Annotated in this window: 43 protein-coding genes and 1 tRNA gene (1 of these 44 running past the window's edge); 35 read left to right on the plus strand and 9 right to left on the minus strand. The window is 73.2% G+C overall.

Features of this window, described 5'->3' with window-relative positions; genetic code table 11:
• From gltB to ACPYO4_RS12655, 5 genes are all read left to right on the plus strand, one after another.
• Positions 1 to 2464, plus strand: partial view of a glutamate synthase large subunit gene (gene gltB, locus ACPYO4_RS12635; RefSeq protein WP_425709601.1) — the 3' portion only. Its footprint begins 2075 nt before the window's first position; 2464 of the gene's 4539 nt are visible here — the last part of the coding sequence; the start codon falls outside the window, past its left edge; its stop codon occupies positions 2462 to 2464.
• Complete coding sequence (locus ACPYO4_RS12640; RefSeq protein WP_425709602.1) at positions 2457 to 3950, plus strand: glutamate synthase subunit beta; 1494 nt, start codon at positions 2457 to 2459, stop codon at positions 3948 to 3950. The genes gltB and ACPYO4_RS12640 overlap by 8 nt, the downstream gene beginning before the upstream one ends.
• A gap of 122 nt (positions 3951 to 4072) precedes the next feature.
• A complete protein-coding gene (gene pyk / locus ACPYO4_RS12645) occupies positions 4073 to 5497 on the plus strand; it encodes a pyruvate kinase (protein WP_425709603.1) in 1425 nt (474 codons plus the stop codon).
• A gap of 105 nt (positions 5498 to 5602) precedes the next feature.
• Positions 5603 to 5687 (plus strand) — tRNA-Leu (locus ACPYO4_RS12650).
• A gap of 78 nt (positions 5688 to 5765) precedes the next feature.
• Positions 5766 to 6461, plus strand: a complete 696-nt coding sequence (locus ACPYO4_RS12655; protein ID WP_425709604.1) for an ANTAR domain-containing response regulator — start codon at positions 5766 to 5768, stop codon at positions 6459 to 6461.
• 69 nt (positions 6462 to 6530) lie between these two features.
• On the opposite strand, the gene ACPYO4_RS12660 is transcribed toward ACPYO4_RS12655, so the two are convergent.
• Genes ACPYO4_RS12660 through ACPYO4_RS12675 form a run of 4 tightly spaced genes read right to left on the minus strand, consistent with a single transcriptional unit; the run spans position 6531 to position 9806 of the window.
• Positions 6531 to 7004: a PaaI family thioesterase gene (locus ACPYO4_RS12660; RefSeq protein ID WP_425709605.1), complete on the minus strand. Its 474-nt coding sequence runs from the start codon at positions 7002 to 7004 to the stop codon at positions 6531 to 6533.
• Entirely contained in the window at positions 7001 to 7810 is an 810-nt protein-coding gene (locus ACPYO4_RS12665) for a glycosyltransferase (protein WP_425709606.1), read from the minus strand. The genes ACPYO4_RS12660 and ACPYO4_RS12665 overlap by 4 nt, the downstream gene beginning before the upstream one ends.
• Entirely contained in the window at positions 7807 to 8403 is a 597-nt protein-coding gene (locus ACPYO4_RS12670) for a hypothetical protein (protein ID WP_425709607.1), read from the minus strand. Before ACPYO4_RS12670 ends, ACPYO4_RS12665 begins: the two co-directional genes overlap by 4 nt.
• Positions 8400 to 9806 (minus strand): MFS transporter, encoded by a 1407-nt coding sequence (locus tag ACPYO4_RS12675; RefSeq protein ID WP_425709608.1) that lies wholly within the window; start codon positions 9804 to 9806, stop codon positions 8400 to 8402. Before ACPYO4_RS12675 ends, ACPYO4_RS12670 begins: the two co-directional genes overlap by 4 nt.
• A gap of 62 nt (positions 9807 to 9868) precedes the next feature.
• Between ACPYO4_RS12675 and polA the strand changes: the two genes are divergently transcribed.
• The gene (gene polA / locus ACPYO4_RS12680) at positions 9869 to 12562 is read left to right on the plus strand and encodes a DNA polymerase I (protein WP_425709609.1); all 2694 of its coding nucleotides are present in this window, start codon (positions 9869 to 9871) and stop codon (positions 12560 to 12562) included.
• Positions 12563 to 12658: 96 nt separating this feature from the next.
• On the opposite strand, the gene ACPYO4_RS12685 is transcribed toward polA, so the two are convergent.
• A complete protein-coding gene (locus tag ACPYO4_RS12685; protein ID WP_425709610.1) occupies positions 12659 to 13474 on the minus strand; it encodes a class I SAM-dependent methyltransferase in 816 nt (271 codons plus the stop codon).
• Positions 13475 to 13582: 108 nt separating this feature from the next.
• Here ACPYO4_RS12685 and ACPYO4_RS12690 point away from each other — a divergent pair, with 108 nt between their 5' ends.
• The 13 genes from ACPYO4_RS12690 (at position 13583) to pcaC (ending at position 29413) form a co-directional block, all read left to right on the plus strand.
• A complete protein-coding gene (locus ACPYO4_RS12690) occupies positions 13583 to 14023 on the plus strand; it encodes a hypothetical protein (protein ID WP_425709611.1) in 441 nt (146 codons plus the stop codon).
• A gap of 6 nt (positions 14024 to 14029) precedes the next feature.
• A complete protein-coding gene (locus ACPYO4_RS12695; protein WP_425709612.1) occupies positions 14030 to 15736 on the plus strand; it encodes a PQQ-binding-like beta-propeller repeat protein in 1707 nt (568 codons plus the stop codon).
• A gap of 170 nt (positions 15737 to 15906) precedes the next feature.
• Positions 15907 to 17391 (plus strand): 30S ribosomal protein S1, encoded by a 1485-nt coding sequence (rpsA, locus tag ACPYO4_RS12700; RefSeq protein ID WP_425709613.1) that lies wholly within the window; start codon positions 15907 to 15909, stop codon positions 17389 to 17391.
• Positions 17392 to 17684: 293 nt separating this feature from the next.
• The gene (locus ACPYO4_RS12705) at positions 17685 to 18275 is read left to right on the plus strand and encodes a hypothetical protein (RefSeq protein WP_425709614.1); all 591 of its coding nucleotides are present in this window, start codon (positions 17685 to 17687) and stop codon (positions 18273 to 18275) included.
• A 73-nt stretch (positions 18276 to 18348) separates the two neighbouring features.
• Complete coding sequence (locus ACPYO4_RS12710) at positions 18349 to 18948, plus strand: pyroglutamyl-peptidase I (protein ID WP_425709615.1); 600 nt, start codon at positions 18349 to 18351, stop codon at positions 18946 to 18948.
• A 58-nt stretch (positions 18949 to 19006) separates the two neighbouring features.
• Positions 19007 to 20272 (plus strand): dephospho-CoA kinase, encoded by a 1266-nt coding sequence (coaE, locus tag ACPYO4_RS12715; RefSeq protein ID WP_425709616.1) that lies wholly within the window; start codon positions 19007 to 19009, stop codon positions 20270 to 20272.
• Positions 20273 to 20527: 255 nt separating this feature from the next.
• On the plus strand, positions 20528 to 21421 hold the full coding sequence (locus ACPYO4_RS12720; protein ID WP_425709617.1) for a hypothetical protein: 894 nt from the start codon (positions 20528 to 20530) through the stop codon (positions 21419 to 21421).
• A 107-nt stretch (positions 21422 to 21528) separates the two neighbouring features.
• Complete coding sequence (locus ACPYO4_RS12725; RefSeq protein ID WP_425709618.1) at positions 21529 to 22266, plus strand: hypothetical protein; 738 nt, start codon at positions 21529 to 21531, stop codon at positions 22264 to 22266.
• 255 nt (positions 22267 to 22521) lie between these two features.
• Entirely contained in the window at positions 22522 to 23355 is an 834-nt protein-coding gene (locus ACPYO4_RS12730; RefSeq protein ID WP_425709619.1) for a hypothetical protein, read from the plus strand.
• 107 nt (positions 23356 to 23462) lie between these two features.
• The gene (gene uvrB, locus ACPYO4_RS12735) at positions 23463 to 25559 is read left to right on the plus strand and encodes an excinuclease ABC subunit UvrB (RefSeq protein WP_425709620.1); all 2097 of its coding nucleotides are present in this window, start codon (positions 23463 to 23465) and stop codon (positions 25557 to 25559) included.
• Between the two features lie 197 nt (positions 25560 to 25756).
• On the plus strand, positions 25757 to 26758 hold the full coding sequence (locus tag ACPYO4_RS12740; protein WP_425709621.1) for a TerC family protein: 1002 nt from the start codon (positions 25757 to 25759) through the stop codon (positions 26756 to 26758).
• Between the two features lie 148 nt (positions 26759 to 26906).
• On the plus strand, positions 26907 to 28241 hold the full coding sequence (locus ACPYO4_RS12745) for a lyase family protein (RefSeq protein ID WP_425709622.1): 1335 nt from the start codon (positions 26907 to 26909) through the stop codon (positions 28239 to 28241).
• The gene (pcaC, locus tag ACPYO4_RS12750; protein WP_425709623.1) at positions 28238 to 29413 is read left to right on the plus strand and encodes a 4-carboxymuconolactone decarboxylase; all 1176 of its coding nucleotides are present in this window, start codon (positions 28238 to 28240) and stop codon (positions 29411 to 29413) included. Before ACPYO4_RS12745 ends, pcaC begins: the two co-directional genes overlap by 4 nt.
• A gap of 62 nt (positions 29414 to 29475) precedes the next feature.
• On the opposite strand, the gene ACPYO4_RS12755 is transcribed toward pcaC, so the two are convergent.
• Genes ACPYO4_RS12755 through ACPYO4_RS12765 form a run of 3 tightly spaced genes read right to left on the minus strand, consistent with a single transcriptional unit; the run spans position 29476 to position 32029 of the window.
• Entirely contained in the window at positions 29476 to 30648 is a 1173-nt protein-coding gene (locus tag ACPYO4_RS12755) for a thiolase family protein (RefSeq protein WP_425709624.1), read from the minus strand.
• The gene (locus ACPYO4_RS12760; protein WP_425709625.1) at positions 30645 to 31334 is read right to left on the minus strand and encodes a 3-oxoacid CoA-transferase subunit B; all 690 of its coding nucleotides are present in this window, start codon (positions 31332 to 31334) and stop codon (positions 30645 to 30647) included. Before ACPYO4_RS12760 ends, ACPYO4_RS12755 begins: the two co-directional genes overlap by 4 nt.
• Positions 31331 to 32029, minus strand: a complete 699-nt coding sequence (locus ACPYO4_RS12765) for a 3-oxoacid CoA-transferase subunit A (protein ID WP_425709626.1) — start codon at positions 32027 to 32029, stop codon at positions 31331 to 31333. Before ACPYO4_RS12765 ends, ACPYO4_RS12760 begins: the two co-directional genes overlap by 4 nt.
• A gap of 278 nt (positions 32030 to 32307) precedes the next feature.
• Here ACPYO4_RS12765 and uvrA point away from each other — a divergent pair, with 278 nt between their 5' ends.
• The 6 genes from uvrA to ACPYO4_RS12795 all read left to right on the plus strand — a co-directional run bounded on the left by uvrA (position 32308) and on the right by ACPYO4_RS12795 (position 40735).
• The gene (gene uvrA / locus ACPYO4_RS12770) at positions 32308 to 35166 is read left to right on the plus strand and encodes an excinuclease ABC subunit UvrA (protein ID WP_425709627.1); all 2859 of its coding nucleotides are present in this window, start codon (positions 32308 to 32310) and stop codon (positions 35164 to 35166) included.
• A gap of 184 nt (positions 35167 to 35350) precedes the next feature.
• Positions 35351 to 36307, plus strand: a complete 957-nt coding sequence (locus tag ACPYO4_RS12775; RefSeq protein ID WP_425709628.1) for an immunity protein Imm33 domain-containing protein — start codon at positions 35351 to 35353, stop codon at positions 36305 to 36307.
• Positions 36304 to 36783: a hypothetical protein gene (locus tag ACPYO4_RS12780; protein WP_425709629.1), complete on the plus strand. Its 480-nt coding sequence runs from the start codon at positions 36304 to 36306 to the stop codon at positions 36781 to 36783. Before ACPYO4_RS12775 ends, ACPYO4_RS12780 begins: the two co-directional genes overlap by 4 nt.
• Entirely contained in the window at positions 36780 to 37103 is a 324-nt protein-coding gene (locus tag ACPYO4_RS12785; protein WP_425709630.1) for a type VII secretion target, read from the plus strand. The genes ACPYO4_RS12780 and ACPYO4_RS12785 overlap by 4 nt, the downstream gene beginning before the upstream one ends.
• A gap of 1 nt (position 37104) precedes the next feature.
• Positions 37105 to 40302: a polymorphic toxin type 15 domain-containing protein gene (locus ACPYO4_RS12790; protein WP_425709631.1), complete on the plus strand. Its 3198-nt coding sequence runs from the start codon at positions 37105 to 37107 to the stop codon at positions 40300 to 40302.
• 58 nt (positions 40303 to 40360) lie between these two features.
• The gene (locus ACPYO4_RS12795; RefSeq protein WP_425709632.1) at positions 40361 to 40735 is read left to right on the plus strand and encodes a hypothetical protein; all 375 of its coding nucleotides are present in this window, start codon (positions 40361 to 40363) and stop codon (positions 40733 to 40735) included.
• A gap of 164 nt (positions 40736 to 40899) precedes the next feature.
• On the opposite strand, the gene ACPYO4_RS12800 is transcribed toward ACPYO4_RS12795, so the two are convergent.
• Positions 40900 to 41457, minus strand: coding sequence for a T6SS immunity protein Tdi1 domain-containing protein (locus ACPYO4_RS12800; protein WP_425709633.1), 558 nt, complete (start codon positions 41455 to 41457; stop codon positions 40900 to 40902).
• Between the two features lie 189 nt (positions 41458 to 41646).
• On the opposite strand from ACPYO4_RS12800, the gene ACPYO4_RS12805 reads away from it, so the two are divergent.
• From ACPYO4_RS12805 to ACPYO4_RS12850, 10 genes are all read left to right on the plus strand, one after another.
• Positions 41647 to 42132: an OsmC family protein gene (locus ACPYO4_RS12805; protein ID WP_425709634.1), complete on the plus strand. Its 486-nt coding sequence runs from the start codon at positions 41647 to 41649 to the stop codon at positions 42130 to 42132.
• 119 nt (positions 42133 to 42251) lie between these two features.
• Entirely contained in the window at positions 42252 to 44444 is a 2193-nt protein-coding gene (gene uvrC / locus ACPYO4_RS12810) for an excinuclease ABC subunit UvrC (protein ID WP_425709635.1), read from the plus strand.
• 19 nt (positions 44445 to 44463) lie between these two features.
• A complete protein-coding gene (gene rapZ, locus ACPYO4_RS12815; protein ID WP_425709636.1) occupies positions 44464 to 45405 on the plus strand; it encodes an RNase adapter RapZ in 942 nt (313 codons plus the stop codon).
• Positions 45405 to 46448 carry a gluconeogenesis factor YvcK family protein gene (locus tag ACPYO4_RS12820; protein WP_425709637.1) on the plus strand — a complete coding sequence of 348 codons (1044 nt, stop codon included), beginning with the start codon at positions 45405 to 45407 and terminating at the stop codon, positions 46446 to 46448. Before rapZ ends, ACPYO4_RS12820 begins: the two co-directional genes overlap by 1 nt.
• An 11-nt stretch (positions 46449 to 46459) precedes the next feature.
• A complete protein-coding gene (whiA, locus tag ACPYO4_RS12825; RefSeq protein WP_425709638.1) occupies positions 46460 to 47440 on the plus strand; it encodes a DNA-binding protein WhiA in 981 nt (326 codons plus the stop codon).
• Between the two features lie 272 nt (positions 47441 to 47712).
• Complete coding sequence (gene gap, locus ACPYO4_RS12830; RefSeq protein WP_425709639.1) at positions 47713 to 48720, plus strand: type I glyceraldehyde-3-phosphate dehydrogenase; 1008 nt, start codon at positions 47713 to 47715, stop codon at positions 48718 to 48720.
• Positions 48721 to 48836: 116 nt separating this feature from the next.
• Positions 48837 to 50033 carry a phosphoglycerate kinase gene (locus tag ACPYO4_RS12835; protein ID WP_425709640.1) on the plus strand — a complete coding sequence of 399 codons (1197 nt, stop codon included), beginning with the start codon at positions 48837 to 48839 and terminating at the stop codon, positions 50031 to 50033.
• On the plus strand, positions 50030 to 50821 hold the full coding sequence (gene tpiA / locus ACPYO4_RS12840) for a triose-phosphate isomerase (RefSeq protein WP_425709641.1): 792 nt from the start codon (positions 50030 to 50032) through the stop codon (positions 50819 to 50821). Before ACPYO4_RS12835 ends, tpiA begins: the two co-directional genes overlap by 4 nt.
• 153 nt (positions 50822 to 50974) lie before the next feature.
• Complete coding sequence (gene secG, locus ACPYO4_RS12845; protein WP_425709642.1) at positions 50975 to 51220, plus strand: preprotein translocase subunit SecG; 246 nt, start codon at positions 50975 to 50977, stop codon at positions 51218 to 51220.
• Between the two features lies 1 nt (position 51221).
• Positions 51222 to 51572, plus strand: coding sequence for an RNA polymerase-binding protein RbpA (locus ACPYO4_RS12850; protein WP_425709643.1), 351 nt, complete (start codon positions 51222 to 51224; stop codon positions 51570 to 51572).
• Positions 51573 to 51605: the final 33 nt, after the last annotated feature.

A 51605-nucleotide genomic window follows, 5' to 3' on the forward strand; every position in this document is an offset into this window, starting at 1 on the left:
CGGCGAGGTCACGGGCGTCTCCGCCGAGACGGCCGTCCGCAACGTCATCCACGCGCTCGGCAAGGGCGTGCTCAAGGTGATGTCGAAGATGGGCGTCTCGACCGTCCCGTCCTACCGCGGCGCGCAGCTGTTCCAGGCGGTCGGCCTCTCCGCCGAGCTCGTCGACCGCTACTTCACCGCCACCCCGAGCCCTGTCGGGGGCGTCGGGCTCGACGTCGTCGCGGCCGAGGTCGCCGCCCGGCACGCGGTCGCCTACCCGCGCTCGGGCATCTCGCCCGCCCACCGCGAGCTCGACACCGGGGGCGAGTACCAGTGGCGCCGCGACGGTGAGCCGCACCTGTTCGACCCCGAGACGGTGTTCCGGCTGCAGCACTCGACCCGGAACCGGCGGGCCGACATCTTCCGCCAGTACACCGACCGGGTCGACGACCAGGCCGAGCGGCTCATGACCATCCGCGGGCTGCTCCGGCTGCGCACCGGCGAGCTCGACCCCGTGCCGATCGAGGAGGTCGAGCCGGTCTCCGAGATCGTCCGGCGGTTCTCCACCGGCGCGATGAGCTACGGCTCGATCTCCGCCGAGGCCCACGAGACGCTCGCGATCGCCATGAACAGGCTCGGCGCCAAGTCCAACACGGGGGAGGGCGGCGAGGACGTCGACCGGCTCTACGACCCCGAGCGCCGCTCGTCGATCAAGCAGGTCGCGTCCGGTCGGTTCGGCGTCACCTCGGAGTACCTCACGCAGGCCGACGACATCCAGATCAAGATGGCGCAGGGCGCGAAGCCCGGCGAGGGCGGCCAGCTGCCCGGCCCGAAGGTCTATCCGTGGGTGGCCTCGACCCGGCACTCCACGCCCGGCGTCGGCCTCATCTCTCCGCCGCCCCACCACGACATCTACTCCATCGAGGACCTCGCCCAGCTCATCCACGACCTGAAGAACGCCAACCCCTCGGCCCGGGTGCACGTCAAGCTCGTCTCCGAGGTCGGCGTGGGCACCGTGGCGGCCGGCGTGTCCAAGGCCCACGCCGACGTCGTGCTCGTCTCCGGGCACGACGGCGGGACCGGCGCCAGCCCGCTGACCTCCCTCAAGCACGCCGGCGGCCCGTGGGAGCTGGGCCTGGCCGAGACCCAGCAGACGCTCGTCCTCAACGACCTGCGCGACCGGATCGTCGTCCAGACCGACGGCCAGCTCAAGACCGGCCGGGACGTCGTCGTGGCCGCGCTGCTGGGCGCGGAGGAGTTCGGGTTCGCCACCGCGCCGCTGGTGGTCTCCGGGTGCGTGATGATGCGGGTCTGCCACCTCGACACGTGCCCGGTCGGCGTCGCCACCCAGAACCCGGAGCTGCGCGCCCGCTTCAGCGGGAAGGCCGAGTACGTCGTCACGTTCTTCGAGTTCCTCGCCGAGCAGGTCCGCGAGATCCTCGCCTCGCTCGGGCTGCGCTCGATCGACGAGGCCGTCGGCCGGGTCGAGCTGCTCGACGCCGACCGAGCCGTGGCCCACTGGAAGGCCTCCGGCATGAACCTGGCGCCGCTGCTCGAGCGCGTCGAGCCGCGGCCCGGCGCCGCGCTGCACAGGACCAAGGACCAGGACCACGGCCTCGACGCCGCCCTGGACAACGAGCTCATCGCACTGGCCGGGCCCGCCCTCGAGCGCGGCGAGCCGGTGCGCGCCGAGGTGGCCGTGCGCAACGTCAACCGGACGGTCGGCACGATGCTCGGCCACGAGGTGACCAGGCGCTACCGCGGCGCGGGACTGCCGGACGGCACGATCGACCTCACCCTGCGCGGCTCGGCCGGACAGTCGTTCGGCGCGTTCCTGCCCCGAGGCGTCACCCTCACGCTCGTGGGCGACGCGAACGACTACGTCGGCAAGTCGCTGTCGGGCGGGCGCATCGTCGTGCGCCCCGACGACCGGGCCGGCTTCGTCGCCGAGGACAACGTCGTGGCCGGCAACGTCATCGGCTACGGCGCCACGGCCGGAGAGATCTTCCTGCGCGGACGCGCGGGCGAGCGCTTCGGCGTCCGCCTGTCCGGCGCCACCCTCGTGGTGGAGGGGGTCGGCGACCACGCGGCCGAGTACATGACCGGCGGCACGATGCTCGTCCTCGGCCCGACCGGGCGAAACGTCGGCGCCGGCATGTCCGGCGGCGTCGCCTACGTCCTCGACCTCGACCCCAGCCTGATCAACCCGGCCGCCGCCGCGGCCGGCGACCTGCTGCTGGGAGAGCCCGACACCGACGACCTCGCCGTGATCGTCGACCTGCTCCAGCGCCACCGCGACCTCACCGGATCCGCCGTGGCCACCGCGCTGCTGGCGGACCGCGCCGCCCTCACGCAGCGCCTCACCCGCGTCCTGCCCCGCCAGTTCGCCGCGGTCTCCGCCGCGCTCGCGCGGGCGGCGGAGGACGGGCTCGATCCTGCCGCACCCACCGTGTGGGCCGACATCATGGAGGCGACCCGTGGCTGACCCCCGAGGATTCCTGACGACCCGCGAGCGGGAGCTGCCGGCGCGCCGGCCGGTCCCGGTGCGCATCCGCGACTACCGCGAGGTCTACGCCGAGCGCGGCGCCGACGAGACGTTCGAGCCCACGCTGCGGCGGCAGGCGGGACGCTGCATGGACTGCGGCATCCCCTTCTGCCACAACGGCTGCCCGCTCGGCAACCTCATCCCCGAGTGGAACGACCTCGTGCGCCGCGGCGACTTCGCCCGGGCGATCGAGCGGCTGCACGCGACGAACAACTTCCCCGACTTCACCGGCCGGCTGTGCCCGGCACCGTGCGAGACGGCGTGCGTGCTCGGCATCAACCAGCCCGCCGTGACGATCAAGAACGTCGAGCAGTCGATCATCGACCGCGCCTTCGACGAGGGTCTCGTCACCCCGCAGGTGCCGCAGCGCCTCACCGGCCGCACGGTCGCCGTCGTCGGTTCCGGTCCCGCCGGGCTCGCTGCCGCCCAGCAGCTCACGCGGGCCGGCCACACCGTGGCCGTCCTCGAGCGCGCCGACTCAGCGGGCGGGCTGCTGCGCTACGGCATCCCTGAGTTCAAGATGGAGAAGTCCCACGTGGACCGCCGCCTCGAGCAGATGCGGGCCGAGGGCACGATCTTCCGGACCTCGACGGACGTCGGGGGCTCGGGCGAGGGCGCGCTGTCGGGCGACGACCTGCTCGAGCGCTACGACGCCGTGGTCCTGGCCATGGGCTCGACCGTGGCCAGGGACCTGCCGGTGCCCGGTCGGGAGCTGGGCGGGATCCACCAGGCGATGGAGTACCTGCCGCAGGCCACGCGCGCGGTCCACGGCCAGCGGGTCACCGACCAGATCACCGCCGAGGGCAAGGACGTCGTCATCATCGGCGGCGGCGACACCGGCGCGGACTGCCTCGGCACCGCCACCCGGCAGGGCGCGCGCTCGGTCACCCAGCTGGAGATCATGCCGCGGCCGGGCGAGGACCGCCCCGAGGGGCAGCCCTGGCCGACCTACCCGATGCTCTTCCGCGTCTCCTCGGCGCACGAGGAGGGCGGCGAGCGGGTCTACTCGACGTCCACCGCCGAGCTGTGCTCGGACGGCTCGGCGGGCGAGGGCGCCGTCACGCACCTGTTGGTCACGGAGGTGACGTTCGACGGCGGCCGTCCGGTCCCGGTCAAGGGCACCGAGCGGACGATCCCGGCCCAGCTCGTGCTGCTCGCGATGGGCTTCACCGGGGTGCCGACCGACGGGATCGTCGCCCAGCTCGGCGTCGAGGTCGACGGCCGCGGCCGCATCGAGCGCGACGCCGACTTCGCGACCACCGTGCCGGGCGTCTTCGCCGCCGGCGACGCCGGGCGCGGCCAGTCGCTCATCGTGTGGGCGATCGCCGAGGGTCGGTCGGTGGCTGCCGCCGTCGACCGGCACCTGCGCGGCTCCACGGAGCTGCCCGCGCCGGTGGCGCCCACCACCGTCCAGGTCACGGTCTGATCAGCGACGCCCGGGCGCACGTCCGTGCGCCCGGGCGGCCGGCTGGCGCGACGTCGTCCAACCACCGCTGCGGTCCGGGCCGATAGAGCGGCGGGCCGGTCGGAGTCACTAGGCTGTGAGCCATGCGTAGAGCAAAGATCGTCTGCACCCTCGGACCGGCCACCGACAGTCCCGAGAAGATCCAGGAGCTGGTCGACGCGGGCATGGACGTCGCCCGCATCAACCGCAGCCACGGCCTCGCCGAGGAGCACGAGCAGGTGATCCACCGCGTGCGCGCCGCCGCCGACGCGGCCGGGCGTCCGGTCGCCGTCCTCGTCGACCTCCAGGGCCCCAAGATCCGGCTCGGCACGTTCGCCGACCGCGAGGTCCAGCTCGCGGACGGCGCCACGTTCACCATCACCACCGAGGAGGTCGAGGGCACGAAGGACCTCGCCTCGACCACCTACAAGGGGCTCCCGGGCGACTGCCACCCCGGCGACCGGATCCTCATCGACGACGGCAAGGTCGCGGTGCGCGTGGTGGAGGTCGACGGGCCACGCGTCGTCACGCGGGTCGAGGTCGGCGGCCCGGTCTCCAACCACAAGGGCCTCAACCTGCCCGGCGTCGCGGTGTCCGTGCCCGCCATGTCGGACAAGGACACCGAGGACCTGCGCTGGGCGCTCGGACTGCCGGTCGACTTCATCGCCCTGTCCTTCGTGCGCAGCGCCGAGGACATCCAGATGGTCCACGACATCATGGACGAGGTCGGCCGCCGGCTGCCCGTCGTCGCCAAGATCGAGAAGCCGCAGGCCGTCGACGCCCTCGAGGAGATCGTCGACGTCTTCGACGGCATCATGGTCGCGCGCGGCGACCTCGGCGTCGAGCTGCCGCTGGAGGACGTGCCGCTCGTGCAGAAGCGGGCGATCGAGATCGCGCGGCGCCGTGCGAAGCCGGTCATCGTCGCCACCCAGGTGCTCGAGTCGATGATCACCAACCCGCGCCCCACCCGGGCCGAGGCCTCCGACTGCGCGAACGCCGTCCTCGACGGGGCCGACGCGGTCATGCTCTCGGGGGAGACCTCGGTGGGGAAGTACGCCATCGAGGCCGTCCGCACCATGGCCCGGGTCGTCGAGCACACCGAGGAGCACGGCGGCGAGCGGATCGCGCCGCTCGGCTCGACGCCCGCCACCCGCTCGGGCGTCCTGACCCGGGCGGCGGCGGAGATCGCCGCCACGCTGGACGTCACCTACCTCGCGACGTTCACCCAGTCCGGCGACACCGCGCGCAGGATGTCCCGGCTGCGCTCCCCGATCCCGCTGCTGGCGTTCACGCCGTCGGCCGAGACCCGCAACCGGCTCGCGCTCTCCTGGGGCGTGCAGCCCTACCAGGTCGACGCGGTCAAGCACACCGACGAGATGGTCGACCAGGTCGACACGTTCCTGCGGGACAACGGGCTGGCCGGCAACGGCGACCCGGTCGTCGTCGTGGCCGGCATGCCGCCGCAGAAGGTCGGCAGCACGAACTCCATCCGCGTCCACCGGATCGGTGAGCGGTACCGCTCCTCCTGAGAGTGACGTCCGGCACCGGCCGGGCCGCCCGGCACGACGACGGCGGCCCGCCGGTTCAGGGCATGATGTGTTCCGTCCCCGCGCCCTCACGGCGCGGGGACGCCCGCTCCCGTGGTGGAATCGGCAGACACACCGCACTCAAAATGCGGCGCCGCGAGGCGTGCGGGTTCGAGTCCCGCCGGGAGCACCATCGCGCACGCGCGCCGCGCGGCACGGCTCACATGCACGCGGATCGCCCCGTGATCCCGCCGTGTCCTAGGCTGTACGGGTGACCACGACCGACAGCTCCGCAGGCGACGACGCCTCGGCGGACCCCACGACCACCGAGCCTGACCTCTCGGACCTCCTCACCTCCGCCCCCGAGGCGGTCGAGGAGACCGAGCGAGACGGCCGCCGCGTCGTCGTCGCCGAGGACGAGACGCTCATCAGGCTCGACATCGTCGAGACGCTCCGCGACGCGGGCTTCGAGGTCGTCGGGGAGGCGGCCGACGGCGAGCAGGCCGTCCGCCTGGCCTCCGAGCTCGAGCCCGACGCCGTCGTCATGGACGTCAAGATGCCCGTGATGGACGGCATCACCGCCGCCGAGAAGATCATGGCCGACCGCACGTGCGCCGTCGTCATGCTCACCGCCTTCTCCCAGAAGGAGCTCGTGGAGCGCGCCCGCGAGGCCGGCGCGATGGCGTACGTCGTCAAGCCGTTCACGCCCGCCGACCTCGTGCCCGCCGTCGAGATCGCCGTGAGCCGGCACGAGGAGATCATCGCGCTCGAGTCCGAGGTCGCCTCGCTGGTCGACCAGTTCGAGACGCGCAAGCGCGTGGACCGCGCCAAGGGACTCCTCCAGACGAAGATGGGTCTCTCGGAGCCCGAGGCGTTCCGCTGGATCCAGAAGACGTCCATGGACCGTCGCCTGACCATGCGCGAGGTCGCGGACGCCGTCATCGAGCAGGTCGGCGGCCGCGGCTGACGGCCGACCCGCGACGACGAACGCCCGGCATGTGCCGGGCGTTCGTCGTTCCGCCCGCCGGCGCCGAGTTCAGCGCGGGTACGGGATGAACATGCAGGTGAGCCGCGCGGTGCAGACGAGCAGGTCGTCGTCGTCACGCACCTCGATGCCGTAGGTGGCGCTCCGGCGTCCCTCGTGCACCGCCGAAGCGCGCGCCGTGACGTGCCCGGTGCGCGCCGCCCGGTGGTGGGTGGCGTTGAGGTCGACGCCGACCGGCGCGTGTCCCTCCGGCGCCGCGAGCACGGCCGCGACGCTGGCGACGGTCTCGGCGAGCGCGGCGCTGGCGCCACCGTGGAGCAGCCCCATCGGCTGGGTGTTCCCCTCGACGGGGATGCGGGCCCGGACGTCGCCCCGTTCCATGCGCAGCATCTCGAGCCCCATACGCTCGGCGAGGCCGGACTCCGACAGTCGGGCGAAGGTCTCGGCGAGGTCGTCGCCGCCGCTGCGGTGGTCGGTCCGGGCGGGCTCCTCGGGGCGCCGGGTGTCGGCGTGGTCGGCGGTCACGGTGCCAGACTGCCACGGCGGCCGCCGTCGTCCCGCCCCGGTGCCCGGCCCGGGTCGTCGTCAGCGGCGGGCGCGGCCCCCGGCAGCCCGAACCGCATCGACCAGCGCTCCCATGGCGGCATGTCCGCCCACCCGAGCCGGAGCGTGCGGAAGGCACGCCGGAGGCGCCGGCTCAGCTGCGCCGCGCCCACCAGGCTGCGGGCAGAGACACCGACGCGGAGCGAGAGGTCCAGCACGACGGGCCGCGCCGGGCCCAGCGCGAGGGCGAGGTCGAGGTCGTCGTGGACCTCGGGGTCGTCGTCGTGGACGCGGTCGCGGACCGCCAGCCACGCCGAGCGGCGCACGGCCATGCTCGAACCCCACAGCGGGTGGTGTCCCAGGGCGGCGTGGCACAGGCCGTAGTACGCGGCCAGGTAGACCGCGGCGGCGAGCCCCCCGGCCCTGCCCAGCCCGTAGAAGCTGCCGACGCCGGTGACGGCGGCCACCTGCCTCGTCCCCATCACGTGCGCGACCCGCGAGACCCATCCGGGGCCGGGACGCGAGTCGGCGTCCAGCCGCGCGACGACGTCCCCCCGGGCGGCGTCGTAGCCGGTGGCGGCGGCGGGTGGGATCCCGATCCGGTCCTCCGCCACGACCACCGCGCCGTGGCGCCGGGCGACGGCCGCGGTGCCGTCGGTGGAGGCGTTGTCGACGACGATGACCTCCAGGGGCGCCTCCCGCTGGTTCGCCAGGGCGCGCAGGCAGTGCTCGAGCGCCGCGGCGTCGTTCCGGGCGGGGATCACCACGCTCACGGTCGGCGGCGTCACCGGCCGCTCCCGGCGCGTCGGGCGAGCACGAGCCCCGCGACGGCGGATCCCACGGCGCCGGCGACGAGGTCGCCCGCGGTATCTGCGGGGGTGACGTGGACCGTGGGGTCGACGTAGGCGTGGCCGATCCACTCCGCGACCTCCCAGGCCGCGGCGAGGCTCGTCCCGACCGCCGTGGTGGTCAGCGCGAGACCCCACCTGCCGCGCGGGTCGTCGCCGGGCGGCACGAGCCGGCCGCGGCGCACGAGCTCCCCGGCGACTGCGGCGAGCACGCCGTTGAGGGTCAGGTGTACGGCGATGTCCAACCACCACAGCCGCTCGTACAGGAGCAGGGCCGACGACCACGCGGCCACGAGCGCCGTGGCGCCGAGCAGGGCCTGGAGACCTGCGGGCACGGCGAGCACGCGCGCGAGCGTGAGGGCCCCGAGGACGAGAGCCGCCACCGCGACGGCGACCGCGTCGACGAGGGCGGCGAGCCCGAGCGAGAGCAGCGCCAGGACGGCGACGACGTTCGCGGCCGTGCGGGCGTACGGGGGCCCGACGACGCGGAGCACGCCGACACCGGTGCGTCGTCGTGGTCGCGCAGTCGTCACTGGTCCAGCGTCCCACGAGGACCTGGCCCGCCCGGCGTGGTCCGTGTGCCGGGGCGGTCGACGACCCCGGGTGCGTCGGGGAGGGCGCCGGGCCGACCGCCCACCTCGTCGTCGACGCGGACGAAGCGCGCCGCCACAGCGGCGATACCGACGAGGGCCGCGGGGTACAGGCAGGTGTAGACGCGGAACGCCAGCCCGGGCCGCTCGCCGGGGTCGTCCCCGGAGACGTAGCCGAACAGCGGCTCGAGCGTGGCGAGCGCGAGTCCGCCGAGCGCGCCGGTGAGGCGGGCGAACACGCCGAACGTCCCGAGGAACACGCCCTCGCGGTGCAGGCCGGTCAGTCGGGCGTCGCGGTCGAGGACCCGGGCCGTGACGAGGTCGGTCGTCGCGAGGACCCCGCCGTACCCGACCCCGACCACGGCGGCCGCGACCACGGCGAGCGGGACGGACGTGACGAACCACAGCGGGAGGAACGAGACGGCCAGCCAGGTCAGGGCCCAGCGCCAGGCCCGCGGGGCGCCGACCCTGCGCACGAGCCACGCCCACGCGGGCAGGACGGCGGCGGCGGTGAGGATCGCGGCGCCGAGCACCGGGGTCGTCATCGCGACGGGCCTCTCCAGCGTGTAGCGCATCCACAGCTGGATGCCGGAGATGAGCAGGCCGAGCGCTGCGCCGTACCCCGCGGTCGTCGCCCCGATCAGCCACAGCTCGCGGGTGCGCAGCACGCCGCCGATCGCGGGGAGGAACCTCGTGGGCGGCTCGTGCTGCACGGCGGCGTCCTCACGGACGGAGAGCACCATCGCGCCCATGACGAGCAGTGCCACGACGCCCAGCAGCACCGCGGTCCGCGTGAAGCCCTCGGGGCCGTGCTCGCTGCCGAGCCACCGGGTCGTCAGCGCGGGGGTCAGCGCCACGGAGACGACCATCGCCGCGAGCTGGAAGGCCTGCCGCACGGCGTTGACGACCGACCGCTCGGCCTCGGTGCGGAACAGCTCGGGCAGCAGCGCCGTGTAGTTCGCGTTGTACAGCGAGTCGGCCGCCTCGGTGAGGATGACGAAGACCGCGAACCAGGCGACGAGCGCCGCGCCGTCGAGGGACGTCGGGGCGGAGAACAGGGCGACGAACACGGCCACGAGGCTCGGTACGGCGACGAGGAGCCAGGGCCGCCTGCGGCCGAGCCGCGTGCGCGTGCCGTCCGAGAGGTGGCCGAACAGCGGGTTGTCGATCGCGTCGACGATCGCGTAGACCACCATGACGATCCCGTACGCGGTCGCGTCCATGCCGAGGGTGTCGACGTAGTACAGGAGGATCGAGCCGCGCACGAGGTTGATCGGGAGCGACGACCCGAACATGCCGGCCGCGTACGCGAGCCGGCGGGAACCGGGGACGCGGGGCTCGGGCACGGACCCACCCTGCCAGGGCCGCGGTGACGTCGGTGTCGGCGCCGCGTCCTAGGGTGGGTCGGGTGAGCGAGAACACCGACCAGGCCACCGACCAGCGCCTCCTGCTCGTCGACGGGCACTCGATGGCCTTCCGCGCGTTCTTCGCGCTGCCGGCCGAGAAGTTCGTCAACTCCGCGGGCCAGAGCACGAACGCGATCTACGGGTTCGTCGCGATGCTCATCAACCTCATCGCCGAGGAGCGGCCCACGCACGTCGCCGTCGCGTTCGACACCCACGCCCCGACGTTCCGGGACGAGGTCTACGCCGACTACAAGGGCGGCCGCGACGTCACCCCCGAGGCCTTCAAGGGCCAGGTCCCCCTCATCGCCGAGGTGCTGCGCGCGGCCGGCGTCCCCACGCTGGAGAAGGACGGCCTCGAGGCCGACGACATCCTCGCCACGCTCGCCCACGAGGGCTCGGCCGCGGGGATGACCGTCTCCGTGGTCTCGGGCGACCGGGACACGTTCCAGCTCGTCGACGAGCGCGTGAGCGTGCTGTACCCGATCAAGGGCGTGAAGACGGTGTCCCGCATGACGCCGGAGGCCGTCGAGGAGAAGTACGGGGTCCCGCCGCACCGGTACCCGGAGATCGCCGCCCTCACCGGCGAGACTGCGGACAACCTGCCCGGCGTGCCCGGGGTGGGGCCGAAGACCGCCGCGAAGTGGATCAACCAGTTCGACGGCCTGGACAACATCGTCGCCCGGGTCGACGAGGTGCCCGGCAAGGCCGGCGACTCGCTGCGCGCGCACCTGGCAGACGTGCTGCGCAACCGGCAGCTCAACCACCTGCTCACCGACGCCGACGTCGGGGCCGCCCTTGGTGACCTCACCCCCGCCGACCCCGACCGCGGCGAGCTCACGCGCCTGTTCGACGTCCTGGAGTTCACCGAGCTGCGCACGCGGCTGTTCGCCGTCCTGCCCGACGACGGAGGGACCGCGCCCGAGGCGGACGGCCCGGTCCTGGTCGTGGACCGGCCGGCCGACGGCGAGCTGGGAGCCTGGCTCGAGGCCCGCGCGGGCGCCCGGCTGGGCCTGTTCGTCGAGGGCACGGGCCGACCGGGCGCGGGGGAGGCGACGCAGGTCGCGATCGCCGACGACGAGGCGCACGCCGTCACCGTCGACCTCACCGAGGTCGCCGGCCCCGACGAGGCCGCGCTGCGCGCCTGGCTGGCCGACGCCGCGGAGCCGAAGTCGGTGCACGACGCCAAGGCGGCCTGGCACGCCCTGCGCGGCAGCGGACTCACCCTGGACGGCGTGACGTTCGACCCGGCCCTCGCCGGGTACATCTCACGGCCCGACGCCCGGCACCTCGAGCTCGCCGACCTCTCGACCGAGCGGCTGGGGCTCGAGCTCGACCCCGGTTCGGGCCCGGCCCAGGGCGAGCTGGACCTCTCGCTGGAGGAGGGAGCGGCGGAGGAGTCCCTCGCCCGTCGCGCGCACGCGACCCTCGCCCTCGTCACGCCGCTGACCGCCGAGCTCGAGGAGGCCGGCGGGAGCGGCCTGCTCACCGACCTCGAGCTCCCCGTCCAGCGTGTCCTGCAGGGGATGGAGGACCGGGGCATCGCCGTCGACACCGAGTACCTCGACGGCCTGTCCGGCGAGTTCGACGGGCAGGTGGAGGCGGCCGCCGCGGCCGCCTACGAGGCGATCGGCCGCGAGGTCAACCTCGGCAGCCCCAAGCAGCTGCAGGAGGTCCTGTTCGACCAGCTCGACATGCCGCGGACGAAGAAGACGAAGACCGGGTACACGACCAACGCCGACGCGCTCGCGTGGCTGCTCGTGCAGACCGAGCACCCGTTCCTCGTGGCGCTGCTGCGGCACCGCGAGCAGATCAAGCTCCGCCAGACGGTCGACGGCCTGCGGGCCGAGGTCCAGTCCGACGGCCGGATCCGCACCACCTTCCAGCAGACCGTGGCCGCCACCGGTCGGCTCAGCTCGAAGGACCCCAACCTGCAGAACGTGCCCGTGCGCAGCGAGGACGGCATGCGCATCCGGCAGTCCTTCGTGGTCAGCGAGGCGGGGGAGTCGCTGATGACGGCGGACTACTCCCAGATCGAGATGCGGATCATGGCGCACCTGTCCGGCGACGAGGCGCTCATCGAGGCCTTCCGCTCCGGGGAGGACCTGCACGCGTTCGTCGCCGCCCGGGTCTTCGGCGTCGACGTCGGCTCGGTGACCCCGGAGCAGCGCCGACGCATCAAGGCGATGAGCTACGGCCTGGCCTACGGGCTCAGCGCGTTCGGCCTGTCCCAGCAGCTCGGCGTCGAGGTCGACGAGGCCCGGTCGCTCATGGAGGGGTACTTCGAACGGTTCGGCGGCGTGCGCGACTACCTCCGGGGCGTCCAGGACGAGGCGCGCACGCGCGGCTACACGGCGACGATCCTCGGCCGCCGCCGGTACCTGCCGGACCTCACCTCCGACAACCGGCAGCGCAGGGAGCTCGCGGAGCGCATCGCCCTCAACGCCCCGATCCAGGGGTCGGCCGCGGACATCATCAAGCTCGCGATGATCCGGCTCGACGCGGAGATCGCCGAGCGGGGCCTCGCCTCCGACGTCCTCCTCCAGGTCCACGACGAGCTCGTGCTCGAGATCGCGCCGGGGGAGCGCGAGGAGGTGGAGCAGGTCGTGCGGGAGACCATGGGCCGGGCGGTGGAGCTCTCCGTCCCGCTCGACGTCTCCGTCGGCCTCGGCCGCAGCTGGCGCGACGCCGCCCACTGACCCTCCATCGACGAGTGAGCGGCTCTCTGCCCGACGAGTGAGCGCGAATCCGTGCGCGCGGGCCGGGTAACGCTCGGCGCCTCTCGACGTCGGCCGCTACCCGGGCTTGTCGGCCACGAGGATGAGCGTGCCCGGCACGAGCGCCCCGCGCTCCGGCCCCCAGCCGCCCCAGACCACCTCGCGGCCCGGCGGCCACTCGGGCTCGACGAGGTCGACGAGATCGAGCCCGGCCGCCACGACGTCGCGCACGTGGTCCCCGACGGTGCGGTGGAACTCCGCGTACGTGACGGCGTCGCCGTCGGCCTCGACGTAGGGCCGCCGGTCGAAGTAGGGGCGCGTGACGGTCGTGCCGGCCAGTGTGGGGTCGTCGGGGAACATCCACCGCGCCGGGTGCGTGACCGAGGCGACCCATCGACCGCCCGGTCGCAGGACCCTCGCGGCCTCGGCGTGCACGCGGTGGGCGTCGGGGACGAACGGGATGGCTCCGAACGAGGTGAACACGGCGTCGGCGCAGGCGTCCGGCAGGGGGAGGGCGCGGGCGTCGGCCACTAGCATCGGCGTGCGGATCCCGGTGGCCCGGTCGAGCGCTGCGGCGGCGTCCAGCATCCCCTGCGCGACGTCCGTCGCCAGCGCCCGCACGCCCTGCGTGACCAACCAGCGCGAGCACTGGGCCGCCCCGGCACCCACCTCGACGACGATCCGGTCGCGCAGCGTCGCGGTGTCGCCGAGCAGGCAAGCGTCGGCCTCCCGCAGCCCCTCGGGGCCCCACACGTGATCGGCCGCGCCGAGGGTGGCGCCGTGCTCCGCGAGGTAGCCCTGAGCATCCGCCGACCACGCGGTCGCGTTCGCGCGCGCGGCGGCCTCGCCGTCGACCCGCCGGTAGCCCGCCCACGCCTGCGGCCGTCCGTCCATCGGCCGATGCTCCCACGGCGGGGAGGTCTCCACGGGGTTCGGCCCCACGGGCTCGGCCGCAGGGACTACGGTCCTGCCAGGGCGGCCGCCCGCGACCCAGGGAGTGTCATGAGCAGCGGATACGGATGGAACCAGCAGGACCCGTACCAGCACGGTGAGCCGGACGCGCGCGGGGTGTACCCCGAGCGCGGCCGCAGCGGTCGGTTCTCCGGCGGCCACCAGCCCTACGGGCACGGTTCCTCCGCCGGCCCCGACCAGCCCTACGGATCCGGCCCGGCATACGGATCCGACCAGCCCTACGGGTCAGGTCCGGCCCACCGTCCGGGTCAGGCGTACGGGCCCGGCCAGGCCTACGGCGGCGCGGGGCAGAACGCGGCCGGACCGTACGGCGGGGACGTCCGCAACGACTACGGGCGCGCGCCCGCGGACACCGACGCCGGTCGGGGCGGGGCGCACAAGGCCTCCGTCGCCGCGATCCTCGTCTATGTGGGCCTCTTCCTCGGCCTGCCCCTGCTCATCGGCCTCGTCACCATGATCGTCGCGCTGTAGCGCCCGATGGCCGACCGTCGATTCCGGCCGCGGTCCAGAGGTCGGGACCGCGATCCGCTCGAGGGCTACCTCGGCGGCTACGGCATCGTCCCCGAGGACACACGGCGTCGCCCCGACGACGACGCACCGCGCGGCCGCGAGAGCCGTGAGCCGGACGACCGCGGCGCCGACCGGCCCGCGGACCCGGTCCGCACCGCCGGGCGCTCCCGCGCAGCGGAGCCGCGTCCCACCGCGCCGTCCGGCTTCCGCGCCGGAGCGCCCCACGCCTCGCGCTACCCCGTATCCCTCCCGCCCTCGCTGCATGTCAGCACGTGGCTCCGGCGTCGCCTCCGCCCGCTCTTCGTCGTCGTGCCCGTCCTCGCCGTGCTCGTCCCGATCGCCACCGTGGTCCAGCTCGTCGACGACGATCCCGACGCCACCACGCCGAGCGTGGCCCCCGCGCCCGATGCCGAGCCGGACGTCGAGACCTTCCCCGATCTGTGGGAGGTCGCGGTCGCGGACCTCACCGGGATCGCCGGCGCCGAGCTCAGGGGCAACGTCGACGGCTCCTTCGACGACGCGGGCGTGCTCGGCGCGCCTGGCGGCTGGGCCGTCGTCGCGCAGGACGAGGAGTCCCTCGAGGCAGAGCTCGTCGGTCTGGACCCCGCGTCGGGCGAGACGATCTGGTCCCGTGAGCTCAGCCACGTCCTCTGCGCCCGCCACGCGACGCCGGACGGAAGCCTCGTCTGCCTGGAGGCCACGGACACGGACCCGGGAGGTCTGGGCACGAGCTGGACCGCCCACCTGCTCGACCCCGCCACCGGCGACACGACCGCCTCCACCGAGATCGACGGCTACCTCACGTCCCTCTACGTCCACGGCGACGCGCTCGTCCTGCTCGACCAGCCGGGCGGCGGGACCGACGTCGTCCTGCAGGGCTACGACGCGGCCGACCTGAGCCCACGATGGTCGGTCGAGCTCGGCCCGGAGGTCTCCGCGGAGATGCTCGCCGGGGACCGACGGATCGTCTCCCGAGGGATCGGCGAGCGCGGCGAGGCGATGCTCGACCGGCCCCGTTGGCGTCCCGTCACCGACGACGTGCTCTCGTTCGGCGCGGGCGACCGCACCGCCGTCCTGAACGTCCGGGCGGGCGAGCTGATCATCGCCCCACCCTGCACCCGCCTGTCCACCGACGGCGCCACCCTGTGGTGCAACGAGCCGGGCGCCGGGATCCGCGCGTACGCCACGGACGGGACCGAGCTGTGGGCGGACCCCCACAACCGGCTGGCCGCCACCTCCGCGCTCGACCCGGACGCCCGTGTCATGCCCCTCGTCCTCGACGGCTCCCGGCGACTCCTGCGGTACGACCTCGAGGCCGGAGCCACCGACTCCGTCCTCCTCGACCCGGGGGTCGCCGAGACGTTCGCCGGCACCCTCGACCCGGGCGGGCTGGTCGACGGCGAGCACGTCCTCGTGCGGGGCGAGCCCGACCTGCACCTCCTCGCGCCGGACCGCTCCCACGTCGTCGACCAGGTGGCGACGGACGTCCGTCCCGACGGCGTGCTCGCCCGGGACGAGAGCCTCGTCGTCGCCGGGACGGACCTCGTCGAGGTCGACCCGACCACGGGAGGGGTCGAGCAGCAGTGGCGCACCCCGGTGCACGGCACGCTCGAGCCGGTGGGCGACGCGGTGGTCGTGCACGGCCCGGAGGGCCTGAGCCGGCTCGACTGGTGACGCGGCCCACGAGCGTGCGCCGCCGCGCCGTCGTGGTTGTCCCGTCTTGCGGGCGCGGGTACCATTGCTCGTCGGCGCCGTCTGTCCGCGCGCACGCGCGCAGCCGCCCGGTCGCCGATTGAATCCCTGTCCGCTCGAGTATCCCTGTCCGCATCGGAGTTTCCCGCTACATGACCACCACTACCCCCGCCCCGACCACCCCGCAGGTCGCGATCAACGACATCGGCTCCGAGGACGAGCTCCTCGCCGAGATCGACAAGACCATCAAGTACTTCAACGACGGGGACATCGTCGAGGGCACCATCGTCAAGGTGGACCGTGACGAGGTCCTCCTCGACATCGGTTACAAGACCGAGGGCGTCATCCTGTCCCGCGAGCTGTCGATCAAGCACGACGTGGACCCCGACGAGGTCGTGGCCGTGGGCGACCAGATCGAGGCGCTGGTCCTCCAGAAGGAGGACAAGGAAGGCCGCCTCCTGCTGTCGAAGAAGCGGGCGCAGTACGAGCGCGCCTGGTCCTCGATCGAGAAGATCAAGGACGAGGACGGCGTCGTCACGGGCAAGGTCATCGAGGTGGTCAAGGGCGGCCTGATCGTCGACATCGGCCTGCGCGGCTTCCTGCCGGCCTCCCTGGTCGAGATGCGTCGTGTGCGCGACCTTCAGCCCTACGTGGACAAGGAGATCGAGGCCAAGATCATCGAGCTGGACAAGAACCGCAACAACGTGGTCCTGTCCCGCCGCGCCTGGCTCGAGCAGACCCAGTCCGAGGTCCGTTCGCACTTCCTCAACACGCTGCAGAAGGGGCAGGTCCGCCCCGGTGTCGTGTCCTCGATCGTCAACTTCGGTGCGTTCGTCGACCTCGGCGGCGTGGACGGCCTCGTGCACGTCTCCGAGCTGTCCTGGAAGCACATCGACCACCCCTCCGAGGTCGTCGAGGTGGGCCAGGAGGTCACCGTCGAGGTGCTCGACGTGGACATGGACCGCGAGCGCGTCTCCCTGTCGCTGAAGGCGACCCAGGAGGACCCGTGGCAGACCTTCGCGCGCACCCACGCCATCGGCCAGGTCGTGCCCGGCAAGGTCACCAAGCTCGTCCCGTTCGGTGCGTTCGTGCGCGTCGAGGACGGCATCGAGGGCCTCGTGCACATCTCCGAGCTGGCGCAGCGCCACGTCGAGGTGCCCGAGCAGGTCGCGAAGGTCGGCGACGAGCTCTTCGTCAAGGTCATCGACATCGACCTCGAGCGTCGCCGCATCTCGCTCTCGCTCAAGCAGGCCAACGAGGGCGTCGAGCCGGACTCCGAGGACTTCGACCCCTCGCTGTACGGCATGGCGACCGACTACGACGAGCAGGGCAACTACAAGTACCCCGAGGGCTTCGACCCCGAGACGAACGAGTGGCTCGAGGGCTTCGAGGCCCAGCGCGAGGCGTGGGAGGCCGAGTACGCGGCCGCGCACGCGCGCTGGGAGTCCCACAAGGCGCAGATCGCCGCCTCGCGTGCGGCGGAGGCCGCCGGCGAGAACGTCGTCGAGGACGCCTCGGAGGCCGGGGACGACCTCGCCGCCTCCTACTCGTCCGACGCTCCGGAGGAGGACGCCGGGGGCACGCTCGCGTCCGACGAGGCCCTGGCCGCTCTGCGGGAGAAGCTCACGGGCAACTGACCCGGAGCGCAGCCTCCCGATCCTCGGATCGCATCCGACGCCCGGCCCCCTGACGGGGGCCGGGCGTCGGCGTTCGTGGGTGCGGGCGGATCGGCGTGCCGGTCGCTGCGTGCCGCTGCGCCCGGGCATAACGCTGCGCCCGGGTGTTCGGCAGCGCCCCGCCGGACGGTCATCCCGTGCCGGACGAGTACCCAGGTGGTGAGGGGTACCCCGGGCCCACGTCGGCGACGCGGACCGATCGCCGGGCGGCGTAGCGTCCGAGCATCCAGCCCACGCCGAGAGGACCCACCCCGATGCTGCCCACCGCCCACCGTCGCCTGACCGCCGTCGTGGCCGCCGCGCTGCTGACCCTCGGGGTGTCCGCGTGCGACGACCCGAGCGTCGCCCCGACCGAGGAGCCGACCGCGGACGGGGAGGAGACGACCACCGCGGACGGGCCCTCCGCCGACTACCCGGACGACCTCACGATCGAGGTCCGCTCGCTGTCCGGCTCGGTCCCGCCGCCGCACGACTCGATGGAGACCGTCACGGTGGGCCCCGACGGCATCACCTACACCGCCGGGTCGCGCTACGAGGACGAGCCGCTCTTCTCGGAGACGTTCGACGCGCAGGACGGCGACCTCGAGGAGGTCATGGCCGCCTGGGAGGCCCTCGGCGTCCCCGCCGACACGGGGGACGGGTACGACGACTCGCACTCCAGCGGTGGGGCCGGTGGCGACTACGTCATCACCCAGGTCACCGGAACGGGGTACGACTCGTCAGCGACCGGGGACCACCAGCCCATGTGGGACCTCGTCGACGCGGCGCTCGACGTCGTGCCGCAGGAGGTGCGCGACGAGGGGGAGGCCGCCATCGAGGAGTACAACGCGAGCGAGGACGACTGAGCCCGTCCCCGCCGCGCGGCTACGCTTGACGGGTGTTCGCCGAGCAGACCTCCGTCCGTGCCCGGATCCGCCGATGACCGCCGGGACGATCGTGGTCACCGGCTTCGGGCCCTTCGGCCCGCACACCGAGAACCCCACCGCCGACGTCGTCCGCGAGCTCGCCGCCGCCGGACCGCCCGTGGACGGCACGCAGCTCGTCACCGAGGTCCTGCCCACGTCCTTCGCGCGGGCGACCGCAAGGATGCGCGAGCTCGTGTCCACCCACGCGCCCCGACTCCTGCTGGCGCTCGGGCTCGCTGCGGACCGCACGGTGATCAGCGTGGAACGCGTCGGCGTCAACCTCGTCGACGCACGGATACCGGACGTCGACGGCGAGCAGCCCGTCGACGAGCCCGTCCGCGACGGTGGCCCCGACGCACACCTGGCGACGATCGACGTCCGCGCGGCACTGGCGGCGGCCCGTGGCACGGGCGTGGAGGCGACGACGTCCGCGAGCGCGGGCCTCTACGTGTGCAACGCGGTCCTGTACACCGCCCTGGACACCGCACGCGCGCACGCACCGGGAACGCGCGCCGGCTTCGTCCACCTCCCGCCGACCGAGCACCTGTCCGTCGGCGACGCGACCCGGGCCGTGGGCGCGATGGTCGCCGCACTCGCGACGGCCAAGTTGTGAGCGGCGACCTCGTCCGGCAGCCGGACCTTCGCCGACGTCCTGACCGCGGGGGCCGTCCGTGCTGACCGTCGGCCTCACCGGCGGGATCGCGTCGGGCAAGTCGACCGTCTCGGCGGAGCTCGCGCGGCTCGGCGCCGTGGTCGTCGACGCGGACGTGCTCGCCCGGAAGGTCGTCGAGCCCGGGACGCCGGGGCTGCGCGCCGTCGTCGAGGAGTGGGGGCCCGGCGTGCTCGCCGACGACGGGACGCTCGACCGGGCCGCCCTCGGGGCGATCGTCTTCGCCGATCCCGAGGCCCGCCGCCGCTTGGGGGAGATCACGCACCCGCTCGTGCACGCGGAGCACGTCCGACTCGAGGCCGAGGCCGTCGCGGCCGACCCGGCCGCCGTCGTCGTCCACGACGTGGCGCTCGTCGTCGAGGCGGACCTCGCCCACCGGTACCACCTCCTGCTCGTGGTCCACGCGCCCGAGGACGTGCGGATCGGGCGGATGGTCGAACGGCGGGGCATGACGGTCGACGAGGCCCGGGCTCGGGTGGCCGCCCAGGCCACCGACGATCAGCGGCGGGCCGTCGCCGACATCTGGCTCGACAACACGGGCACCCCCGACGAGCTGCGTACGTCGGTGGACCGCGTCTGGTCGCAGCGCATCCGCCCCTACGAGGCGAACGTGCGGGCGGGTGTGGTGGCCGACCGCTCGGGCGGTCCCGTGCTGCTCGACCCGGCCTCGCGCACCGAGGACGGCCGGGACGTCGGCGCGCTGTGGGCCGCGCAGGGCGCGCGCCTCGTCTCGCGCGTCGGCGCCGTCCTCCGGGCCGCGGGGATCCCCGCGGACGTCTCGCACGTCGGCTCGACCGCGGTGCCCGGCCTCGTGGCCAAGGACGTGATCGACCTGCAGGTCGGCGTCGACGACCTCGACGACGACCGCGTGACCGGCGTCCTCGCTGCGGCGGGCTTCCCCGTCCGTGACGCCGAGGCCCGGGACCGGCCGCACCCGGCGGACGGCCCGGTCTGGCGCAAGCGGTTCCACCTCAACGCCGACCCGGGTCGCGACGTCAATCTTCACGTGCGCGAGAGCGGCTCGCCCGGCTGGCGGTATGCCCTCGCCATGCGCGACGCGCTGCGCGACGACACCGACGCGCGGAGGGACTACGCCGCGATGAAGGAGGCGCTGGCGGCCCGGCACGCGACGGACGCGCGCACCGGCGGCTACGCGGAGGGGAAGGAGCCGTGGTTCGGCCTGCGCGGGACCGCCCTCGTCGCGGGCCGGCTGGCGGGCCACGGGGTCGTCCCGGACCTCGACCTGCGCGACGCGTCCGCCGCATGATGCGTGCCCTCCCGGCGTCGCCCCTGGTCAGAGGTCTGCCGGGCATGGGGTGGGGTGCCCTCCCCAACGACCCGGTCATCCGTGCGCCCCGGCCGGACATACGGTTCCACCAGTGGCAGTCGGTCACACGGCTCGCGAGGGCTGCGAGCCGGATGTGCCGCCACACGGGGCGCGGACGGTGATCCGCTCGTGACCCGGACGCCCCTGACCATCCACCGAGGTGACCACCGCCTCGACCACACAGAGAGAAGCACCATGAGCATCGCCACGAACCGCCGCCGAGTGGCGGCCGCCGGGATCGTCCTTCTTGCCGCCTCGGGGATCGCCGCCTGCAGCGACTCCGGCCCGATCGCGCCGACGGGTCAGCCCCCGGCGCCTCCCTCCACCGAGGCACCGCCCACCGAGGAGCCCCCGGTCGAGGAGCCGACCTCCGAGGAGCCCCCGGCCACGGAGGACCCCACCTCCGAGGAGCCGACCACGGAGGAGCCCACCTCCGAGGAGCCGCCCCCCGAGGAGCCGCCCGTCTCCGGCGGCGGCCAGGGCGTCGAGGTCTCCGGCGAGCTGACCGGCGAGGTGCCCTCCGGGGGCGCGGCCACCGTGACCCTCGAGGTCACCGAGCGCGCGGCCGTCGCGGTCGGTGCGACCTCGCCCGACGGCGGTGACCTCCAGCTCGCGATCTCCGGCGGCGACGTCGACGCGGGCATCGACGACACCTACGGGTACGCCGACATCTTCAGCTTCGACCAGGGCAACCTCGACCCGGCGATCACCCAGGTCCTCGAGCCGGGCAGCTACACGCTCGAGCTCACGGAGTACGGCGGGGACGCGGCCCAGTACCAGCTCGAGGTGCTCTCCGGCACCACCGTCATCCCGGCCGGGGGGACGGCGAACCTCGAAATCACGGGCCAGGCCGCGACCCTTGCCATCGGCGAGCTCGCGACCGGCAACGAGTCGATCGCGACGAACGGCGAGATCGACTCGGTCCTGTGGACCTTCATGCCGTCCTCGCACACCGCGTACGAGGACGACGACGGCGGCGACGGTCTCAACTCGCTCATCGTCCTGCCGGGCGAGACCGTCGAACCGGTCGTCATCGCCGTCAACACCTATGGTGGCGACGCCGGCACCACCTCTGTCGGCATCAGCTGACCCATCGCCCCACCCGGCGGCCGGCACCTCGGTGCCGGCCGCCGTCGGACGTCCGGCGTGCTCCGTGCGCGCCGCGGTACCAGCCTCACCAGACGGAGGAGAGCACGATGCGAACCACCCGAGCACGACGAGCACTGACCACCACCGCGGCCGTCGCCGCGCTCGGACTGGTCCTGTCCGCATGTGGCGGAGACGACGAGCCCGAGGAGACCACGGAGCCCCCTGCCACCTCGCAGACCGACCCCGAGGACGCGGAGAGCGGCTCGCAGGACGCGGCTCCCTCCGAGTCCGAGTCCGAGGCGCCGCCCGCCGAGACGGGGTCGGACGCGGCCGGTGACGACGAGGCCGCCACGGGGGACGACGGCGGGTCGACCGGCTTCGCTCCCGGGACGGACGGCGAGGACGGCACCGGTGGAGGGGACGACGCGGGCGACGGGCCGGCCGCCGGGGAGAGCGTGACCCTCGCCCCCGAGCACGCGGTCTCGATGGCCCACATGGTGCCCGAGGGCGGGGTGACGACCGCCGAGGTCGTCATGCTCGACGGCGACACGCTCTCCTACCTCAGCGGCGACGTCGCCCAGCAGGAGCCCGAGGTGGAGGAGACGGTCGAGCTCGACCCGGGCACGGGCGACGAGATCCGCACCGAGCTGTCCGCGCTCGGGCTCACGGCCGTCGAGGAGGGCCAGGGCCCGCCGGACGACACCACCGAGGAGATCTACTACTGGGAGGCCGGCGACGTGATGTCCGGCTCCCTGGTGGCCGGCAGCACCGGTGACCTCGAGCTCGACCGGGCGGTCTACGACATCCTCATCGCCCACGTCCCGGAGGACATCCGCGTGAGCTGAGGCCAGGGGCCGGGGCCGTCGCGCGTGTGCATTCGCGGAGCGGCGCGGGACACCGTGCGCCGGCTGCCAGGGAACGACCCGCGTCCCGGCGTGCGCAGGAGCGGCGCGCGAGCGGGGAGGTGTGCCCTGCCCCACACGAACGGTGGTACGGCGGCGCCGCGATCCCTACGTTCGTGATCAGTCCCCGGATCACCGGTGACGGCCCGACGGACAGCATCGTCCGCGGGTCGAGAGCCACACCCCCTTGGAGCGATCATGACCACCACCGACCTTCGCCGCATCGGAGCGGCAGCAGCTGTCCTCGTCCTCGGGGCGGGCATGTCCGCCTGCGCCGGCGACCCCATCCCCGGCGGCGGGCCCGGCGGAACGGGCGGCACGGGCGCCGGCCCGGTCGACCCCGGCCCGTCCACCGCCCCCGAGAGCACCCTGTACGGCGACGGCGTCGCCGACACCGTCCACATCGAGGCCTACGACGGCACCGTCGTCGGCGTCTCCGGCACCGGCACCATGCTCGAGGGCGACGACTGGAACGGCCGCCTCGTGGTGGGTGAGCGCGCGGCGGTCGCGCTCGCCGCGACCTCGGCCGACGAGGACATGGTCATCGAGATCACGGGCAACGGCGTGGACGAGCGCTACGACGACCGCGCCGACCACGTCGAGCTGTTCTCCACCAGCACGAGCACGCTCGACGCCGCGGCGGTGACCGTCCTCGACGCCGGCGTCTACGAGCTCACGATCTCCGAGTACTCCGGCGACGCGACAGCCATGGCCTTCGAGCTCCTCAGCGGCACCGCGTCGATGGACCGGTTCGGCTCCACCGGCGTCGACATCGCCGAGGGCGGCCACGGCCTGGCCATCGTCGACGTCGACACCGGCCCCGCGCTCATCTCGGCCGACAGCCCGGACGTCGACCCGATCCTCCACGTCGTCGACTCGGACGGCTACAGCTGGTCGAACGACGACAACTCCATCGGCCTGTCCAACTGGCGGGCCGCCGCGGTCGAGGCCGACCACCTCGTCGGCCCCGCGGTCGCGATCGTCGAGTCCTGGGCCGGCGACGCGGGCTTCATCTCGCTGGTCGTCACCTGACCCGGCGCCCCTCCGGCACGCCGCGCGCGGCCGGGACGACCCGCGGAGCACCCGCGGTCCGTCCCGGCCGCGTCGTCGATGTCGGCGGCGCGACGTAGGTTGGACGCATGCGCGAGGTCATCGACATCCAGCGGGACGACGCTCCGTTCGAGGTCATCTCCGACTACACGCCCGCGGGCGACCAGCCCAGGGCGATCGCCGAGCTCGTCGAGCGCCTGAACGCGGGGGAGAAGGACGTCGTCCTGCTCGGCGCGACCGGCACCGGCAAGTCGGCCACCACTGCCTGGCTCGTCGAGCAGGTGCAGCGCCCCACCCTGGTGATGGCACCGAACAAGACGCTGGCGGCGCAGCTCGCCACGGAGTTCCGCGAGCTGCTGCCGAACAACGCCGTCGAGTACTTCGTCTCGTACTACGACTACTACCAGCCAGAGGCCTACGTCCCGCAGACGGACACCTACATCGAGAAGGACAGCTCGATCAACGACGAGGTCGAGCGGCTGCGGCACTCCGCGACGAACTCCCTGCTCACGCGCCGCGACACGGTCGTCGTCTCCTCGGTGTCCTGCATCTACGGCCTGGGCACGCCGACCGAGTACGTGGCCCGGATGATGCACCTGAGCCGGGGCGAGCAGATCGACCGGGACGCGCTGCTGCGGCGGTTCGTCGAGATGCAGTACACCCGCAACGACCTCGCGTTCACGCGCGGGACCTTCCGGGTGCGGGGCGACACGATCGAGATCATCCCGGTGTACGAGGAGCTCGCCATCCGCATCGAGATGTTCGGTGACGAGATCGACGCGCTGTCCTACCTGCACCCGTTGACGGGCGACGTCGTCAGCACGCCCGGATCGGTCCACGTCTTCCCGGCCTCGCACTACGTCGCGGGCGCGGAGCGCATGGAGCGGGCGGTCCGGTCGATCGAGGACGAGCTGGCCGAGCGCCTGGCGGAGATGGAGTCGGCCGGGAAGCTCCTCGAGGCGCAGCGCCTGCGCATGCGCACCACGTACGACCTGGAGATGATGCAGCAGATCGGCACGTGCTCGGGGATCGAGAACTACTCCCGGCACATCGACGGCCGCGGCCCCGGTACCGCCCCGCACACGCTGCTCGACTACTTTCCCGAGGACTTCCTGCTCGTCATCGACGAGTCGCACGTCACCGTGCCTCAGATCGGGGCGATGTTCGAGGGCGACATGTCCCGCAAGCGCACGCTCGTCGAGCACGGGTTCCGGCTGCCCTCGGCCATGGACAACCGTCCGCTCAGGTGGGCGGAGTTCCTCGAGCGCATCGGGCAGACCGTCTACCTCTCCGCCACCCCCGGGGACTACGAGCTCGGCCAGTCCGACGGCGTGGTGGAGCAGATCATCCGGCCCACCGGCCTCATCGACCCCCAGGTGGTCGTCAAGCCCACCGAGGGCCAGATCGACGACCTGCTCGGCGAGATCCGGGACCGGGTCGACAAGGACGAGCGCGTGCTCGTCACCACCCTGACCAAGAAGATGGCGGAGGACCTCACGGACTACCTCCTCGAGCGCGGCGTCAAGGTCCAGTACCTGCACTCCGACGTCGACACGCTGCGCCGCGTCGAGCTCCTCAGGGAGCTGCGCACCGGCTCGGCCGACGTCCTCGTCGGGATCAACCTCCTGCGCGAGGGGCTCGATCTGCCCGAGGTGTCCCTCGTGGCGATCCTCGACGCCGACAAGCAGGGCTTCCTGCGCTCCTCGAAGTCGCTCATCCAGACGATCGGCCGCGCCGCCCGCAACGTGTCCGGCCAGGTCCACATGTACGCCGACGAGGTCACCGAGTCCATGGCGTTCGCCATCGAGGAGACGGAGCGGCGGCGGGCCAAGCAGCTCGCGTACAACGAGGAGCACGGGATCGACCCGACCCCGCTGCGCAAGCGGATCGCCGACGTCACCGACATGCTCGCGCGCGAGCAGATCGACACCGCCGAGCTCCTCGAGGGCGGCTACCGCAAGGAGAGCGGTCGGGCTCCCCGGCCGGTGACGCGCACGGGGGCCGACGCGGCGCGCGACCGGCTCGCCGGCAGGGCGGTGTCCGAGCTCGTCGAGCTCATCACCGAGCTCACCGGGCAGATGGAGGCGGCGGCCGGCGAGCTGAAGTTCGAGCTCGCGGGCCGGCTGCGCGACGAGATCGCCGAGCTGAAGAAGGAGCTCCGACAGATGCAGGCCGCCAACGCCTGAGCGCGACATACGTCTCGTCGGAGCGGGCGGGGCCGGAGGCTCCTTCTCGGGTAGCCTCATGCCCGACGGAGGGGAGTATTCCCCCGCAGCGACTGTCGTCACCACGGTGGGCCCGGCCCGCTCGGCAGCGCGGTCCACCCCGGGTGGACGGAAGAGACCTCCGGTACCAGCTGACAGGTCGTACCGGAGGGGTATGCATGGACGTTCACGCGATCGCCTGGATCGGGCTCGCCGCGGTCATCCTCACGATGATCACCATCGACATCGTGGGGCACGTGCGCACGCCGCACGAGCCGAGCCTCAAGGAGGCCGCCTGGTGGTCGATCGGCTACATCGCCATGGGCGTGATCTTCGGGTTCGTCGTCTGGTACTTCTGGGGTGCCGGCTTCGCCGGTGAGTACTTCGCCGGCTACGTCACGGAGAAGTCGCTCTCGATCGACAACCTGTTCGTGTTCGTCATCATCATCGCCGGGTTCCGGGTACCGCGGAAGTACCAGCAGGAGGCCCTGCTCATCGGCATCGTCATCGCCCTCGTGCTGCGGCTCGTCTTCATCCTCGTCGGCGCCGCGCTCGTCGAGCGCTTCGTCTGGATCTTCTTCATCTTCGGCGCGTTCCTGCTCTACACCGCCATCTCCCAGGCGCGCCAGGGCGTCGAGAAGCCGGGCGAGGACGAGGAGTACGAGGAGAACTGGTTCATCCGTCTCATGCGCCGGTTCCTTCCGGTCACCGACGGTTTCGAGGGCGGCAAGCTCCTCGCGCGGCACGGCGGCAAGACCTTCATCACGCCGCTGATGCTGTGCATCTTCGCCCTCGGCGCCGCCGACGTCATGTTCGCCGTCGACTCCATCCCGGCGATCTTCGGCATCACGCAGGAGGCCTACCTGGTCTTCGCCGCCAACGCCTTCTCCCTGCTCGGCCTGCGCCAGCTGTACTTCCTCATCGACGGGCTGCTCGACCGCCTCGTCTACCTCCACTACGGACTGGCCGCGATCCTCGGGTTCATCGCCGTCAAGCTCCTCATCCACGCGTTCCACGGCTACGACCTGCTCATGGGCATCCCGGAGCCGACCATCGCGGTCTCGTTGAGCTTCATCGTCGGGGTACTCGTCATCACCGTCGTCGCCTCGATCGCCAAGAGCCGGTCGATCCGCAGCAGCGGGTCGAGCTCCGGCGACCGCGCCGGCGTCGACGAGTCCTGAGCCGGACGCCCGCCGGGGCGCCCCTCGGCCGGCCGGTCGGGGGCGCCTCCTCGGGCGCCCCCCGGCGCGGGGATCCGCGCACCGCGGGCACGGGCGTGCGGGCGGGCCTACCATCGTGCGGTACCCACCGGGCGGAAGGCTGTGAGCGATGTTCGACGACGGTCTGTTCGGGCCGAGCGCTGAGCCGGACGAACCGACGCCGGACGAGCTGCTCCTCGGCGCGTGCGTCAGGGTCGAGGTGGAGCTCCTCGGTGCGCTGCACGACGCGGGCCTCGTCGACGCCGGGGCGGACGGACCGCCGGACGCCCGCCTGCGTGCGGCGCTCGAGCGCGACTGGCCCGCACCGGGTGACCTGGCGGGCCGCATGCGGGCCGGCGGCAACCTCGCCATCCCGCTCGTGGCCGACCTGCTCGACGCCGCCCCGGAGGACCTGCGGGCCTGGGTCCACCTCGGCGCCACGAGCCAGGACGTCGTCGACACGGCCCAGGCCCTTCTCCTCAAGGAGGCCCTGCGGCGGGTCGCGGCCGACCTCGCGGGAGGGGCCACCGCCGCCGCCGAGCTGGCCGTACGGCACGCCGCGACCGCCCGCGTCGGGCGGACGCTCGGGCAGGCGGCCGTCCCGACGACCTTCGGCCTGACCTGCGCCGGCTGGGCGGTGGGCCTGGACCGCGCGGCGCGGGCGGCGCGGGTCGCCGCCGAGGACCTCGCGCTGTCGCTGGCGGGGGCGGCCGGCACGGCCGGCGTGCACGGCGCCTCGTGGGAGGCGGTCGCGACGGCCCTGGGCCGCCGCCTCGACCTCCCGGTGCCCGACGCCCCCTGGCACACCGAACGCTCCCGGGTGCGGGCGGCGGCCGCGGCGCTGGCGGGCGCGAGTGCCGCGGCGGCGAAGGTGGGCACCGACGTCGCGGCCCTCGCGGTCACGGAGGTCGGGGAGCTCACCGAGGGCGGTGCCGGCGGCTCGTCGGCCATGCCGCACAAGCGCAACCCGGTCCGGTCCGCGTTGCTGCGGGCCGCCGGCATGCGGGCGCCCGGGCTGCTGTCCACCGTCTTCGCCGCCGCGCTGGCCGAGAACGAGCGCGCCACGGGGGCGTGGCACGCCGAGTGGCAGCCGCTCGCCGACCTCGTGCGCCTGGGGCGCGGCTCGGCCGAACGGGTGACGGAGCTGCTCGACCGCCTCGACGTCGACGAGGTCTCGATGTCCGAGAACCTCGACGCCGCACGCCCGCACGTCATGTCGGAGGCGCTGTCGACCGCCCTCGCGCCGCGGCTCGGCCGCTCCGCAGCCCAGCGTGCCGTGGCCGAGGCGCTGTCACCGACGCACGGTCGCCCGCCGACCGACGAGGAGGTGCGTGCCGCCCTGCGGTCCGCCGTCGGGGACGCCCCCGAGCTGGACGACCCTGCCCTGCTCGAGCCCGAACGCGCCCTCTCGGCCGTCCCGGGACTGATCGAGCGCGCCCTGCGATCGTTGAAGGAGAACTCGTGACCACGTCGCTCGCCCACGTCGTCGACGGCCCCGAGGACGCGCCCGTCGTGCTCATGGGGTCCTCCCTGGGGACCGACCGGCGGATGTGGGAGCACGCCGCGGGCGTCCTCGCGCGCCGCTACCGGGTGGTGCGCTACGAGCACCGCGGCCACGGCGCCACCGCGACTCCCGAGGTCGAGGGCCCCGTGACGATCGACGACCTCGGCGCCGACGTCGTCGCCCTCATGGACTCCCTCGGGATCGCGCGGGCGCACCACGTCGGCCTCTCGCTCGGCGGCATGCTCGCGAGCTGGACGGCCCAGCACCACCCCGAGCGCGTCGACCGGCTGGTGATCGCGTGCTCCTCGTCCTGGACGGACACGGCGCAGCCCTGGCGCGAGCGCGCGGCGACGGTCCGGGCCCAGGGGCTGGGCGCGATCGTCGACCCCGTGGTGGCGAGGTGGTTCACGCCCGATCTCGACGACGCCGGCGTGCGCGCCGACTTGCGCGAGAGGTTCCTCGCCTGCGACCCGGAGGGTTACGCCCAGGCGTGCGACGCCATCGCGACGATGGACCTGCGCCCCGGGCTGGCGCGCATCGCGGCGCCGACGCTCGTCGTCGCGGGTGCCGCCGACGAGGCGACCCCGGTGGGCAAGGCCGAGGAGACCGTGCGTGGGATCCGCGGGGGCGGGGGAGACGTCCGCCTCGAGGTCGTCGACGGTGCGGCGCACGTCGCGGCCGTCGAGCAGGCCGGCGTCGTCACCGGGCTGATCGTCGAGCATCTCGACGCCGGCCGACCGGAGATCGCGCGCGGTCAGGCGGTGCGCCGCGCCGTGCTGGGCGACGCGCACGTCGACCGTGCCAGGGGGCGTCAGACGGCGCTGGACACCGACTTCCAGGACCTCATCACCCGCTACGCCTGGGGCGACGTGTGGGCGCGGCCGGGCATCGACCGGCGTATGCGCAGCGCCCTGACCCTGGCGCTGCTCGCCGCGCTCGGCCACGAGGGTGAGCTCGCCATGCACGTGCGGGCGGCCCTGCGCAACGGCCTCACGGTCGACGAGATCCGCGAGGTCCTGCTGCACACCGGGCTGTACGCCGGGGTGCCCGTGAGCAACCAGGCGTTCGCGATCGCCACGCGCGTCCTGCGCGACGAGGGCCTGCTCGATGGCCCGCACCCTCACGACGGGTGAGCGCGATGCTGCCGGCCGAGTGAAAAATCCCCTCACTCGCCGGGTGGAACCGCGCTCGGTCGTCAGGCCTCGAGGACGACGGCGAGGCCCTGCCCGACGCCGATGCAGATCGTGGCCACCCCGATGCCCCCGCCGCGGGCCCGCAGCTGGTGCGCGAGGTGCCCGACGATGCGGCCGCCGGACGCGCCGAGCGGATGGCCGATGGCGATCGCGCCGCCGTGCACGTTGAGCTTGGCCGGGTCGAGGTCCGGCCACAGGCGCAGGCAGGCGATCGACTGCGCGGCGAAGGCCTCGTTCATCTCGACCAGGTCGACGTCCTCCCACGTCCTCCCCGCCCGGGCCAGCGCCTGGTTCGCGGCCTCGACCGGTCCGATGCCGAAGACCTCCGGGGAGACCCCGGAGACGCCGCGCGAGACGATGCGGGCGATGGGCTCGCCCACCCCTGCGGCCTTCTCGCCGCCGACGAGCACGAGCGAGGCGCCGTCGTTGAGCGGTGAGCTGTTGCCCGCGGTCACGGTGCCGTTCTCCGCGCGGAAGGCGGGCCTTAGCGCCGCCAGCGCCTCCAGGGAGGTCTCGGCGCGGACGGACTCGTCCCGGGTGAGCTCGGCGCCGGGCACGGGGACGATCTCGAGGTCGTAGACGCCCGCGGTCCAGGCCTCGTCGGCCCGCCGGTGGCTGGCGAGGGCGAACTCGTCCTGCTCCTCGCGGGAGATCGCATGCTGGTCGGCGAGGATCTCCGCGCCCTCGCCGAGGGCGACGGTCCACTCCTTCGGCATCCTCGGGTTGACCAGGCGCCAGCCGATCGAGGTGGACTCCATCGTCGCGGGCCCGGCGGGGAAGGCCCGCTCGGGCTTGAGGACGACCCACGGGGCGCGGGACATCGACTCCACGCCGCCGGCGAGCACGAGGTCGGCGTCGCCGGCCTCGATCGCCCGGGAGGCCTGGATGACGGCCTCGACGCCGGAACCGCACAGCCGGTTGACCGTCACGCCCGGCACGGTGACGGGGATGCCCGCCAGCAGCGAGGACATGCGGGCGACGTCGCGGTTCTCCTCGCCGGCGCCGTTGGCGTTGCCCATGACGACGTCGTCGATCGTGGCGGGGTCGAGGTCGGGATGCCGCTCGAGGAGGGCGACCATCGTGCTCGCGAGCAGGTCGTCCGGCCGCACGGCGGCGAGCCCCTTGCCGTAGCGCCCGAACGGCGTGCGGACGGCGTCGTAGACGTAGGCGGTCATGCCCGCTCCTCCCGGTTCTCGCCGTCGTCGGCGGTGGTGTCGGTGGCGTCGACGAGGTCGAGGCCGGTGAGCGTGCGCAGCGACTCGACCGTCGTGCCGAAGGTCTCGAGCACCTGAGCCCGGTCGCCGCCCAGCTCGAAGACGGCCTGGTCGGTGTAGAGCCGGGACACGCACGCCAGCCCCGTGGCCGGGTAGGTGAGCTCCTGGACGAGCTTCGAGGTCCCGTCCCTCGTCTCGAGGTTCATCATGACGAACACCTGCTTGGCGCCGATGGCGAGGTCCATCGCGCCGCCGACGGCGGGGATCGCGTCGGCCGCTCCCGTGTGCCAGTTGGCGAGGTCGCCGCCCACGGAGACCTGGAACCCGCCGAGCACGCAGGCGTCGAGGTGCCCGCCGCGCATCATGGCGAACGAGTCCGCGTGGTGGAAGTAGCTCGCGCCGGGCAGCTCGGTCACCGGGATCTTGCCGGCGTTGATGAGCTCGTCGTCGACCTCGTCGCCCTCGGCGGCCGGCCCCATGCCGAGCATCCCGTTCTCGGTGTGCAGGGTGACGCCGTGCGCGGGCGTGAGGTGGTCGGAGACCTTCGTCGGCATGCCGATGCCGAGGTTGACGAACGCCCCGGTGGGGATGTCCTTCGCGACCCGGGCGGCGATCTCGTCGCGGCTCAGGCGTTCGGTGGCGCTCATGCCTCGGGCTCCTTCGTGGCGTCGGGGGCGGCGGCGGCCGGGACGGTGACCACGCGGTCGACGTAGATCCCGGGGGTGACGACGGTCTCCGGGTCGATGCCCCCGGTGGGGACGACCTCCTGGACCTGGACGACCGTGGTCGTTGCCGCCGCGGCCATGACGGGTCCGAAGTTGCGGGCGGTCTTCCGGTAGACGAGGTTGCCGACGACGTCGGAGCGCAGCGCCTTGACCAGCGCGTAGTCGCCCCGGATCGGGTGCTCGAGGACGTACATGCGGCCGTCGATCTCGCGCGTCTCCTTGCCCTCGGCGAGCAGCGTGCCGTAGCCGGTCGGCGTGAAGAAGGCGCCGATCCCGGCCCCGGCCGCGCGGATCCGCTCGGCGAGGTTGCCCTGCGGGACGACCTCGAGCTCGATCTCGCCTGCGCGGTACCGCGCGTCGAAGTGGTGGGAGTCGGTCTGCCGGGGGAACGAGCAGACGATCTTGGCGACGCGACCGAGCTGGATGAGCCGCGCGAGCCCGACGTCGCCGTTGCCGGCGTTGTTGTTGACGATCGTCAGGTCGCCGGCGCCCTGGTCGATGAGGGCGTCGATGAGCTCGACCGGCTGCCCGGCGGTGCCGAAGCCCCCGATGAGCACGGTCGAGCCGTCCGGGATGTCGGCCACGGCCTCGGCGGCCACGTCCGTGAGCTGGGGCATGCGGTGCGCTCCTCGTCGATCGCGTCGTCCGGCGGGGCCGGCTCCACCGGACCATCCTCGGGTGTCGAGCCGGGAATCTCCACCGCGCCCACGGACCGGGCGGTGGACGGGTCCGCGTGGTGGGCCAGGCGGTGCCGCGCGGCGGTCCCCGGCCCGGGCAGGCCGGCCTGCCGTGCCGGCGATGCCACCTGCCGACGGTCGCGTCCCGGTTCTCGTGTGACCGGGACGTCGCTCGAACAGGCGTGCGATTGTCGGTGGGTTGTCCTATCGTTGCCCGAGTGACTGACCGGCTCATCGTCCAGGGCGCCCGCGAGCACAACCTCCGCAACGTCGACCTCGATCTCCCGCGCGACTCCCTCATCGTCTTCACCGGGATGTCGGGGTCGGGCAAGTCGTCGCTGGCGTTCGACACCATCTTCGCCGAGGGCCAGCGCCGCTACGTCGAGTCCCTCTCGTCGTACGCCCGGCTCTTCCTCGGCCAGATGGACAAGCCGGACGTCGACTTCATCGAGGGGCTGTCCCCGGCGGTCGCGATCGACCAGAAGTCGACGAGCCGCAACCCGCGCTCCACGGTCGGCACGATCACCGAGGTCTACGACTACCTGCGCCTGCTCTACGCCCGCGCCGGCACGCAGCACTGCCCGGTGTGCGGGGAGGTCATCCAGTCCCAGACGCCGCAGAACATCGTCGACCAGCTGATGGCGATGCCCGAGGGCACCCGGTTCCAGGTCCTCGCCCCCGTGGTGCGCGGCCGCAAGGGCGAGCACCTCGAGCTGTTCCGCGAGCTCGCCGGCCAGGGCTACGCGCGCGTCCGGGTCGACGGCGAGGTCGTCCCGCTCACCGACGTCCCCGCCCTGGACAAGCGGCGCAAGCACGACGTCGACGTCGTGGTGGACCGCCTCGTCGTCCGCGAGGGCGTCCAGCAGCGGGTGACGGACTCCGTGGAGACGGCGCTCCGGCTCGCCGACGGCATCCTCGTGGTCGACCACGTCGATCTCGACCCGAAGGACCCCGAGCGGGAGCGGAAGTTCTCCGAGCGCCGCTCGTGCCCGAACGACCACCCGCTCACGCTGGAGGAGGTCGAGCCGCGCACGTTCTCCTTCAACGCGCCCTACGGCGCGTGCCCGGACTGCACGGGTATCGGCACCCGGCTCGAGGTCGACCCCGAGCTCATCGTCCCGGACCACGATCTCACCCTCAACGAGGGGGCGATCCTGCCGTGGTCGGGCCAGGGCGACTACTACACGCGGCAGGTCGGGGCGCTCGCCGAGGAGCTCGCGTTCTCCCTCGACGTCCCCTGGCGGGCGCTCCCGGAGCACGCGCGCGAGGCCCTCCTGCACGGCCACGACCACGAGGTCACGGTGCGGTTCCGCAACCGCTTCGGCCGCCTGCGCACGTACACCTCCGGCTTCGAGGGCGTGATCGCGCAGGTCAAGCGTCGTCACGAGGAGACCGAGTCCGAGTGGTCGAAGGAGAAGTACGAGGGCTACATGCGGCAGGTGCCGTGCCCCACGTGCCACGGTGCGCGGCTGCGGCCCGAGGTCCTGGCCGTCACGGTGGGCGGGCGCTCGATCGCCGAGCTGTGCGACCTGTCGATCGCCGACGCCAAGGAGTTCCTCACCGACCTCCCGCTCGACCACCGGGAGGCGACCATCGCGGCCCAGGTGTTCAAGGAGATTCACGCCCGGCTCGGGTTCCTCGTCGATGTGGGACTCACCTACCTCACGCTCTCGCGGCCGGCCGGCACGCTGTCCGGCGGCGAGGCCCAGCGGATCCGGCTCGCCACTCAGATCGGCTCCGGGCTCGTCGGCGTGCTCTACGTGCTCGACGAGCCCAGCATCGGCCTGCACCAGCGGGACAACCGCAAGCTCATCGGCACGCTCTCGCGGCTGCGGGACCTGGGCAACACGCTCATCGTCGTCGAGCACGACGAGGACACGATGCGCACGGCCGACTGGGTCGTCGACATCGGTCCGGGCGCCGGTGAGACGGGCGGTCGGGTCGTCTACTCGGGCCCCTACGCGGGGCTGGCCGACGTCGAGGACTCGATCACGGGCGACTACATCGCCGGTCGACGGGAGATCCTGCTCCCGGCCGAGCGGCGCGACGTCGACCGGAAGCGGATGCTCACGGTGCACGGTGCCACCGAGAACAACCTGCGCGACGTCACGGTCTCGATCCCGCTCGGCGTGCTCGTCGCCGTCACCGGCGTCTCCGGCTCGGGCAAGTCCTCGCTCATCAACTCGATCCTCTACACGGCGCTCGCGCGGGCGCTCAACAGGTCGAAGCAGATCCCCGGACGGCACAAGCGGGTCACGGGCACCGAGCACCTCGACAAGGTGGTGCACGTCGACCAGTCGCCGATCGGTCGGACCCCCCGCTCGAACCCCGCCACGTACACGGGACTGTGGGACATCATCCGCAAGCTGTTCGCCGAGACCACCGAGGCCAAGGTCCGTGGCTACGGTCCGGGCCGCTTCTCCTTCAACGTCAAGGGCGGGCGCTGCGAGGAGTGCAAGGGCGACGGCACGCTGCGCATCGAGATGAACTTCCTCCCCGACGTCTACGTGCCCTGCGAGGTGTGCCAGGGGGCGCGCTACAACCGCGAGACGCTCGAGGTGCGCTTCAAGGGCAAGAACGTGGCCGAGGTGCTCGACATGCCGATCTCGGAGGCGGTCGAGTTCTTCTCCGCCTCCGCCCGCATCACGCGGTACCTCCAGACCCTCGTCGACGTCGGGCTCGGCTACGTCCGTCTCGGGCAGTCCGCGACCACGCTCTCGGGCGGCGAGGCGCAGCGCGTCAAGCTCGCCGCCGAGCTGCAGCGGCGCTCGACCGGCCGCACGATCTACGTCCTCGACGAGCCGACCACCGGCTTGCACTTCGAGGACATCCGTCGGCTCATGCTCGTGCTCCAGGGTCTGGTCGACAAGGGGAACTCCGTCCTCGTCATCGAGCACAACCTCGACGTCATCAAGCAGGCCGACTGGATCCTCGACCTCGGCCCCGAGGGCGGCTCCGGCGGCGGGCTCGTCGTGGCCGAGGGGACCCCGGAGGAGGTCGCCAGGGTCGAGGGCTCCTACACCGGACAGTTCCTCGCCGAGGTGCTCGGCGGTGCCCGGGACCGCGTGCCGGCCTGACCCGGCCCCCACCCGAGCCGGTCCGGTTCGGGGGGTGAGCGGGACGCCGAGGCCGAGCTGCCCGCCCGCGCCCGCCACCGCGGCGGATGGGGAGCACTCCCCACGCCCTGCCGGATGGGCGCCGTCACCTGATCGTTACCGTCGAGCCGGACCGCAGCACGCCGATCGAGGGGACGCACGCCGCATGACCGAGGCCCCGCCGACGACCCCCGAGCAGACCGACCGACGCCTGGCGCTGTTCGAGGCCGCGGAGTGCGGTGGCATCGACGAGCTCCTCACGCACTACGACGACGGCGAGCAGGACGTCCGCCGCCTCGGGCAGCCCCTGCTGCTCGCCGCCCTGGGCAACGCCGACGAGGTCGCGCGTACCCGGATCACCCACTTCCTGCTGGACCAGGGGGCCGAGCCGGTGGCCAACGCCAAGGGCTTCGGACCCCTGCACGTGGCGTTCGCCCGCGGCTGGTCCGACCCCTCGGCGCTCACGCGGGTCGTCAGGCGCCTCCTCGACGTCGGTGCGGACCGGGACGGGCGGACCTACGACTTCCGTGCGCCGTCGCACCTGCTCGCGCTCCTGCGCCTGCCCGAGGAGAGCCTCACCGAGCTCTACGACCTCTGGTTCGGCGGTGAGCCCGTCGATCTCACCACCCCGAACGCGCACGGCGCCGACCCGGTGGTGCTCGTCCGCCGGCTCGGTTCGCGGCCGGTCCTGCTGCGGCGCATGCAGGAGCACCGGGCCGCCCACGCCGACCGTCAGGAGGAGCTGCGGGCCGCGGCGGGCGAGGTCCCGACGTTCCGGAGCCACGTGGGCACGGGCCAGGTCTGCCTGGCCACGCACCACGTCGTCGAGGGGGCCGCGCCCGTCGCGTGGATGATTCGCGAGGAGCCCGCGTGGGAGGGTGACTCCGGCTGGCGGTTCTGGTCGGAGGAGGACGTCCCCCGCTACCGGGACGACACGCGCCAGGTGGTCGTCGTCCCCGTCGACGAGGCTGCCGCCGTCGACCCCTACGTCGTGGGAGCGTGGGGGCTGCCGGTCGGCACCCGACTGCTCGCGCGGCGCGGACAGCAGGGGCGTCAGGTGCTCGACCCCGGCACGATGCGGCCCTCGGCCGCCTACCCGTCCCAGCCACAGGAGACCCGATGAGCCAGCTGCCGTACGGATCGGCCTTCGTCTCGCCCGACGTCGCGCGCCAGCGCGACGAGCAGATCCAGCGGATCAACGACCAGGTCGAGCAGGCCCAGCGCAAGGCGTCCGCGTACGAGGAGTTCGGCCGGCGCGTCGAGGACCTGCGTGCCGTCGGCGTCAGCCGCGACCGCGGGGCCGAGGTGACGCTCGACGTGCACGGCGCCGTCGTCGACCTCGCGCTGACCGAGGAGCTGAGCGACGCGACCCTCGTGCAGATCCGGCAGGACATCCTCGAGGCCAACGACGCGGCGCGGGTCGAGCTCGCGCGACTGGTCCGCGAGCTGGCGGAGGACGTCGGTGGGGTGGACGAGGAGACGGCCGCGTCCCTCGACGCGCTGTACCGTCCGCGGCTCGACGACGGGGACGACGACGGGGACGACGACGGGGACGACGACGGCGTGGGCCGCCGCAGCGACGGGGGAGTGCTCCGATGAACGACACCATCGACATCAACAGCGACGACATCCGGAGCCACGCCACCAGCGTCGACGGCGACCACTCCGGCGTCCAGATGGCGGCCGACGCCGCGGGGAGCGTCAACCTCTTCGACGGCGCGTTCGGCCTCATGTGCACGCCGTTCCTCCCGCCGATCATCAGTCCGCTCACCTCGGCGGTCTCCGAGGCGATCCAGTCGGTGGCCGACGAGATCGACGGCACGGTCCTTCCGCTGAGAGACATGGCGGACGCGTTCGACGAGACCGACGACGACGGATCGGTCGAGTTCGACGCCGTCGACACGACCGTGGAGGTCTGACGTGTCCGCACCGAACCCGCTCGTCGCGCCCGTCGAGGACTCCTCGACCGCGCTCCAGGGCACCTTCATGCTCGAGGGGCTCGAAGGCGTGGTCACGGGCATGCAGAACGAGGACTGGGTGGCCGCGTCGGTCTCCGGGCTGACTGCGGTCCTCGACTTCACGATGTTCGTCGACCCTTTCGGCGCGATCATCTCGATGGGCGTCGGCTGGCTCATGGAGCACTTCCAGCCGCTCAAGGGATGGCTCGACGACCTCACCGGCGACGCCGATGCCGTCACCGCCTTCGCCACCACCTGGACGAACGTCCAGGATCAGCTGATCGAGTCGCAGTCGGCCCTGCAGGGGCATCTCGACGGCCAGATGGGCTGGATGTCCGCCGGTGCGATCACCACGTACCGCGGCGTGCAGCAGCGCAACATCGACGCGCTCGGGTCCTGCGCCGAGGGCGCGGGTTCCGCCGCCCTGGCCCTTCAGGGCGCGGCCATGATCGTCCAGGCCGTGCACGACATCGTGCGGGACGCGATCGCGGAGATCGTCGGCGCGATCGTCAGTGCCGGCCTCAAGGCTCTCGTTCCGCCGCTGATCCCCGAGGCGATCCGCGGGCTCGTCATGAAGGTCTCGAGCGCGGCCGCGCGTCTCCAGCGCAAGATCGACGGCGTCATCCAGTCGGTGAGCGCGCTGCGCGGCTTGCTCGACCGGCTCGACCGGATCATGAAGCGCCTCCCGCGCATCCTCACCAACCCCGGCTCCGTCATCCCGGCCCGGCCGGGCTGGGACGAGCTGACGCCGGGCATGCCGCGCCCGCGCCCGCCGGGCGAGGCGGGCGACCCGGTGCCGGCGTCCCACAACACTCCTGGGTCGAACACTCCTGGGTCGAACACTCCTGGGTCGAACACTCCTGGGGCGAACACGCCGGGCTCGAACACGCCTGGGTCGAACACGCCTGGGTCGAACACTCCTGGGTCGAACACGCCTGGGTCGAACACGCCTGGGTCGAACACGCCCGGGTCGAACTCGCCCGGGTCGAACACGCCCGGCTCGAACAGCCCCGGTGCGGATACTCCTGGGTCGAACTCGCCCGGGTCGAACACTCCTGGGTCGAACACTCCTGGGTCGAACTCGCCCGGGTCGAACACGCCCGGCTCGAACAGCCCCGGTGCGGATACGCCCGGGTCGAACTCGCCCGGTCCGAACACGCCTGGGTCGAACACCCCTGGCTCGAACAGCCCTGGGTCGAACACCCCTGGCTCGAACAGCCCTGGCGTGGACTCTCCGGGGTCGAGCACACCTGGCTCGAGCGCGCCCGCTCCGAACCAGTCCTCCTCGCCGTCGGGCCCGTCGGACGCTGCGCCGGCCTCGTCGGGCGGAGCCGGCCCAGCCGCGCCTGCAGCACGACCAGGTGCCGTGAACGTGGACTCCGCCGCTCCCACACTGCCCGACGCGCGCCCCGCCGCCCCGGCAGCGGCTGCGCCCGACGCATCCGGCTCTGCGGCGCCGAGTCCGGCGCCGCGCGCGGCTCCGCAGCCGGACGGCCCGGTCGTCGCCAACAACCCGTCCAGCTCGTCCGGCGGTGGATCCGGGCAGCCGTCCGGGTCGGGGCCCGCCTCCGGTTCGTCGGCCGGACCCCGACCGGCAAGCTCTGCCGCACCAGGATCCTCGACGGCGCCGAGCAGCCCCGGAACGTCGGGCGGTCCGGGCTCGTCCAACAACGCCCCGAGCTCCCCGGGGACATCGCCCGGTGGCCGGACGCCGGCGGCAGCGGCCCCGAACGCGCCGGCGTCGCCTAGCAGCCCCAGCTCACCGAGCACGCCCGGCTCGTCGAACGGTCCTGGCTCGTCCAGCACGCCGGGTGTGCGTCCGGACTCCCAGTCGCCGGACACCCCCGGTGCGCGGCCCGACTCCGAGACGCCTGCTGCGCGCCCGGAGTCCGAGGGTGCGGACACGCCGTCGGGTCGGAACGACGCGGGGGAGCCCGAGACGCCTGCTGCGCGCCCGGAGTCCGAGGGTGCGGACACGCCGTCGGGCCGGAACGACGCGGGGGAGCCCGAGACGCCTGCTGCACGCCCGGAGTCCGAGGGCGCGGACACGCCGACGCCCCGGCCCGACTCGGAGCCCGAGGGCCCGGGCAACCAGTGGGACCCGGACGAGTCGCCGCGCGACACGGTGCCGCAGAGTCACGACGACGCTCCCGGCAGCTACTCGGACCAGGACGTGGCCGACGCGCTCGACAACGCGCCGCGCAACCAGGACGGCCAGCCGGTCGACCATCGCACGGGCGAGCCGCTGCGGCCGGACGGCCCGGACGGTCGGAACACCCACATGAAGTGGGACCCGGACAACGACGAGTGGGTGCTCGAGAACCCCGGGGGCGGCGCACGGCCCGACGCGCCGGAGAGCGACGCACCGGACGCACCCGACGCACCGGACACCCCGGACGTCGACGACCCGCTGCCGACCTCGGGCGACCGATGGGGCGATGACGTCGCGGACCCGCGCCACCCGCACCACGACGCCCGTCCGGACGACAACGGCTACGTCGGCACGGTCGACCCGGACGTCGAGTCCCCCTCCGGACTCACCGACAGCGGTCGGCTGCAGGACCCGGACGTCGTTCCACCCGAGCTCCAGCCCTTCGTCGACGACGGCTCGATCATCAACGACGACGGGGTGCTGCGCTTCGGTGAGCAGGTCGACATCGAGTTCACCCACTCGAACGTCGACCACAGCGGCGCGGAGTTCGATCGTCAGGTCGAGCTCCAACAACAGAGCCTTGCGCAGCAGAGCGGCCAGGACTGGGACGACCACACGACCGGCTACAGCGATCGGGGACGTACCGGCGAGGCGGACCAGGCGAGCTATCGCGAGAACCAGGTCCAGCAGCGCGCCGACGTGCTCGAGGAACAGGGGCTGTCTCCTGAGCAGGCACGTGCCCAGGCCGACCGGGAGATGTCCGACCAGGCGGTGCTGCACGGCCCCGACCAGGTGGCCGGCGGCAACCCGAACAACTTCACCGGGATGGGGGACGCGGGTGTGAACTCCTCGCTCGGCTCCCAGTGGGGCGGCGAGAGCGGTCGGGCGGCAGACCTCCGCGCGCAGATGGACGCCATCATCGAACGGAGCGGGATCCCGGACGAGCTCCTGGGCGACGTCCGGTTGAACCCGAGGTTCACCGTCGACCACACGGTCGACGTACCGTGACACGGACGGTCCGGCCGGGCACGGGCCACGGCTTCGAGCACGACGGCAGGGGAGCGGGATGACGCAGAAGTTCGGCGAGCACCACGACGAGGTCCAGGCGTTCCTCGACGAGGTGGTCGCGACACCTCGCGCGACCTGGGTCGATCTCATGGCGGGCGACTCGACGGTCCAGGAGCGTCCTGCGGCCGTCAAGGCGATCGTCGGCGGGCTGCCCGCAGCCGTGCGTGGCGCGGTGAGCAGCGCGGCGCTCGAGGCCATCGACGAGGTCGGACTCTCGGACGACGATCTCTCCGGCCGTCGGAGGCGCCAGCTGCGCGACCGCGTCGAGTCGGCGGCGGTCGCCGTCGCCCGCGGGGACGATCTCGCCCCCGAGCACCGCGAGGTGCTCCTCAGGCCGTTCGTCGACACGGGCTTCAGCTCGGTCGGATCGTGAGCCCGCGCTTCCGGACCCTCGACCCGGACGGTCTCGTCCCGGACGGGCCCTGCACCGCGCGGGACCACACGCTGCTCGACCACTCGCGGGGCACGGTCGACAGACGCCGGCCCAGCCGCCGGCTCGAGGAGTATGCAGCGGTCCGGTGATCGGCTGGCAGGCGGTCAGCCGCGCGCGCCTCGAGGCTGAGGGAGACCCGACATCTGGACGGTGAGGGAGAGGTTCTCCCACAGACCGCCCCGATGGAGGTTGGCCTCGACCTCGGGGCCGCCGATCGTCAGCAGCGGGGCGTAGAAGAAGCACTCGTCGATGCCGGGGACGCCGAGGCGGTCGGCGGCGGCCGGGTAGGGCTGCCGCTCGAGGACACCGTCGAGGAACTGGTCGTCGGTCAGGTCCGCGTAGAGCTGGTCCGACTCGAACGCGAGCTGGTCGATCGTCCCGCGCCGGAACCGTGCGACGTGGAACACGGGTGCGATGTACATGACGAGGTCGGCGAGCGCGGTCGTCAGCACGGGGACGGCGGTGGGCGGCATCGTCAGTACGCCGTCGAGCATCTGGTGCGCCCGGTCGGGGTCGACGACGCGCACGTACCCGTCGCCGACGAGCCCGCTGCCCTGCGCCTCCCACACCTCGACGAGGCCGCCCGGCGCCCGGTCGCGCCACCTCTCGATCGTCCCGGGCGCGATCGGCGCCACGGCGTCGAAGCTCTCGAACGTCGTCATCCCAGGTCCCCTTCGTGGCCGGCCCCACCGCGGGCCCGTCACGGAAACTCTTCCACACCGGACGGTCCGACGGTCGCGGGCGTGCAGGTCCGTCCCGGCGACCTCGTTGCCGGAGCGAACGGAGGCCCCGCCGGGAGACGGTGGAGCGTCCTCCTCGTGACCGGCTCCACCTCCGCCTAGACTCTCCGCATGGGCGCACTGCAGACCTTCGACGTCACCGTGGACTGGACGGGTGCCGACGAGAGCGGCACCGCGAGCTACGCCTCCTACTCGCGCGACCACGAGGTACGCGTGGACGGCAAGCCGACGCTGCTCGCCAGCTCGGACCTGCGTGTCCGCACCGACGTCTCGCGCCACAAGGCGGAGGAGCTCTTCCTCGGCGCCGTGTCGCAGGCGCAGATGCTGTGGTTCCTGCGCACCGCCGCCAAGGAGGACGTCGTCGTCACCGGGTACCTGGACCAGGCGACCGCCACGCAGCGGATCGAGGGCGGGGGCTCGGGCCCGTTCACCGAGATCGTCCTGCGGCCGCGGGTCACCTACTCCGGGCACGTGGGGGAGGAGACGGCGGCACGGCTGCACGCCTCGGCGCGGGACCACAACCACCTGGCCCGATCGCTCGGTGTCCCGGTGCGGGTCGAGCCCATCGAGGTGCGCCCGTCCGCGCCCACGGACTGAGCCCCGCGCACGGGCCGAGCGCCGGCCGCCGTACCGCCGCCCATCTCCGCCCGGTCGCGCCACCGGCGGTCGGACCGCCGCCCGGCCCGACCGTCGGCACGCGGACGTAGGCTCGAGCCATGGCCGACCCGTCCGTCTACCGCCCCGCCACGGGCGAGATCCCCACCGACCCGGGCGTCTACCGGTTCCTCGACGACGACCACCGGGTCGTCTACGTCGGCAAGGCCAAGTCGCTGCGGCAGCGCCTGACGAGCTACTTCCAGGACCTCGCCGTCCTGCACCCGCGCACGCGCCAGATGGTGACGACCGCCTCGCGGGTCGAGTGGACGGTCGTGGGCACCGAGGTCGAGGCGCTCACGCTCGAGTACGCGTGGATCAAGGAGTTCGACCCCCGGTTCAACGTCAAGTACCGCGACGACAAGTCCTACCCGTACCTCGCGGTGACGATGGGGGAGGAGATCCCGCGGGCGCAGGTGCTCCGCGGCACCAAGCGCAAGGGCACGCGGTACTTCGGCCCGTACACGCACGCGTGGGCGATCCGGGACACGCTCGACCAGCTCCTGCGGGTCTTCCCGGTCCGTACCTGCTCGCCGGGCGTCTACCGGCAGGCCGCCTCCTCGGGTCGTCCGTGCCTGCTCGGCTACATCGACCGGTGCTCGGCCCCCTGCGTGGGGCGTGTGAGCCCGGACGAGCACCGCGAGATCGCCGAGGAGATGTGCGAGTTCCTCGCGGGCCGCACGGGGCCCTACCTGCGCGAGGTCGAGCGGGACATGCGCGCCGCGGCCGCGGACCAGGACTTCGAGCGCGCGGCACGGCTGCGCGACGACGCCGCCGCCCTGCGGCGGGTCGTCGAGCAGAACGCCGTCGTCCTGCCCGACGGCACCGACGCCGACGTCTTCGGCCTGGCCTCCGACGAGCTCCAGGCCGCCGTCCAGGTCTTCCACGTGCGGGGCGGGCGCATCCGCGGTCAGCGCGGCTGGGTGGTGGACCGGGTCGAGGACATCGACGACGCGGGCCTGCTCACGCAGCTGCTCGGTCAGGTCTACGGCGACGGCCCGGGTGCCCCGGGCGGACGCGCACCGCGCGACCCGCGGTCCGTCGGCACGGCCCGCCGGCGGCCCTCGGACGGCGGGGCGACGAGCCCCGACGACGTCGAGCACACGCCGACGACCGCCGTGCCGGCGGAGGTGCTCGTCCCGCTCGAGCCCGCCGACGCCGAGCAGATCACGGCCTGGCTGGGCGTGCGCCGCGGCGCCCGCGTGCGGGTCCGGGTGCCGCAGCGCGGAGACAAGGCGACCCTCCTCGCCACCGTGACCACCAACGCCGAGCAGGCCCTCACGCTGCACAAGAGCCGCCGCGCCGGCGACCTCACCACGCGTTCGCTCGCCCTGGCCGAGCTCACGGAGGCCCTCGGCCTGGACGCCAGCCCGCTGCGCATCGAGTGCTACGACATCTCCCACACGCAGGGCACCGAGCAGGTCGGGTCGATGGTCGTCTTCGAGGACGGCATGCCCAAGAAGTCCGACTACCGGCACTTCGTCGTCCGGGGCGAGGACGGCTCCGGCGCCCGGGACGACACCGCGGCCATGGACGAGGTCCTGCGGCGGCGGTTCGCCCGGCTCCTCGCCGAGCGGGAGCAGCGGGACGAGCGCGAGCGGACGGCCGACGGGAACGGCCGGCCCACGGACGCAGGGGGCGCGGACCCCGGTGCGTCCGGTCCGATCGAGATCGACGACGACGGCATCCCGCTCGACGTCGGACCCGTCGACCCCGCGACCGGGCGCGCCCGCCGGTTCGCCTACCCGCCGCAGCTCGTCGTGGTCGACGGCGGCGAGCCGCAGGTCAACGCGGCCCACCGCGCGATGGTCGACCTCGGGGTGGACGACGTCGCCGTCGTCGGCCTGGCCAAGCGCCTGGAGGAGGTGTGGCTGCCGGGCGAGCCGTTCCCCGTCATCCTGCCCCGCACCTCGCCCGCGCTGTACCTCCTCCAGCACCTGCGCGACGAGTCGCACCGGTTCGCCGTCACGCACCACCGCTCCCGCCGCTCCAAGCGGCAGACGAGGTCCGTGCTCGACGACGTCCCCGGCCTGGGCCCTGCCCGGCAGAAGGCCCTGCTCAAGACCTTCGGCTCGGTCAAGCGCCTGAGGGTGGCGGAGGTCGAGGAGATCGCGCAGGTCAGGGGGATCGGACCGGCCACCGCCCGGGCCGTCCTCGAGGCGCTGGCGCCGCCCGGTGCGACCGAGGACGCCGGGACGGGGACGGAGGACGCCGGGACGGGTACGGGGACGGGCGAGCGGACCGAGCAGGCGTGATCACTGGCACACTGAGGCCATGACTGACGGTGCCGATCCCCGCCCCCCGACGGTCCCCGACGGCATCCCCGAGCTCGACGAGTCCGCGACGCTCCCCGACGTGGAGCCGGCGGAGCTGCTCATCATCACGGGGATGTCGGGTGCCGGCCGCTCCCGGGCCGCGGCGGCCCTGGAGGACCTGTCGTGGTACGTCGTCGACAACCTGCCGCCGCGCCTGCTCGGTGCCCTGGCCGGCCTGCTGACCCCCGGCGCGGGCGTGCGCCGGCTCGCCGCCGTCGTCGACGTGCGGTCAGGGGCGTTCTTCTCCGAGCTCGTCGCCGTGCTCGCCGAGATGCGCGACCGCGGCGTCGACTACCGCATCATGTTCCTCGACGCCGACGACGCCGAGCTCGTCCGGCGCTACGAGTCCGTGCGCCGGCCGCACCCGCTCCAGGGCGACGGCCGGCTCCTCGACGGGATCACCGCCGAGCGGTCGCTGCTGCGCGACCTGCGCAGCCGCGCCGACGTCATCATCGAGACCACGAGCCTGTCCGTGCACGACCTCGCGCGCCGCGTCCGGGAGGAGGTGGGGCAGTCCGTCGACCGGCAGGTCCGCCTGTCCATCATGTCGTTCGGCTTCAAGTACGGCCTCCCGCTCGACGCCGACCACGTCGTCGACGTCCGGTTCCTCTCCAACCCGTACTGGGTCTCCGAGCTGCGCCACCTCACCGGGCAGGACGACAAGGTCTCCTCCTACGTCCTCTCGCAGCCGGACGCGGAGCAGTTCGTCGAGAGCTACGTCGACACGATCGCGCCCGTGCTGGACCGCTACCTCGACGAGCTCAAGCCGTTCGTCACCATCGGCGTGGGCTGCACGGGCGGCAAGCACCGCTCCGTCGCGGTCACCGAGCGGATGGCGCAGCTCTTCCGCGCGCGGGGCCAGGTGGTGCGCACCCTCCACCGGGACGTGGGGCGCGAGTGATGGCGGTACCCACCCCCGGCCGGCCCGGGTACTCCGGCCTCCCGGAACCCAGGGGGACCGGCGCCCGGGGCGCGAAGGTCGTCGCCCTCGGCGGCGGCCACGGCCTTGCGGCCACCCTGTCCGCGGTCCGGCACCTCACCTCCGCCGTCACCGCGATCGTCACGGTCGCCGACGACGGCGGGTCGTCTGGCCGGCTGCGCGGCGAGCTCGGCGTGCTGCCGCCCGGCGACCTGCGCATGGCGCTGTCCGCCCTGTGCGACGACGGCGAGTGGGGCCAGACCTGGCGGGACGTCCTGCAGCACCGGCTTCGGTCCGACGGGCCGCTCGACAACCACAGCGTCGGCAACATCCTCATCGTCGCCCTGTGGTCGATCCTCGACGACGAGGTCCAGGGCCTGGAGTGGGTGGCGAGCCTGCTCGGCGTGCGCGGTCGCGTGGTCCCGATGTCCGCCGTCCCGCTGGACATCGAGGCCGACGTCGTGGACCCGGCCACCGGCGAGGTCCGGGTCGTGCGCGGTCAGTCCCGGGTCGCGAAGGTCTCGGGCCGTGTCCGATCGGTGCGGCTGCTCCCGGGCGACCCGCCCGCGCGACCGGAGGGGGTCTCGGCGGTGCGGGAGGCCGACTGGGTGATCCTCGGTCCGGGCTCCTGGTACACGTCCGTCGTGCCCCACCTGCTCGTGCCCGAGCTCGTCGACGCCCTGTGCACGACCGACGCGCACCGCGCGCTCGTCCTCAACCTCTCCAACGACGACTCTGAGTCCGAGGGCATGTCCGTCTCCGACCACCTGCGCTCCCTGCACGACCACGCGCCGGACCTCCGGCTCGACGTCGTCGTCGCGGACCCGCTGGTCGTCGACGACCTCGACGAGCTCGAGCGGGCGGCCGCGGCGCTCGGCGCCCGGATCCTGCTCCGGCAGGTGCGGGCGACCGGCGCGGACGCCACCCACGACCCGTTGCGCCTGGCCGCAGCCCTGCGCGACGCGATGGAGCGCACGGAGGGCGACGTCGAGACCGCCGGACGCACCGACGGGCGGGGGATGTGAAGATGGGCGTCATGTCCCTCACCGCGGCCGTCAAGGACGAGCTCGCCCGCGTCGACGTCCCCAAGGCCTCGGCCAAGCGCGCAGAGCTCTCGACCATCCTCCGGTTCGCGGGAGGGCTGCACATCGTCAGCGGTCGCATCGTGCTCGAGGCCGAGCTCGACACCGCGATCGTCGCCCGGCGCCTGCGCACCGGGATCGACGAGCTGTTCGGGCTCCACGGCGACATCCTCGTCGTCTCCCCGGGCGGGCTGCGCCGCTCCACCCGCTACATCGTGCGCGTGGTCAAGGACGGCGAGGCGCTCGCCCGGCAGACCGGCCTGCTGGACAATCGTGGTCGGCCCGTCCGCGGGCTGCCGACCGCCGTCGTCGGGGCCGGGGTCGCCGAGGCGACCGCCGCCTGGCGGGGCGCCTTCCTCGTCCACGGGTCGCTCACCGAGCCCGGCCGCTCGTCCTCGCTCGAGATCACCTGTCCGGGGCCCGAGGCCGCCCTCGCCCTCGTGGGCTGCGCACGGCGGCTCGGCGTGTCCGGAAAGAACCGCGAGGTGCGCGGCGTGGACCGGGTCGTCGTGCGCGACGGCGACGGCATCTCGGCACTCCTGACCCGCATGGGTGCCCACGACGCCGTGCTCACGTGGGAGGAGCGCCGCACCCGGCGCGAGGTGCGCGGCACCGCGAACCGCCTGGCCAACTTCGACGACGCCAACCTGCGCCGCTCGGCACGCGCCGCGGTCGCCGCCGGCGCGCGCGTGGAGCGGGCCTTCGAGATCCTCGGCGACGAGGTGCCGGACCACCTGCTCGAGGCGGGCCGGCTGCGCATGGCCAACCGGCAGGCCTCCCTCGAGGAGCTCGGCGTGATGTCGGACCCCCCGATGACGAAGGACGCCGTCGCCGGCCGGATCCGGCGGCTGCTCGCCATGGCCGACCGTCGCGCCGAGGAGCTGGGCGTGCCCAGCACGCAGGCGGTGCTCCCGCCCGACGACGAGGACGCCTGAGCGGCCCGTCCGTGCCCGCCCGTGCCGCCGGAACCGGCCGGGCCGCGGGTGGGCCTCCTCCCATCGACGGGTCGCCGACGCGGTCATCCGTGCGCATCCGTTCACCGTGGGCGGACGACGGACGATCGCCGCTGCTGCCCGTCCGCGCGTCCGACTAGGATCAGGGGCGTGGGGATGACGCCGACGGCCACGGTCCGTCGCGGGCGCCGCCCACGCAGGCCCGACCGACATGCGTGCGCCCCGACCGGTGCACCGAGGAGGAGAGAACCACAGTGACCATCAAGGTTGGCATCAACGGCTTCGGCCGTATCGGACGCAACTTCACGCGTGCGCTGCTGGCGTCGGGCGCCGACGTGCAGATCGTCGGCGTCAACGACCTCACGGACAACCGCACCCTCGCGCACCTGCTCAAGTACGACTCGATCTTCGGCGTGCTGGCCGACGAGGTGACCCACGACGACGAGAACATCAGCGTCGGCGACGTCACCTTCCGCGCGCTGGCCGAGCCGGACCCGACCAAGCTGCCCTGGGGCGAGCTGGGCGCCGACATCGTCATCGAGTCCACGGGCCGCTTCACCGACGCGACCAAGGCCAAGGCGCACATCGAGGCCGGCGCGAAGAAGGTCATCATCTCGGCCCCCGGCAAGAACGAGGACGCGACGTTCGTCGTCGGCGTGAACCACACCGAGTACGACCCGGCGAACCACCACGTGGTCTCCAACGCCTCGTGCACGACCAACTGCCTCGCGCCGATGGCCAAGGTCCTCGACGCGGAGTTCGGCATCGAGCGCGGCCTCATGACCACCATCCACGCCTACACGGCCGACCAGAACCTCCAGGACGGCCCGCACAAGGACCTGCGTCGCGCCCGCGCCGCCGCCCTGTCGATCATCCCGACCTCGACGGGTGCCGCCAAGGCCGTCTCGCTCGTGCTCCCGCAGCTCAAGGGCAAGCTCGACGGCTACGCGCTCCGCGTGCCGACCCCGACCGGCTCCGCGACGGACCTCACGTTCACCGCCAGCAAGCCCGTCACGGTCGAGTCCGTCAACGCCGCCATGAAGGCCGCCGCGGAGTCCGAGGAGCTCAAGGGCATCGTCCAGTACACCGAGGACCCGATCGTCTCGCAGGACATCGTGGGCAACTCGCACACGTCGATCTTCGACGCGGGCCTGACCAAGGTGATCGACGACCAGGTCAAGGTCGTCGCCTGGTACGACAACGAGTTCGGCTACTCCTCGTCGCTCGTCACGCTGGCCGCCTACATCGGCGCGCGTCTCTGACCGACGCCGTCACCGCCTGACCGCGACGTCCGCCCACCGCGCAGCAGCGCCGTGCGCGGGCGTCGCGGCCTGTGCGGGCCCGGCCCGACCACCCCTCGACGAGCAAGGAGCACCGCATGAAGACGATCGAGTCACTCGGCGACCTCGCCGGACGCCGCGTGCTGGTCCGTTCGGACTTCAACGTCCCGCTGGACGGCACCACCATCACCGACGACGGGCGCATCCGCGCCGCACTGCCCACCCTCACGCGCCTGGTCGACGCCGGTGCGCGGGTCGTCGTCATGGCGCACCTCGGCCGACCCAAGGGTGAGCCGAACCCGGAGTTCAGCCTAGCCCCGGTCGCCGCGCGGCTCGGCGAGCTGCTCGGCCACGACGTGGCACTGGCTCCCGACGTCGTGGACGACGGCGCGGCGGCCGCCGTCGACGCGCTGACCGACGGCCAGGTGCTGCTGCTGGAGAACGTCCGCTTCGATCCCCGCGAGAGCTCGAAGGACGACGCCCTGCGGCAGGCCATGGCGACCGACCTCGCCCGGTTCGCCGACGCCTTCGTCTCCGACGGATTCGGCGTCGTCCACCGCAAGCAGGCCTCGGTCTACGACATCGCGCAGGTGCTGCCCGCGGCGGCGGGTCAGCTCGTCCTCGCCGAGGTCGAGGCCCTGTCCCGGGCGACCAACGACCCCGAGCGGCCCTACGCCGTGGCCCTGGGCGGGTCGAAGGTCTCCGACAAGCTCGGCGTCATCGCCAACCTCGTCGAGAAGGCCGACACCCTGCTGGTCGGCGGCGGCATGGCGTTCACCTTCCTGGCGGCCCAGGGCCACGAGGTCGGCACGTCGCTGCTCGAGGAGGACCAGCTCGACACGGTCCGCGGCTACCTCGACCGGGCGGCCGAGCGCGGGGTCCAGATCCTCCTGCCCACCGACGTCGTCGTCGCCCCGGCGTTCGACGCCGATGCGCCCGCCACCACGGTTCCCGCCGAGCAGATCCCGGCCGACCAGATGGGCCTCGACATCGGCCCGGAGACCTCCACGGCCTACGCCGCCGCCATCGCGGGTGCCCGCACCGTCGTCTGGAACGGGCCGATGGGCGTGTTCGAGATGGCCCCGTTCGCCGCCGGCACCAAGGCGGTCGCGCAGGCGCTGTCCGACGCCGACGGCTACACCATCGTCGGCGGCGGCGACTCCGCCGCCGCCGTGCGGCTCCTCGGGTTCGACGAGTCCACCTTCTCCCACATCTCCACCGGTGGCGGCGCCTCCCTCGAGCTCCTCGAGGGCAAGGAGCTGCCCGGTCTCAGCGTCCTGGAGGACAACGCATGAACGCTCGCACCCCGCTCATGGCGGGCAACTGGAAGATGAACCTCGACCACCACGAGGCCACTCACCTCGTGCAGAAGCTCGCGTGGACCCTCACCGACGCCAAGCACGACCACGAGCAGGTCGAGGTCGTCGTCGTCCCGCCGTTCACCGACCTTCGCTCGGTGCAGACCCTCGTCGACGGCGACAAGCTCGACATCGCCTACGGCGCGCAGGACGTCTCGGAGCACGCCTCGGGTGCCTACACGGGCGAGATCTCCGCCGCGATGCTCGCCAAGCTCGGCGTCAGCCACGTTGTCGTCGGGCACTCCGAGCGTCGCGAGTACCACGCCGAGGACGACGCGCTCGTGGGCCGCAAGGCCGCCGCCGCGCTCGGGGCGGGCATCACCCCGATCATCTGCGTCGGGGAGGGCCTCGAGGTCCGCCGGGCCGGGACGCACGTCGAGCACGTGACCGCGCAGATCACCGGCGCGTTCGAGGCGCTGGACGCCGACCAGGCGGGATCCGTCGTCGTCGCCTACGAGCCCGTGTGGGCCATCGGCACCGGTGAGGTCGCCACGCCCGAGGACGCGCAGGAGGTGTGTGCCGCCGTGCGCGCCCGCCTGGCGGAGCTCTACTCGCCCGAGCTGGCGGACTCCGTCCGCGTCCTCTACGGCGGCTCGGTCAAGTCCGGCAACATCGCCGCCATCATGGCGGGCGACGACGTGGACGGCGCGCTCGTCGGCGGGGCCAGCCTCAAGGCGGAGGAGTTCGCCGCGATCGTGCGCTACCAGCAGCACGTCGGCGGCTGACCTACCCGACACCGGGCACGGGGAACGGCGCGGGCGAGCAGCCCGGGCCGTGCCCCGTCGCTCGTCCAAGGTGCGCCCGGCCCGCGGGTCATCGCTTATCATCGTCGGGGCGCCCGCCGGCGTCGCGCGTCGTTCCCGAGGAGTTGTCCCACCGTGATCTGGCTCAAGGTGATCCTGAGCGTGCTGCTCGTGCTGCTCAGCATCGTGCTCGTCCTCTTTGTGCTCATGCACAAGGGGCGCGGCGGCGGCCTGTCCGACATGTTCGGCGGCGGCCTCACCTCCTCGGTCGGTTCCTCCGGCGTGGCGGAACGCAACCTCAACCGGCTGACCGTCGCGGTCTCGGTCGCCTGGGGCCTGTGCGTGGTCATGCTCGGCCTCATCATGAAGTTCGGAGACTGACATGGCCGGGGGCAACGCGATCCGTGGCTCGCGCGTGGGCGCGGGCCCGATGGGGGAGATGGAGCGCGGCGAGCTCGCCCCCCGGGTCAAGGTCTCGTACTGGTGCGCCCAGGGCCACGAGTCGAGCCCCAGCTTCGCGGTCGACGGCGAGGTCGTGCCCCCCGAGACCTGGGACTGCCCCCGCTGCGGCATGCCCGCCGGTCAGGACCGGGACGCCCCGCCCGAGGCTCCCCGCAACGAGCCCTACAAGACGCACCTCGCCTACGTGAAGGAGCGCCGGTCCGACGGCGACGGCGCGGCCCTCCTCGACGAGGCCCTCAGCGCGCTGCGCGCCCGCCGCGGCACCGCCTGAGGCCCACCCCCGACGACGTCGGACGCGGCCCGG

It is taken from the genome of Georgenia sp. Z1491, assembly GCF_049856175.1.
Classification (GTDB): domain Bacteria; phylum Actinomycetota; class Actinomycetes; order Actinomycetales; family Actinomycetaceae; genus JB111.

Excerpts from the sequence above, each read along its gene's own strand:
- ACPYO4_RS12730 (WP_425709619.1), top strand. The coding sequence starts at position 22,522 with ATGACCACCACCGACCTTCGCCGCATCGGAGCGGCAGCAGCTGTCCTC.
- ACPYO4_RS12805 (WP_425709634.1), top strand. The coding sequence starts at position 41,647 with ATGGGCGCACTGCAGACCTTCGACGTCACCGTGGACTGGACGGGTGCC.
- rapZ (WP_425709636.1), top strand. The coding sequence starts at position 44,464 with ATGACTGACGGTGCCGATCCCCGCCCCCCGACGGTCCCCGACGGCATC.
- ACPYO4_RS12760 (WP_425709625.1), bottom strand. The coding sequence starts at position 31,334 with ATGAGCGCCACCGAACGCCTGAGCCGCGACGAGATCGCCGCCCGGGTC.
- ACPYO4_RS12780 (WP_425709629.1), top strand. The coding sequence starts at position 36,304 with ATGAGCCAGCTGCCGTACGGATCGGCCTTCGTCTCGCCCGACGTCGCG.
- tpiA (WP_425709641.1), top strand. The coding sequence starts at position 50,030 with ATGAACGCTCGCACCCCGCTCATGGCGGGCAACTGGAAGATGAACCTC.
- ACPYO4_RS12775 (WP_425709628.1), top strand. The coding sequence starts at position 35,351 with ATGACCGAGGCCCCGCCGACGACCCCCGAGCAGACCGACCGACGCCTG.
- uvrC (WP_425709635.1), top strand. The coding sequence starts at position 42,252 with ATGGCCGACCCGTCCGTCTACCGCCCCGCCACGGGCGAGATCCCCACC.
- ACPYO4_RS12705 (WP_425709614.1), top strand. The coding sequence starts at position 17,685 with ATGCTGCCCACCGCCCACCGTCGCCTGACCGCCGTCGTGGCCGCCGCG.
- rpsA (WP_425709613.1), top strand. The coding sequence starts at position 15,907 with ATGACCACCACTACCCCCGCCCCGACCACCCCGCAGGTCGCGATCAAC.
- uvrB (WP_425709620.1), top strand. The coding sequence starts at position 23,463 with ATGCGCGAGGTCATCGACATCCAGCGGGACGACGCTCCGTTCGAGGTC.
- ACPYO4_RS12835 (WP_425709640.1), top strand. The coding sequence starts at position 48,837 with ATGAAGACGATCGAGTCACTCGGCGACCTCGCCGGACGCCGCGTGCTG.
- pyk (WP_425709603.1), top strand. The coding sequence starts at position 4,073 with ATGCGTAGAGCAAAGATCGTCTGCACCCTCGGACCGGCCACCGACAGT.
- ACPYO4_RS12795 (WP_425709632.1), top strand. The coding sequence starts at position 40,361 with ATGACGCAGAAGTTCGGCGAGCACCACGACGAGGTCCAGGCGTTCCTC.
- ACPYO4_RS12850 (WP_425709643.1), top strand. The coding sequence starts at position 51,222 with ATGGCCGGGGGCAACGCGATCCGTGGCTCGCGCGTGGGCGCGGGCCCG.
- ACPYO4_RS12740 (WP_425709621.1), top strand. The coding sequence starts at position 25,757 with ATGGACGTTCACGCGATCGCCTGGATCGGGCTCGCCGCGGTCATCCTC.
- ACPYO4_RS12800 (WP_425709633.1), bottom strand. The coding sequence starts at position 41,457 with ATGACGACGTTCGAGAGCTTCGACGCCGTGGCGCCGATCGCGCCCGGG.
- ACPYO4_RS12745 (WP_425709622.1), top strand. The coding sequence starts at position 26,907 with ATGTTCGACGACGGTCTGTTCGGGCCGAGCGCTGAGCCGGACGAACCG.
- ACPYO4_RS12820 (WP_425709637.1), top strand. The coding sequence starts at position 45,405 with ATGGCGGTACCCACCCCCGGCCGGCCCGGGTACTCCGGCCTCCCGGAA.
- ACPYO4_RS12765 (WP_425709626.1), bottom strand. The coding sequence starts at position 32,029 with ATGCCCCAGCTCACGGACGTGGCCGCCGAGGCCGTGGCCGACATCCCG.
- ACPYO4_RS12785 (WP_425709630.1), top strand. The coding sequence starts at position 36,780 with ATGAACGACACCATCGACATCAACAGCGACGACATCCGGAGCCACGCC.
- ACPYO4_RS12685 (WP_425709610.1), bottom strand. The coding sequence starts at position 13,474 with ATGGACGGACGGCCGCAGGCGTGGGCGGGCTACCGGCGGGTCGACGGC.
- ACPYO4_RS12755 (WP_425709624.1), bottom strand. The coding sequence starts at position 30,648 with ATGACCGCCTACGTCTACGACGCCGTCCGCACGCCGTTCGGGCGCTAC.
- ACPYO4_RS12725 (WP_425709618.1), top strand. The coding sequence starts at position 21,529 with ATGCGAACCACCCGAGCACGACGAGCACTGACCACCACCGCGGCCGTC.
- ACPYO4_RS12690 (WP_425709611.1), top strand. The coding sequence starts at position 13,583 with ATGAGCAGCGGATACGGATGGAACCAGCAGGACCCGTACCAGCACGGT.
- ACPYO4_RS12695 (WP_425709612.1), top strand. The coding sequence starts at position 14,030 with ATGGCCGACCGTCGATTCCGGCCGCGGTCCAGAGGTCGGGACCGCGAT.
- whiA (WP_425709638.1), top strand. The coding sequence starts at position 46,460 with ATGTCCCTCACCGCGGCCGTCAAGGACGAGCTCGCCCGCGTCGACGTC.
- ACPYO4_RS12720 (WP_425709617.1), top strand. The coding sequence starts at position 20,528 with ATGAGCATCGCCACGAACCGCCGCCGAGTGGCGGCCGCCGGGATCGTC.
- ACPYO4_RS12710 (WP_425709615.1), top strand. The coding sequence starts at position 18,349 with ATGACCGCCGGGACGATCGTGGTCACCGGCTTCGGGCCCTTCGGCCCG.